The following is a 51,736-nucleotide window of genomic DNA, read 5'->3' on the forward strand; positions in this document are numbered from 1 at the left end:
ATGTGGCACCTGGCGGTCGAACTGCGCGGGCTGCGCGAGGCGTCTCTGACGGGTGCCGCGCTGTTCGCCGCGTTCAGCGCGTTCTGGCCGGTGCTGACACTGCTGCTCGCCGGCGCGCCGTTCCATCTCGGCCCGCAGGCTGCGGGGCTCTTCGGGATCGTCGGCGCCGCGGGTGCGCTGGCCGCGCCGCACGCGGGCCGTTTCGCGGACAAGCGCGGCCCGCGCGCGATCATCTCGCTCTCGATCGCACTGCTCGCCGCGTCGTTCGTGATTTTTGCGCTGTCGGGCGCGAGCCTCGTCGGGCTCGTGATCGGCGTGATCGTGCTGGATGTCGGCGTGCAGGCCGCGCAGATCTCGAACCAGTCGCGCATCTACGCGCTGAAGCCCGAGGCGCGCAGCCGCATCAACACCGTGTTCATGGTGTGCTACTTCATCGGCGGCGCGTTCGGCTCGTCGGTCGGCGTCGCCGCGTGGCGCGCGTTCGGCTGGATCGGCATGTGCTCGGCCGGACTGCTGTTTACCGCGCTCGCCGGCTGGTCCCACCATCGTGGAGCACGGCGCGGCTGAACCTGGCGGTGTCGCGCGCAGGCGTCACGCGTCGGCGCGCGACACGGCAGGTGCATCGGCAGGCGGCGGCGTGAATGCCGGCGCCGGATCCATGACCGCGGCCGGGTCCACGACGGCGGCCGGCGCCGGCACCGCAAGCGGGACCGCGGAAGGCGCGAGGATCGGCGCCGGATCCGGCATCGCGGCCGGGTCCGGTCCGGACGCCGCACCCGCCGCCGCGGCGGCCGGCGAAGCGTCTGCCGCCGCACGCGCCGCTGGCCGGCGCGCGGGATCGAACACGAACGACAACCCGACACTGCCGAGGATCGCGACGGTGGCGACCACGGTCGCCGTCGTCACCGGTTCACCGAGCATCAGCGCGCCAAGCGCGACCGCGACGATCGGGTTCACGTACATGCAACTGCTCGCGATGATCGGGCTCGTATGGCGAATCAGGTACCCGTACGCGACATACGCGGCCATCGTGCAGAACACCATCAGGTACACGAACGCGAACACCGGCCCCGCCGCGACCTGCTCGATGCGCTCGCCCATCAGCCACGCGGCGATCGTGGACATCAGGCCCCCCAGGCCGATCTGCAACGACGTCGACAGGAACAGGTCCGACGGCAGCTTGAGCCGCGTCGCGAGATGCGCGCCGCCCGCCCAGAACAGCGCGCCGGCCAGCACGCAGATCGTGCCGAGCGCCGAGTTCGCGGCGGCCGCGCCGCCCGAATTCAGCACGACGATGCCGACCATCCCGAGCGCGACGGCCGCCCACTCGCCCTTCGTCACCGGGCGCCCGGCGACCGCCGCGATCACGGTTGCGAACAGCGGCACCGTGGCGACCATCACCGCGGCCGAGCCGCTGCTGACCGTGCGCATCCCGAGCGCGATCGTGCCGGACGACAGCGCGACGAGCATCGTGCCGACGATCGCCGAATTGCGGATTTCCAGCAGCGTCGGCCATTCGGGCTTGCGCCGCAGCGCGAAGATGAACAGGCCGATCCCGCCGAGCAGGTTGCGCAGCCCCGACAGCAGCAGCGGCGGGAACGACTGCAGCGCGAAATGCAGGCCGCTGTAGGTCGAACCCCAGACGAAATAGATGAATACCAGCGCCAGTGCGACGCGGCCGCCGCGGCTTTGCGGCAGGCGGATCCGGATCGGCAGGCGGGCGAGGAAATCGAGAAGACGGTCGAGCGGGGTCATCGTTCAGCCCACCCGCACGATGTGTCGCGTGCTCCGCTGAAAGACGCCGGCGAGGCCGGCAAACGACCCTGACGGGGTCAGGAAGGCGGAGACGAACGTGCGGAACGACATGGCAGGACGAACGACGACGAATGAGAACCGGCAGGCGGCGGCAGAGGGTCGAAAAACGTGCGCAAACGGCTTCGTCCACACACGCTCGGCATTATGGCATCAAGGATTCAAAAGCATCGTCGGACCAGTCTGAAAGGATATCGACTGACGTTTCGGCGCGACATTATCGCGCCGCCGGCGGGCGAAATCCGGGGCCGGACATGCGCTGCGCCGGCGTCTCGGGTGCCCTGCTCCCCCTTCCCGCACGATCGCGATCGATACCTCGGCCTGATGGCCAGTCATGCGCTTCAGGTCTCGCTTCGCGCTTATCGTGACGGTCGGCCTGCCCGTCCGGCCGCCGACGTTTCGCTCATTCGACCTGCACACCTTTCATACAAGATTTTGTATAATTCCACCATCCTTCCGCCGAAGCCGGTTGTCTTCGTCGGCAGCGCGCTGGACGCGCTTCGCGGCTTTCCGCTGCCGGCGCGCCGCGAAGCCGGCCACCAGATCGACCAGGTGCAGCGCGGCCTGGCACCCGACGACTGGAAGCCGATGCGCACCGTCGGCCCCGGCGTGCGGGAAATACGCCTGCGCGATGCGAGCGGCGCATTCAGGATCATCTACGTCGCGACCTTCGCGGACGCGATCTACGTGCTGCACTGCTTCCGCAAGCAATCGGCACGCACCTGCCAGGCCGATATCGAACTGGCCGCCCGGCGCTATCGGGCACTGATAATGGAGAGGAAACAATGAGCAACGAACGCCATGCGAGCGTCTGGGACGCAATCGAGGGCCAGCCGGCCGAGGCCGAGAACATGAAGCTGCGCTCCGAACTGATGATCGCGCTCAAGCAGCGCATCGCGCAGCTCGAACTGAGCCAGGCCCAGGCCGCGCAACGGCTGGGCGTCACGCAGCCGCGCGTGTCCGATCTGCTGCGCGGCAAGATCAACCTGTTCGGGCTCGACGCGCTCGTGAACATGGCGGCGGCCGTCGGCCTGCGCGTCGACCTGCAGGTGCGCGCATCCGCGTAACGCACCGCGAAGCACGACAGCGGGCGCGTGCGGGCACGCCCCGTCGCTCACGATCCGCCGAACCAGTTGTACCCCTGATCGACCCAGTAGCCGCCCGGGTAGGTATCGGTCACGAAGATTTCCATGATGTGCTTCGGATTCTTGTAACCGAGCTTGGTCGGCATCCGCAGCTTCATCGGGAAACCGAATTCCGGCGGCAGGCGATGGCCGTCGTAGTCGAATGCGAGCAGCGTCTGCGGATGCAGCGCGGTCGGCATGTCGATGCTTTCGTAGTAGTCGTCCGCGCATTTGAAACCGACGTATTTCGCATGCGTATCGGCGCCGGTGCGCGCCAGGAACGCGCCGAACGGCGTGCCGCCCCAGCGGCCGATCGCGCTCCACCCTTCCACGCAGATGTGCCGCGTGATCTGCTCCGCGTGCGGCAGCGCATACAGCTCGTCGAGCGTCCACACGCGCTTGCCCGTCACGCGGCCCGACAGCACGAGACGGTAAGTCGCCGCATCGACGTGCGGCACATCGTCGATGCCGTAATACGCATTGAACGGGAACGGCCGCGTGATGTCGGCTTCGGTATAGGTCGGCGCGAGCCGCTCGCCGCTGAACAGCCAGGCCTGCACGCGATCGTTCATGCGCGACACCTTCTCGAGGAACGTATTGACCGACGCATCGTCGTGCAGCGTGCAGCCGGTCAGCATCGTCAGCCCGCCGAGCGTCAGGATGCGCCGGTTGAACAGCCGCCGCGACGGCATCTCCAGCTCGCGGCGCACGTCGAGCTCGAGCGACTTGCGGTCGAGCGTCCAGCGCGAACCGTCGCGCTTGTATTCGGATTCCGACATGATGATTTCCTTCACCCGGAGTTGACCGGTCAGCGCCCGCGCAGCATCGCGAGCAGCGAGCGCGGCACCAGCAGCGCCATCGCGACGTGCACGACGAAGAACGCGACGAGCAGCGACATCGCCCAGAAATGCACGACGCGCGCGTTGTCGTAACCGCCGAACAGTTCGCGCAGCAGCGGAAACTGCACCGACTTCCAGATCGTCAGCCCGGACAGCACCAGCACGATCAGATCGACGATCGCGACCAGGTACGCGGCACGCTGCACCGCGTTGTAGACGCTCAAATCGTCGTGCGCGAGCCGGCCGCGCAACGCGGCGCGCACGTCGCGCCACACGGACGCCGGCGTGACGGGCAGCATCTTGCGCGCGAGGCGTCCGGTCGCGATCGACATCGTCAGGTAGAACAGCCCGTTGCCGACGAGCAGCCACATCGCCGCGAAATGCCATTGCAGCGCGCCGCCGAGCCAGCCGCCGAGCGTGATGCCGTGCGGAAACACGAATGGCGGATAGATCGGCGACGCGTCGTAGATGCGCCAGCCGGACAACACCATCAGGATCGCCGCGAGCGCGTTGAGCCAGTGGCTCACGCGTACCCACAGCGGATGGATCGGGCGTGCGGGCGGCGTGGCGGCCGCACGGCCGGTGGCGGGAACGGTTTGCATGATGAAGACTCCCGGAACGAGTCGGCGAGACGAGACAGAACGAGACGCGGGCGGGCGGCCGTCGTGCAGCACACGCGCCGGCCGCGCGCGCTGCCCGGCCTCCGTCAGTTCGACGGCGCCATCTTGTCGCCCGACGACTTGCCCATCGCGTCGTGGCCCATCGCGTCCTTCTTCATCGCATGTTTCTTCATGGCGCCCTTCTTCATCGCGCCATCCTTCGCCATCGCGTCATGGCCCATCGCATCCTTCGCCATCGCGTCGTGACCCATCGCGTCCTTCGACATCGACGAGCTGTCCTTCGACATCGCATCGTTCTGCGCATACGCGCCCGAGGCGACCGTGGCGCAAGCGGCAACGCAGGCGGCGATCAGAATTTTTTTCATGACATCTCTCCAAAACATGGGTTCAAGGAGCCGAATAGACGGACGACGTCGCGGGAAATGACAGCCGCTGCGGAAATTTTTTTTAGGTCGCGTGAAAGCGCGCCATGTTGCACCGCTTCGCCGCTGCCGGTCGATCCTTCGGACCATGCCGCGGCAACGCACACTGCCATTTCGACGGGCCATCGCGCCGCCCGCCATGCTGCGGCCGCACCGGGACAGCCGATCCTCTCCCGGTTGAAACCGCCGCCAAGCCAGTGTATCGTGTGCGCTGCTAACGCGGGGGTCCTGCAATGCGTTCGGTCAAACAACCGGCATTGCGGGTGAGAAATACCCTTTGAACCTGATCTGGATAATGCCAGCGCAGGGAAGCGTACGGATTTCGCCGCCATCCCTCTGACGAAATCCGCCGCCTCACCAAGCCTCGTCTCCTGCTTAGCTCGAGCCCCACATTCGTCAAGGGCTCCGGGCAAGCGCCGACGCGCCTGTCCGGCGCTCATACAGGAGATTGCATGAACGCCAATCCGAAGTTTCTGTCCGCCGACGCCCATGTCGACGCCGCTGCCGTCGCGCCGCTGCCCAATTCGCGAAAGGTTTATGTAACCGGCTCGCAGCCCGACATCCGCGTGCCCATGCGCGAAATCACGCAGGCCGACACGCCGACCGGCTTCGGCGGCGAAAAGAATCCGCCGATCTACGTGTACGACACGTCGGGCCCCTACACCGATCCGGACGCGAAGATCGACATCCGCGCGGGCCTGCCCGCGCTGCGCCAGCGCTGGATCGAAGCGCGCGGCGACACCGAAGTGCTCGACGGCCTGTCGAGCCAGTACGGCCTCGAGCGCGCGGCCGACCCGGCCACCGCCGACCTGCGCTTCCCGGGCCTGCACCGCAACCCGCGCCGCGCACAGGCCGGCAAGAACGTCACGCAGATGCACTATGCGCGTCGGGGCATCATCACGCCGGAAATGGAATACATCGCGATCCGCGAGAACCAGCGCCGCGCTGAGTACATCGAGAGCCTGAAGTCGAGCGGCCCGAACGGCGCGAAGCTCGCCGCGATGATGGGCCGCCAGCATCCGGGCCAGGCGTTCGGCGCCGCGGCCTTCGGCGCGAACGCGCTCGCCGAGATCACGCCGGAATTCGTGCGCGACGAGATCGCGCGCGGCCGCGCGATCATCCCCGCGAACATCAACCACCCGGAATCCGAGCCGATGATCATCGGCCGCAACTTCCTCGTGAAGATCAACGCGAACATCGGCAACTCGGCCGTCACGTCGTCGATCGGCGAGGAAGTCGACAAGATGACGTGGGCGATCCGCTGGGGCGGCGACACGGTGATGGACCTGTCGACCGGCAAGCACATCCACGAAACGCGCGAGTGGATCATCCGCAACAGCCCGGTGCCGATCGGCACGGTGCCGATCTACCAGGCGCTCGAAAAGGTCAACGGCAAGGCCGAGGATCTCACCTGGGAAATCTTCCGCGACACGCTGATCGAGCAGGCCGAGCAAGGCGTCGACTATTTCACGATCCACGCGGGCGTGCGCCTGCAGTACGTGCCGCTCACCGCGAACCGGATGACGGGCATCGTGTCGCGCGGCGGCTCGATCATGGCGAAGTGGTGCCTCGCGCATCACAAGGAAAGCTTCCTGTACGAACACTTCGAAGAGATCTGCGAGATCATGAAGGCGTACGACGTGAGCTTCTCGCTCGGCGACGGCCTGCGCCCCGGCTCGATCTACGACGCGAACGACGAAGCGCAGCTCGGCGAACTGAAGACGCTCGGCGAGCTCACGCAGATCGCGTGGAAGCACGACGTGCAGGTGATGATCGAAGGCCCCGGCCACGTGCCGATGCAGCTGATCAAGGAGAACATGGATCTCCAGCTCGACTGGTGCAAGGAAGCGCCGTTCTACACGCTCGGGCCGCTGACCACCGACATCGCACCGGGCTACGACCACATCACGTCGGGCATCGGCGCCGCGATGATCGGCTGGTTCGGCACCGCGATGCTGTGCTACGTGACGCCGAAGGAACACCTCGGGCTGCCGAACAAGGACGACGTGAAGGAAGGGATCATCACGTACAAGCTCGCCGCGCACGCGGCCGACCTCGCCAAGGGTCACCCCGGCGCGCAGGTGCGCGACAACGCGCTGTCGAAGGCGCGTTTCGAGTTCCGCTGGGAAGACCAGTTCAACATCGGCCTCGATCCGGACAAGGCGCGCGAATTCCACGACGAGACGCTGCCGAAGGATTCGGCGAAGGTCGCGCACTTCTGCTCGATGTGCGGCCCGCACTTCTGCTCGATGAAGATCACGCAGGACGTCCGCGAGTTCGCGGCGCAGCAGGGCGTATCGGAAAGCGAGGCGCTGAAGAAGGGGATGGAAGTCAAGGCGGTCGAGTTCGTGAAGACCGGCGCCGAAATCTATCACCGTCAGTAAGCGAACGCGGCGGTCTGCACGGACCGCCTCGTGACGCACTGCACGAAGCCCGCTTTCGAGCGGGCTTTTTTGCATCCGCGTGCATGCCGCGTGCCCGCCGGCGCAAGGGAAACAATTGATTACGAAACCGTCCGAGCCTTAACAAGTCCTTACAGCAGCGCGTCGGGACGGCGGGTAGATTGGGGTCATGCGCGGCCGTCAGCCGGTCGTGCGCCCTCCCGTTCACCACCACAAGGACAACGATCATGAGTTACTCGATTCGGCGTTTTGGGGTATGCGCTCTGCTCGTCGCGACGGTGGCCAGCCTGTCGGCCTGCGATTCGATGACACGGCGCCAGCGCGACACGGCAATCGGTGCGGGTGTCGGCGGCGTAGCCGGCGCGGCGATCGGCGGCAACGCGCTGTCGACGCTGGGTGGCGCGGCAGCCGGCGGCATCATCGGCAACCAGATCGGCAAGTAAGCCGGCCGGGCGCCCGCGCGACGGGCGGCACGCTTCAGTTTCGGCCTGACGGCGTTTCCGCGGTGCGGAAGCGCCGTTTTCGCGTCTTTTCGCGTCTGGCGGCAGCAGTCGTCCGGGCGCGCAGGGCGATGCACGGAAATGATCCGTTACCGTTTTGCACACCGTGTCATCGCCGTGCGTCCTAAGCTTAAGCATCTGCCGATTGCCGGCGCCGCCGGAGAAACATCATGAACAGGACCCTCGTCGCCGCGGTGCTCGCGTGTGCGACACTCGCCGGCTGTTATTACCCTTACGGCTACTATCCGTCCGGCTATTACACGGCGGCGCCGGTACAGCCCGCGCCCGTGTATGTCGACCCCGGCCCCGTGTACTACTATCCGGCCCCTGCCTATGCCCCTGCATGGGGCGGCTACTGGGGCCCCGCGCTGTCGCTGAACTTCGGTTTCGGCGGACGCGGCGGACACGGCGGCTGGCGCCATCATTGAGCGGCCGCGCCGGCCGCCCGGGCGGTTCGCGTCGGCGGAAAAACGGATTTCCCGTTTCTTGTCGTTTCATCCGATCATGAAACGAAGGCGCGGTAACGCGGTGTAAGATTCACCGCATCCCGTCCCCCTCGCCTGCCACGCCCGATGTCGCCCAAGAACGCCTTTCTGCTGACCGTCCTCGCCGCCCTGTGGGGTGCGTCGTTCCTGTTCATCCGGATCGGCGTCGCCGAATTCGGCGTCGCGCCGCTGATGGCGCTGCGGGTGGGCATCGGCGCGCTGTTCCTGACGGGCCTCGCGCTGACGCGTTTCAAGCCCGCCGACCTCGGCGCGCGGCTGCGCCGGCACGCGTGGCCATTGTTCGTCGTCGGCGTACTGAACTCGGGCGCGCCGTTCTGCCTGTTCGCCTATGCCGAACTGACGCTATCGGCCGGCGTGACCTCGGTGATCAACGCGACGACACCGCTGTGGGGCGCGCTCGTCGCCTACCTGTGGCTGAAGGACAAGCTGTCGCTGCCGCGCGCGATCGGCCTCGTGATCGGCTTTGCCGGCGTGCTCACGCTCGTCTGGGATCAGATCGCGAACGCGCACGGCAGCACCGGCGCCGGCGCGACCGCGCTGGCCGCCGCCGCCGCGCTCGGCGCGACGCTGCTGTACGGCATCGCGGCCAACTATACGAAGCGCAAGCTCAGCGGCGTCGATCCGCTCGTCAACGCGACCGGCAGCATGATCGGCTCGACCGTGCTGCTGCTGCCGTTCGCGATCGCGACGTGGCCCGCAGCAGCCGTCAGCACGCATGCGTGGGGTGCCGTGCTCGCGCTCGGCATCGCCTGTACGGGCATCGCGTATTTCATCTTCTTTTACCTGATCGCGCATGTCGGCCCGGCCCGCGCGATTACCGTGACGTTCGTGATACCGGTGTTCGGCCTGCTGTGGGGCGCGCTGTTCCTCGGCGAACACGTATCGGTCGTGATGATCGAAGGCTGCGCGATCGTGCTCGTCGGCACCGCGCTTGCGACCGGCGTGATCAAGCGGATTCCCGGGCTCCGCCCGCGCGGCGGCGAAGCAACCTGAGCGGCATGCGGGGCCGGCGCCCCGCCGGTTGCCCGGTTTCCCGCGACGCGCCGGCTGCCGGTCCTCAAGCGCCGCCCGCCGACCGGTGCGCGCCGGAGCATCTCGTTTATCACCCGATGCAGATGACCGCGCACGGTTGCGCAGCCGGCCGGCTTCCCCGGTTCTCCGAATCCCCGCATTCTTCGCACGCAATGCACGCGGCACACGTGGCGCCGTCGCTGCGTGCACGATTGGCGGCCGTTGCGCGTTGAACGGGGCGGACAGCCCCGTCCACGCGTCGGTGTAGCGTTTGCGTCTGGAGTTACCCTGATACGCGCGCCGCGCCATTCCCGTTACACTCGGAACACTCATCCGCAGAAGGCGGTTACGATGCTCCACGTTCTTTCACGTCCACCTGCGCGTGCGACGGCTTCGGCGTGGCGTCACGACACCGCTCCCCCGATCGCCCCAGGGCATCGTTGACATGAAGCCCTCCCGCGACCTCTCGCTCGACTCCCTGCTCGAACGCCTCACGCCGACGCCCAGCGGCTGGATCGCCACGTTTCGCGACACGACGCTGCGCAGCGTGTTTCAGCCCGTGCTGTCGATCACGCACAAGCGCGTGGTCGGCTATGAAGCGCTGCTGCGCGTCGTGGACGAGAACGGCACGCTGGTTTCGCCGGTCGCGCTGTTCGACAGGACGCGCGCGGCTGCCGATGCACTGCTGCTCGACCGGCTCGCCCGCTGCCTGCACACGGCCAACTTCGTCGCGCAAGGTATCGGCGACGGCTGGCTGTTCCTGAACGTGACGCCGCGCGTGCTCGATTCGGGCCTCGTACAGCGCGAATTCGTCGAGGCACTGTGCCGGCATTTCGCACTGCCGCCGAACCGCATCGTGCTGGAAGTCATCGAGCAGCCGGCGCGCGACGAAGCCGCGCTCGCCCGCACGATCGACATGATCCAGCATCGCGACTTCCTGATCGCGATCGACGATTTCGGCACCGGATTCTCGAATTTCGACCGCGTATGGCGCGCACGGCCCGATATCGTCAAGCTCGACCGCTCGCTCGTCGAGCGCGCGACCTGGTCCGCCGAGGATCGCCGCATCATGCATCACCTGGTATCGATGCTCCACCAGGCCGGCGCGATGGTGCTCGCCGAGGGCGTCGAAAGCGACGACGCGCTGCAGGCGCTGATGGAGGCCGATATCGACTTCGTCCAGGGCTTCCAGTTCGGCCAGCCCGATGCATCGATCGCACATGCGAGCGCTGCGGCGCCCGCGATGCTCGATGCCGCGTGGCAACGCTTCATCGCGCATCGGCATGTGCCGGCGATCGCCGAGCAGCCGGGCTTCGACGCGATCGAGCGGCTCGTGCTCGCCGGCGCGGCCGCGTTTTCCGCGAGCGGGAACCTGAACGATGCCGCGCAGCGCGTATTCACGGTGCCGGCCGCGCGCCGCGTGTTCGTCACGGACGAGATCGGCGAACAGTTCCTGCCGTCGATCGGCGCGCCCCCGGAGGGCGGCCAGGCGAGCGGCACGCGGCTCGCGCCGCTGTTCCCGGAGACGCACAGCAACTGGTCGCGCCGCCCGTACTTCCAGCGCGCGATCGCGGCGCCGGGGCGTGTCGCGCTGATGGGCCCGCACTTCTCGCTGACCGAAGGCCGCGACTGCTATACCGCGGCCGTCGCGATTCGCGCGCAAAGCCGCCTCGTCGTGTTCTGCGTCGACTTCGTGCTAGACAGCGCGGGCACCGTGATGCGGTAGCAGGCGCGGGCGGTATGGATCCGCCCGCCGCGCCGCCCGGTTCGGCGTTTCGTCAGTCAATCACCTTCCCTCTTCCCGACTTCACCATGCCGCGCCGCGACTTGTGTTCGAGCCGCCGCTCCTTCGATGCGCGCGTCGGCCGCGTCGCGACGCGCGCACGCGGCGTGAACGCGACGCTGCCGATCAACGCATCGAGCCGCGCGAGCGCTGCCTCGCGGTTCTTCTCCTGGGTGCGGTATTCCTGCGACTTGATCACGACGATGCCGTCGCGCGTGATGCGCTGGTCGGACAGCGCGAGGAGCCGTTCCTTGATGACGGGCGGCAGCGACGACGCGCGGATGTCGAAACGCAGGTGAATCGCGCTCGACACCTTGTTGACGTTCTGTCCGCCGGCGCCCTGCGCGCGCACGGCGGTCCATTCGACTTCGGCCGGATCGAGCGTGTAGCGGATCATCATCGCGACGTCTCCTTGCGGCGCCGCGCGAGCGCCTCGTCGACACGGGCCGCCAGGCCCGAATCGCGTTGCGTGCGCGTCGCGACCGCCTGCGCGAGCACGCGCCGCGGACCGATCACCTGCACGCGCGTGCGTGCGCGCGTGACGGCCGTATAGACGAGCTCGCGCGTGAGCACCCGCCCGAACGACGCCGGCAGCACGAGCGCGGCCTCGTCGAATTCGGAGCCCTGCGACTTGTGGACGGTCAGCGCGAACGCCGTTTCGTGCGGCGGTAGCGCGGCGGGCGACACGGCGCGCGCGGTGCCGTCCGCGCGGCGGAACCACGCGCGCAGCACGCCGTGCGCGTCCGGCAATGCGATGCCGATGTCGCCGTTGAACAGCCCGAGCGCATAGTCGTTGCGCGTCACCATGATCGGCCGCCCGGTGAACCAGTGTGCGCCGACCGCGAGCGGCACGCGTGCGGCATGTCTCACGTGCGTGGCCACCAGCGCATTGACGTGCTCGGCGCCGCGCGAGCCGGTGCGTGTCGCGCACAGGATCCGGAAGCGGTTGAGCGCGTCGAACAAGGGCAACGGATCGGGCACCGGCTCGGACAACGCGGTACGCAATGCGTCGAGGTATGCGCCGAACCGGCGCGCAAGCCGCTCGACCGTCGATGCCGCGAGCGCATCACCCGCGTCGTCATGAAACGACGCGGCAGCGGTATCGTCCATCGGCAACGCATCGAGCGCGGCCTGCACGTCGCCGCGGCGGATCGCGAGCGACAGGCGGCCGATCGGCGAATCGAGACCGAAACGGTAATTGCGTTCGAGCCAGACGACGCAGTCTGCAAGCGGTGCGGGCGCGGGAGACGCGGCGGCGATATCGTCGGCTCGCGTTGCGACGGTCGACGCAAGCGCCGCATCGGCCGGTTCGAATGGCGCGAGCTCGACCGCGTCGAGCCACGCGAGTTCGTCGACCTCGATCCACGCAGGATCGGCGGCCGCCGAGACGCTGTCGGTAGCGGTCGGTGCAGGCGCCGCAGTCGGCAACGAAGCGGCCGGCGGCGCGATATCGGCAGCGGACAACGCTTCGTCCTGCAGGTCGTCATCGAACAGCGACGCCTGGCGCGTATCCACGTTCCGCCGCGCCGGCTGCTTGCGCATCGCGGTCGCCGACAACGGCGCGGATGCCGGAGCCGGAGCCGGAGCGGCAACGGCCGCCGGCGCCTCGCCGTCCAGCACCGGCAACGCCGCGACGAAGGCCGCTTCGTCGATCCCGAGCGCATCCGCGATGCGTATGCGTGCGGCGGCGGTAAACGTCGGCCGTGCGCTGAGTTCGGCGAACACCGCGCCGGCCTCGACCGCGGCCAGCTGATCCTTGTCGCCGAGCAGCACGAGCCGTGCGCCGGGCGCAAGCGCATCGAGCAGATGGGCGGCGAGCGCGACGTCGATCATCGACGCCTCGTCGACGACGATCAGGTCGTACGGCAGCGGATTGTCGCGATGATGGCGGAAGCCCGCCGCTCCGCCGCCGCCCAGCAGGCGATGCAGCGTGTACGACGTGTCGGGCAGGCGCGCGGCCAGTTCCGGCGGCAGGTCGCCCGCCCGCGCGTGCAGCGCTTCCTGCATCCGCTGCGCGGCCTTGCCGGTCGGTGCCGCCAGCGCGATGCGCAGCCCCGGATGCGCGTCGAGCAGACACGCCAGGACACCGACGACCGTGGTCGTCTTGCCGGTGCCGGGGCCGCCGCTGACGATCGTCACGCGCCCTGTCAGCGCAACGATCGCCGCGACGCGCTGCCAGTCCACTTCGCCCGTCGCGGGCCCGAAGTAACGCGCGAGACTGTCGCGCAACCGGTCGGGCGACAGCGCGTCGCCCGGTGCGGCGACGCCGGCCTGCGCGACGAGCGCATCGGCGAGCCGCCGTTCGTAGTCGAAATAGCGTGACAGATACAGATGGTCGTGCCGGTCGACGATCAGCGGCCGCTCGTCGCCGCGCGCGAGCGTGCCGAACGCCACCACGCCGCTGGCGGCGAGCGCCGCGCGCACGTCGTCGACCGGCTCCTCGTAGCGCTGCGCGAGCGCGCCGAGCGACACGCACACGTGACCGCCCGCGGTCGCCCGGCTCGTCGCGAACGCGGCACGCGCCGCCCAGCGCGCGGCCGCGGCTGGCGCACCCGCGCGACGCGACAGGTCGCCGATGCGCCGCGCGAATCCTTCCGCAAGCGCGATGCCGAAATCCGCGGGCTCGGGCAGGCGCGCGGCGAGGCCGCCGGTGAATTCGAGCGTATCGTCGGACACGTTCATGCGCGGCCCCCTTCCATCATCCGGTCGAGCGCGTCGACGAGTTCGCGCGCGGGCCGGCGCGCATGCACGCCGGCCGGTTCGCCGCCGCTGCGCCAGTCGGGCCGCACGCCACGCACGAACAGGTACAGGTAGCCCGCCATATGCGTGTCGTAGTCGTAGTCGGGCAGCCGCCCGCGCAGATAGCGATGCAGCGCGACCGTATAGAGCAGCGCCTGCAGGTGATACGCGTGATCAGCCATCGCGGCGTCGAGCGCGCGCGGGCCATAGGCATCCGGCGTATTGCCGAGATGGTTCGACTTCCAGTCGACGATCCAGAACCGGCCGTCGTGTTCGACGATCATGTCGATGAAACCCTTGATGAAACCGGCGAGCATGCCCGCGTCCAGTGCAACGTCCGGATAGCCGTGCGCGACCAGCAGCCGGCGCAGCGCGCCCAGCTCGAGCGACGGCACCGGGAACAGGAAACCCATTTCGTCGAGCCGCTTGGCGGGATCGAGATCCGCAAGCCGCATGCCCGGCACGAGCTCCGTACGCACGACATCGTCGACGAGCCGCGCCATCATCGCCGGCAGGCGCGTCGCGAGTTCGGGCTCGGCCTCGACCGGCCGGTCATGCAGCGCGCCGAGCGCGGCCCGATGCCACGAATCGGGCTCCGTGAACCGGCTGAGTTCGAACAGGCGGTGCAGACATTCGCCCGCTGCCGCACCGCGCGGAAACACGAGGATGTCGTCATCCGGCGGCTCGGCCGCGACCATGTCGGGCACGACGAACGCGCCGTCCGGCGCCACGGCGGCAAGCGCATCGTGATCGGGCCGCAGCTCGTCGTCCGGGACGACCGCGACGCCCGCCTCCTCGCGCGCCATCGACGCCGTCAGCGAACTGAAGCTCGCCATCCGCCACGCGTCGCGCAGCACGCGCGTCGCATGGCGTGCCGCGAGCGCCTGCGATGCATCGTGGCCGGCCGCGAGCCGTTCGCGACGCGCCGGCACCGGCACCGGCGCAACGCTCACGGGGCCACCCGCCAGCGCTTGCCACGCGGCGTCGAGCGCCGCTTCGTCGGGCGGCTCGTCGAGCCACGCGTCGAACGACTGGCCTGCGCCGGCCACGAGCCAGTTCAGCACGCTGCGCCGCGCCTCGCGGGTCGAGCGCGACGACAGATAAGGCCCGGCGACGAGGTAGCATCGATAGACCGCGCGCGTGAGCGCCACGTAGACGAGCCGCGCGCGTTCCGCCGCCTGTTCACGCAGCGCCTGGCGCGCGGCATGCGCCGCGGCTTCGTCGTCGCACCCGTAATGCAGCACGGCGTCGCCCGCGTCGTCGTGATACTCACGCGCGTCCGGCAACCCCGACGCGGGCGGCTCGCGCAGCCCGCCGTCGTTCAGGAACGGACAGAACACGACCGCGTATTCCAGGCCCTTCGACTTGTGCACGGTCACGATCTGCACGAGGTTGCGATCGGATTCGAGACGCAGCTGCGCTTCCTCGCCGCCGCCATCGAGCCGTTGCGCGGCAAGCCAGCGCAGCGTCGGCGCGATACCCGGCTGCGCGGACGCGCGTGCCTGCGTCAATTCGGCCAGATGGTTGATGTCGGTCACGCGGCGTTCGCCGTCCGCGCCGGCCATCAGCCGCTCGGCGATGCGCAGCTCGCGCGTGAACGTGCGCCACATCACCGCGAAGCCGCGTTCGCGCCACAGCAGCCGATAGCGCGAGAAGCGCTCGACCCAGCTCATCGCGTCCGTGCTGTCCGCCGCTTCGCGCGACGCGTCGCCGTCGCCCTGCTCCATCCGCCACAGCGCCCCCGCATCGAGGCCGAACCAGTCGGCTGCCAGCGCCGCGCGCAGGCGCCGCAGGTCGCCCGGCGCATCGATCGCCGCCAGCACGCGCTCGAGCTGCTCCGCATCGCCGGTCGAAAACACCGACGCCTGCGCGAGCTCGACGCTGCCGATGCCCCACGTGGCAAGGACGCGCTTCACGAGACTGCCCTGCCGGTGCGTCTGCACCAGCACCGCGATGTCGCCCGGCGACAGCGGCGTATCGCCGAGCCGCGCATGCCCTTCGCGCGCGCCGCGCATCAGCCGGGCAATCTCGGCCGCGCACGCCTGGGCAGCCTGCGCCTGTGCGTCGCGCTTGAGCAGCGTGCCGTCGCCGCCCGGCAGCGCCCAGATCCGGAAATCGCCGGCCGGGCCCGGATCGGTTGCGTCGACGAACGGTGCACGCATGCGCGTGCCGGCCCGCACTGCGTAATAGTCGAGCCCGTCGAGCACGAACGCGCGCGGGTTCGACATGAAGAAGCGGTTGCACGCGTCGACGATCGCCGGCGTCGAGCGCTGGTTGACCGCGAGCGTATAGCACGCGCTCGCGCTTGCCCGCGCGGCAAGATAGGTATGCAGATCCGCCGCGCGGAAGCTGTAGATCGCCTGCTTCGGATCGCCGACGAGAAAGAGCGGCCCGCCCGGCGCGAAGATCCGGTCGAAGATCGCGAACTGCAGCGGGTCGGTATCCTGGAATTCGTCGATCAGCGCGGCCGGATAGCGGGCGCGCAGCGTCTCGGCGAGCCACGGGTGCGCATGCAGCGCGTGATACAGGTTCGCGAGCAGGTCGTCAAACGACACGACGCGACGCGTACGCTTGCGTTCAGCCAGCTCGCCCGGCGCCGTGTCGAGCCAGTCGGCGATCAGCGCGAGCCAGCGCGCACGCTGCGCGGCCTCGGCCGCGGCCACCGCCGCTTCGAGCGCGTCGGCCACGTCGAAGAACGCGTGCTCGGGGGGCACGCCGCCCTTTTTCGTCGCCTTCGCGAGCGCGGTGCGCGTGAGCTTGAGCGCCGCCTTCGGCAGCGCGGCAGTCGCATCGCCCTGGGCAAAATGCGCGGACCACGCGCCGAGCGCATCGGCGACCGCGTCGGGCTTGTGCGAGCGCTGGTTGAGCGCGGGCTGCGCGGTGCGCAGCACCGCGTCGATCGCGTCGTGCTCGTCGGCCCACATCCGCGCGGCCTCCGCAAAACATTCGGCGGCAGCGGCCTCCGCCGATTCGTCCGGTTCGACGACGCCGTCCCAGCGCAGCGCGGCCAGCGGCTTCTTCAACCGGCGCGCGAGCTGGGCGTCGAGAGCGGCCGGGCCCGCGCCCGAATCGACGAGCCACGTCGCGAAGCCGGGCCAGCGCGCGGCCATCGGTTCGACGCGCGTGCGCCAGAAGTCCGCCGCGAGCTCGAAGCGCAGCGCCGCATCGTCGGCCTGCATGTCGAACGCGAACGGCATCGCGGCCGCGAACGGCGCTTCCTGCAGCGCACGCTGGCAGAACGCGTGGATCGTGTGGATCGCCGCCTGGTCGAACGCGCGCAGCGCGCGCCGGATCCGCTTCGCTGCGGTCTCGGGGTCGAGCGTGCCGGCTTCGCCGAGCGTCGTCTCGAGCAGGCGCGCGACGAACGGATCGCCGCCGTCGTCGCCGGTATCGAGCGCATGCGCGAGCTGCGCGAGCCGCCCGCGGATCCGCTCGTGCAGCTCGGCGGTCGCCGCCTTCGTGAAGGTCACGACGAGGATTTCATCCGCGCCGAGATCCTTCTCGAGCAGCAGGCGCACGTACAGCGCGCAGATGTTCCACGTCTTCCCGGTACCGGCCGACGCCTCGATCTGGTTGACGCCGTCGAGCGGGCACGCGAACACGTCGAGTTCGAGCGCCGCCTGCGGCGGGGATGCGGCGCTCATGCGACCTCCTTCAGATGTTCCAGCATCGGCTCGAACACGAGCCGCGCGAGTGTGCCGAACGGCTCGTCGAGCGACGGATGGGCGCCGCGCCACGCGATCGCGATGGCCGGATCGTCGGCTTCGCTCACCACGCGCTCGTTGATCCAGACGCTCGCGGCCTTCGCCTCGCCGTCGGAAATGCGCGCCCATGCGCTGCGCGGGAAAAACCGCAGCGGCATCCGCCGCCCCGCGCGAAACAGCGCCGCGAGCGGCGCGAGACGCTCGAGCGGTGCCGCGACCGGCGTGAGTTCGAAGGCGCCGCCGCTGCCAAACCACAGCGTGCGGCGCGGCCCCTCGGGCTCCACCGCGCAATAGACGAGATGCGCGAGCCAGGCAGACAGGTAGTCACGCGCGCTCGGCCGTGCATAGCGATAGATGACCTGACCCGCCGGCGTCAGCCGGTTCAGCGTGCCGTGCAGTTCGAGCGGCGCACTCACCGCGTCGCCTGACAGCATCGCGTCATCGGCGCCGAACAGCACCTGGTCGGTGTCGGGCCATGCGGGCGCGATCGCGAGCGTGAACGGCCGCCGTTCCATGCCGTCGGCCAGCGCACGGCGCACGTTCGACGCAAGCTGCGTCATCGAGCCGAGCGCCTGGTCACGCCAGACGGCACCCGTCGCGCCGCCCGGCAGTTCCGGGCTGGCGTCCGCGATGCGCAGCGCGTGATCGTGCACGCCGCCTTCATCCGATTCGATCAGCAGCGGCAGCACGCGCTCGGCGAGTGCGTCACTGCCGGCGAAGTCGAGTGCGAACGGCTCCGTGTCGAGCAGTTCCGCCTGCGCGTCGGACAACACGATGCCGAGCCGCGCACGCAGCAGCGCGCGGGCCGGATGCCGCCAGAAGCGTTCGAATTCGCTGAACGCGACGGGCTCCACCGGCTCGGCCGGCAGCGGCTGCGCGAAGAACGGCTGCTCGCGCGTCGCATCGCGCGCGGCTTCGGCCGCCAGCAGCGACGCGAGCGTCGCGCGCTCGGCGTCGTACGAAGCCAGTTCGCTGCCGGGCCGGAAATACTCGGCCGCGAACGGTTGCAGCGGATGCTCGACGATGAACGCGCGCCGCGCGGCATCGACCGCGTCCGGCGCGGCGTCCGCGCCGGCCGTGACGAGTGCGAGATGGTCGAGCAGTTCGTCGACGAGCGCCGCGGGCGGCAACGGTGCGTTGTCGCGAATGCTGCGCCCCGTATAGGCAATCAGCAGCCGGTCGCGCGCGGCGAGCAACAGGTCGAGGAACAGGTTGCGCTCGTCGTCGCGGCGCTGCCGGTCGCCGAGCTTCGGCAAGACGGCCATCAGGTCGAACTCGTCCGCGCGCGCGAGGCTCGGCAGCACGCCGTCGTCCATCCCGAGCAGGCACACGACGCGGTATGGCAGCCCGCGCAGGCTCGTCAGCGACGAGAACGTGACGCCGCCCCATGGCACCCCGCCGCGCGCCGGATCGTCGAGCGCGGCTGCCAGCCCCGCGCGCACGACGGCCGCGGGCAACGCCTCGTCGGGTGCGCCTTCGGTCATCGCGGCGAGCATCGCGTCGAGCGCGTCGCGCACACCCGCGAGCGCATCGGCGTACGCGGCGCCGGAGTCGAAAAACCGCGCGAGCGTGTCGGCAAACAGTTCGCTCCATGCGCGCGGCGTGTGGGCGTCGGCGAGCCGCCGCGCAAAGCCGTCGAGATCATCGGTGAAGCGCGCGAGCCGGCCGAGCAGTTCGGCCTCGCTGCCGGTGGCCGCCTCGATCGGCAGCCACGCGCCGACCGGTGCCGCGCCTTCGGGCATCGCGTAGCCGAGGAAGAGCCGCGCGAGCGCGTCGGAGAACGTATGGCGCGGCGCGGGCACCGCCGCATCGTCGCTCGCCGTCGGCGACAGCCCGCGCCGCGCGCCGGCGGCCGCGAGCCAGGTCTGCACCGTCTCGAGCGCGGCTGCGTCGATGCCGTAACGGGCCGCCACCGCGTCCACGCGCAACCATTCGACCAGTTCCGGCGCGCCGACCTGCCGCTCCGGCAACGCGAGCCATTCGAGCAGCACGCGCGCGACCGGGTTCGCCTGCGACGGCGGCAGGCCGGTGATCCGGTAAGGCACGCGCGCGCCCCCGGCACCCGCCGTGCCGAACACGGCATCGATCAGCGGCCCGGCCGCCGCGAGATCGGCGACCGCCACCAGCACATCGGACGGCTGCAGCGTCGCGTCGGCGTCGAACCACGCGAGCAGGCGGTCATGCAGCACCTCGAGTTGACGCGCGAGACTGTGGCACACGTGCACCTCGATCCCGCGCTCGACCGGCACTTCGCCGAGTTCGGCCTCCGGCTGCAGGTCGAGGATCGCGTTCTGCACGCGCGCGAGCCAGGTCGGCGCGGAATTCCCGACGAAACGCGATGCATCGCCTGACGCGGCGCTTTCCGTCAGTTCGTGCAGCATGTGCAGCTGCGCCTGCGTCTGCCGCCCCCACTCCGCGAGCAGCGGATGGCCGACTTCCTGGTAGTCGAGCCGGCCGGCCGCGTCGAGCGCCTCGGCATGCGCGGCGGTGACGATGTCGAACCAGAATTCGCGGCACGGGTTGAGCGCATAGACGCGCACGTCGATCCACCGCGACAGCTCGCGCAGCAGCGCGACGTGCAGCGGCGGCATCGTCGGCAGCGCGAACACGCTGACCGACTCCGGCCAGTCGGCGCGCGCGACCGTTTCGGGACCGAGGTTGCGCGCCTCCACGAGGAAGCGATGCGCGGGCGGCGTGCCGCTTTCGCTCAGCTCGGCAAGCAGCGCGCGCCACAGCGCGGCCTGCCAGTGCTCGTCGTCGCGTGCGGCATCGCTGATTCCGCGCGGCGCGGCGTCGCCCGCGAGCACCGACTCGCCGGCCTGCCACGCGGCCAGCCATTCGGGCCGATAGGTCAGGTAGTGATCGAGCACGGCCGCGACGCGCTGTGCGAGCTCGTGGCGCATCGCGTCGTCGGACGCGGACAGATACGCGGCCAGCCGCGGCGATGCGAGCCACGGCGCGCCGCCCGCGGCCTGCGCGAACAACCGGTAGCAGCGCCATACGAGGCGGTCGGGTGCGAACGGCGAGCGCGCGGGCACCGTCAGCACGCGGCCGATCTGCGCCCACAGCCATTGTGCGAGATACGTGAACTCGACGTTCGCGCACACGCCGTGGCGCGCGGCGATGTCAAGCTCGAGACGGCGGCGCAGCGCGGCGCTCGGCACGATGACCTGTTGCGGCGCCCACGGGCCGTTGCGGGCCGGGAACGCGGCCAGGTCGTCGAGCAGCGCGTCGGCCAGCGTTTCGTGACGGTTCGAATAGAAGAGATGGAGCATGAAGCGGGTGTCGAAGCCTCGCGCCGGCCGGACCGGGCGAACGGGAGCACCAAGGATAGCAAAAGGTCCGTCGCGACGAACCTCGTCCGAACGGCCAGCTTTTGCGGACCGCGAAATACGATAGACTCGTCGCCAGTCAATACGCCGCCCCGGGCGTCTTCGTCTGTCATTCAGCTCATCGATGCGCTATTCGGTCGAAATCAGAAAGTTTTTCTACAGCCAGTACTTTTTCGGCGGCCTGCGGATCGCGGTCGGCGTGTCGCTGCCGGCCGTGCTGTGCCTGATCGTGTTTCACAACCGGGAGCTCGGCTTCACGATCTCGACCGGCGCGCTCGGCGCGTGCGTCGTCGACATGCCGGGCCCGCTGAAGTACAAGCACAACGAAATGCTCGCGTGCAGCGTGATCGGCTTCCTGGCCGCGCTCGCGACCGGCCTCGCCACGCCGAACATCTTCGCGCTGTGGCTGACGATCGTGCCGCTCACGTTCGTGCTGTCGCTGATCGTCGTCTACGGCAACCGCTGGCCGCAGATCAGCTTCGCGACGCTGTTCATGATGGTGATGACGCTCGAGGAGAAGTTCACGCCGCTGCAGGCGCTCATCAACGCGGGCTGGATTCTCGCGGGCGGCCTCTGGTACACGTACTGGGCGACGCTCGTGTCGCAATGGCAGGCGCGCCGGATCGAGCAGCAGGCGCTCGCCGAAAGCCTGTTCGCATGCGCCGACTACCTGCTCGCGCGCGCGCAGTTCTATGATCTCGACGCCGATCTCGACGAGTGCTACCGCAATCTCGTCGCGAAGCAGATCACCGCGGTCGAAACGCAGGAAACCGCGCGCGACATCGTGCTGCGCAACCTGCCGAAGCTGCGCCGCGGCAAGCTCGATCCCGGCCGCACGACGATGTACAACCTGTTCATCAACAGCGTCGACCTGCACGAGCTGTTCGTCGGCGCGCATACCGACTACCCGCTCGTGCGCAACACGTTCGGCGGCTCGGACCTGATCATTTTCTATCGCGACCTGATCTGCAAGGCGGCCGCCGATCTCGAGGAGATCGGCCTCGCGGTTCTCGAGAACCGCGCGCCGCATTCGCGGATCAGCGTGAAGGCCGAACTGCGCGCGATCGAGTACGAGATCGAGCTGATGCGCAAGAAGAACTTCCCGGCCAGCAATGCGGAAGCGTACGCGGCCGTGCTCGCGACGTTCCGGCGCATCTGGAGCGCCACGCGCCTGATCGACCGGATGCGCCGCAACCTGTCGGGCCATGCCGACCCGCAGCAGACCGAACTGAAGATCGACAAGGCGCTCACGCGCTTCCTGCAGCGGCGCCGGATGTCGCCGCTCCTGATCTTCTCGAACCTGAACATGCGCTCGCCGAGCCTCCGCCACGCGCTGCGCGTGACGATCGCGGTCGCGGTCGGCTTCTGGCTCGGCCGGCTGCTGCCGCTCACGAACGCATACTGGATCGTGATGACGACCATCATCATCCTGAAGCCCGGCTACTCGCTGACCAAGCAGCGCAACGCGCAGCGTATCGTCGGCACGCTGATCGGCTGCGCGGCGAGCATCGCGCTGATCTACACGGTGAAGGAGCCGCACCTGCTCATCGCGATCATGTTCGGGTCAATGGTGATGAGCTACAGCCTGCTGCTGTTCAACTACGCGGCGAGTGTCGTGTTCACGTCGTCGTACGTGCTGCTGATGTTCCACCTGCTCGCGCCGGGCAGCATGCGGATCATCGGCGAGCGCGCGATCGACACCGTGGTCGGCTGCATGATCGCGATCGCCGCGAGCCGCCTGTTCCCGTACTGGGAATACCGGCTGATGGGCAAGCTCGTCACCGACACGCTGACGTCGACCCGCAAGTATTTCGAGGCCGTCTGGCGCGCCAGGCGCGGCGCATCGCCGCCGCCCGTGCCGGCCGCCGACGGCGCGGCGGTCGTGCCGGGCGTCGCCGCGGCGATCGAAGCGCCTGCCGCTGCCGCCGCCCTCGACGACGACTACCGCTACCGCCTCGCGCGCAAGGACGTGCACATCGCGTTCGCGAACCTCGGTCAGGCGTTCCAGCGGATGATGATCGAGCCGAAGGCGCACCAGCGCTTCGTGCCGGAGCTGAACGACCTGCTCGTGCAGACGCACGTGCTCGGCGCGCAGATCACCGCCGCCGCGCCGCTGATTCGCAGGGCCGACGAGAACCTCGTCCACGACGACGCGCTGCGCCGCGGCCTGTCCGCCGTGCTGGAAAACCTCGAGAAAGCGGAAGCCGGCGAGCCGCCGCCGGCCGACCAGCTCGATGCGACGAAGCAGATCACGCGCGACCTCGACGCGATGGTCGTGTCCGCGGAAAAATCCGATGCGGTGGGCGCCGAGCTCACGCACGACCTGAAGGTACTCGCGCACCAGTGCAAGCAGATGCTCGCGTCGTCGCTGCTGATCCGCAAGGACGCGAGCGTCATTCGCCTGCCCGCATGACGGCATGACGCTGTCCCGCCGCCGGCCGCGCACGCAAGCGGGCCGGCCGGCGGCGCTCCCCCCGCTCCCCCTTCCGAAGCATGACCCGCCCGCCCCGCACGGCCCGCGACGGCCCCACGCCCGATTCCGCCGGTTTCGCCAGTCAGGGAATACCCGATTCCGGTCCCATGGCCCGGCTTGTTATCATTCGTTCACATTTAAGTTGTATAGACAACTTGAGCCAACCGGGCCGGCCCCGCTCGCCCGGTCCGTCGCATAAAACGATATCGGAGACTCGATGAAGAACTTGCAGCGCCACCTGAGCGCGCGGCACATCCGCTTTCTCGCGCTGGGCTCGGCGATCGGCACCGGCCTGTTCTACGGCTCGGCGTCCGCGATCCAGCTCGCGGGCCCCGCCGTGATCCTGGCCTACATCCTGGGCGGCGCGGCTGTCTACATGGTGATGCGCGCGCTCGGCGAGATGGCCGTGCGCGAGCCCGTCGCCGGCTCGTTCGGCCACTACGCAACCGAAAACCTCGGCCCGTTCGCGGGCTTCGTCACCGGCTGGACCTATACGCTCGAAATGGTGATCGTCGCGATCGCCGACATCACCGCGTTCGGCATCTACATGGGTTTCTGGTTTCCGGACGTCCCGCAATGGATCTGGGTGCTCGGCGTCGTCGCGGTCATCTGCGGGCTGAACCTGTGCCACGTGAAGGTGTTCGGCGAGCTCGAGTTCTGGCTGTCGATCATCAAGGTCGGCGCGATCGTCGCGATGATCGGCGGCGGCGTCGCGATCCTGCTGACCGGCATGCATTTCGGCCATTCGGCCGACGTGCCGACGTTCGCGAACCTGTGGAACCATGGCGGCTTCTTCCCGAATGGGATCGGTGGGCTGATCGCGTCGCTGTCGGTCGTGATCTTCGCGTACGGCGGCATCGAGGTGATCGGGATGAGCGCCGGCGAGGCGAAGGACCCGGAGCGCGTGATTCCGCGCGCGATCAACGCGGTGCCCGCGCGCATCCTGCTGTTCTACGTGCTGACGATGGTCGTGCTGATGTCGATCAGCCCGTGGACCGGCGTCGGCAGCGACGGCAGCCCGTTCGTGCAGATCTTCTCGGCGCTCGGCGTGAAGTCGGCCGCGACGATCCTCAATCTCGTGGTGATCAGCGCGGCGATCTCGGCGATCAACAGCGACATCTTCGGCGCGGGCCGCATGATGTTCGGGATGGCGCGGCAGGGCCAGGCGCCGCGCGTGCTGACGACGACGTCGCGGCACGGCGTGCCGTGGGTCACGGTGCTCGTGATGGCCGGCGCGCTGCTGGTCGGCGTGCTGCTCAACTACCTGATGCCGAAGGACGTATTCCTGGTGGTCGCGGCGATCGCGACGTTCGCGACCGTGTGGGTGTGGCTCATGATCCTGCTGTCGCAGGTCGCGATGCGCCGCCGGCTGTCGAGCGCTGAAGTCGCGGCACTGAAGTTCAAGGTGCCGCTGTGGCCCGTCGCGCCCGCGCTGACGATCGCGTTCATGGGTTTCGTGATCGTGATGCTCGGCTGGTTCGAGGACACGCGCGTCGCGCTCTACGTCGGCGCAGCGTGGCTCGTGCTGCTCGCGGCCGTGTTCTACGCACGGATCCGCCCGAAGTTCGCGCCTGCGTCACGTTGACGCACGACTGACCTTTCCATGCGGCGCGCCGGGTCCGGCGCCCGCATCTGCGCGTCGCCCGCCGCTCCTTTGCGCATCCCGCCGTTCCCGCACGTCGCTTGCGCCCCGGCCGACCGGGCCGACCGGGCCGCAAGGATCATGCGCGGCGTGCCGGGGTCAGTGCGACGCGGCGCTCGCGGCCTCGGCCGGATGGGCCTCGTCGTACGCGTGCTTCTGCGAGATCGCGTTGTACAGGATCGTCCCGATCACGAGCAGCACGGCCACGACGATCAAGATGCTCACGTTGCGGACAGGGTTCTTCTTGCGCTGATCGTTCATGGCCGGTGCGGCTCCGTCGAATTCGTTGAAGCGGGCATTCTACGCGCTTGCGCCCGCGCCGCGACGCCCCCGTTGCACGCCCTCCTCCGCCTTCCCCGCAGCTTTCCCCCACCTTTCATTTGATAATCATTCCCATTCCGATCTAGAATCCGGAATCTTTCGCTTTGTAATGTTCCGGGTCGCTCGGGCGGCAGGCACGCCCCGGAACGCTTCCTCGTCTGCCTTCCTTACCGGAGTCTCCATGTCGAATCCGCGCACCCGCCTGCTGCCGCTCGCCGGCGCCCTCGCCCTTGCCGCCGCCGCGTTCGCGCCGCTGGCCCAGGCGGCCGAGGAAGTGAGCCTGTACACCACCCGCGAACCGAAGCTGATCCAGCCGCTGATCGACGCGTTCACGAAGCAGAGCGGCGTCAAGGTCAATACCGTGTTCGTGAAGGACGGCCTGCTCGAGCGCGTGAAGGCGGAAGGCGCGCAGTCGCCGGCCGACGTGCTGATGACGGTCGACATCGGCAACCTGCTCGATCTCGTCGACGGCGGGCTCGCGCAGCCGGTGCGCTCGAAGGTGCTCGACGACGCGATTCCCGCGAACCTGCGCGGCGCGCAGGGCGACTGGTACGCGCTGTCGCTGCGCGATCGCGTGCTGTATGTGGAGAAGGACCTGAAGGTCGACGCGTTCCGCTACGAGGATCTCGCCGATCCGAAATGGAAGGGCAAGGTCTGCATCCGCTCGGGACAGCATCCGTACAACACGGCACTCGTCGCGGCGATGATCGCGCACGACGGCGAAGCCGCGACCGAAAAGTGGCTGCGCGGCGTGAAGGCGAACCTCGCGCGCAAGGCGACGGGCGGCGACCGCGACGTCGCGCGCGACATTCTCGGCGGCATCTGCGACGTCGGCCTGGCGAACGCGTACTACGTCGGTCACATGAAGAACGCGGAAGCCGGCACCGATGCGCGCAAGTGGGGCGACGCGATCAAGGTCGTGCGGCCGACGTTCGCGAACGCGAAGAGCGGCGGCACGCACGTCAACATCAGCGGCGCGACGGTCGCGAAGCACGCGCCGCACAAGGCCAACGCGGTGAAGCTGCTCGAGTACCTCGTGTCGCCGGACGCGCAGGCGCTGTATGCGCAGGCGAACTACGAATACCCGGTGCGCGCGAACGTGAAGCTCGATCCGGTGATCGCGAGCTTCGGCACGCTGAAGGTCGACCCGCTGCCGCTGACCGACATCGCGAAGCACCGCAAGGCGGCCAGCCAGCTCGTCGACAAGGTCGGCTTTGACAACTGATGCACCGTTGGTCCGCGCGCGCCGCCAGCCGTTCCGTTCGCGCGCGGGCAGCCTCTGGCTCGCCGCGGCCGTCGCGATCGCCGCGGCGGCCGCGGCGCCGCTCGCGGTGCTGGTCGCCGCCGCGTTCGGCGCCGATCTCGCGCACTGGAAGCATCTCGTCGAATTCGTGCTGCCGCAGGCGCTCGTCAATACGCTGCTGCTGCTCGTGGGTGTCGGCGCGATCGTCACGGTGGTCGGCACCGGCTGCGCGTGGCTCGTCACCGCCTACGACTTTCCCGGCCGCCGGATGCTGACCTGGGCGCTGCTGCTGCCGCTCGCGGTGCCCACCTACATCGTCGCATTCGCGTATCTCGACCTGCTCCACCCGATCGGTCCCGTCCAGGGTGCGATCCGCTGGCTGCTCGGCTTCGACAGCCCGCGCCAGTTCCGCCTGCCCGACCTGCGCTCGCTGCCCGGTGCGATCTTCGTGCTCGGCTTCGTGCTGTATCCGTATGTGTACCTGAGCACGCGCGCGATGTTCGTCACGCAGTCCGCGAGTCTTCTCGAAGCCGCGCGCACGCTCGGCGCCGGACGCATCGCGACATTCTGGCGCGTCGTCGTGCCGCTCGCGCGCCCCGCGATCGCGGTCGGCGTGAGCCTCGCGCTGCTCGAAACGCTGAACGACATCGGCGCGTCGGAATTCCTCGGTGTGCAGACGCTGACCGTATCGGTCTACACGACGTGGATCACGCGCTCCGATCTCGCCGGCGCCGCGCAGATCGCGCTCGCGATGCTCGCGATCGTCGTCGGCATGATCATGCTCGAACGCTACGGGCGCCGCCGCCAGCGCTACGCGCACGGCCGGCGCATGCGTCCGGTCGCGCCGCGCAAGCTGACGGGCGCGGCCGCGTGGAGCGTCGCCGCGCTCGGCTGGCTGCCGGTGCTGCTCGGCTTCGGCGCACCGGCCGCCTACCTCGCGGTCGAGACCGGCAAGCGGCTGCATCTCGTCGGCGGCGTGTCCGCGCAATTGCTGACCGGGCTCGCGAACACGCTGGCGATCGCCGCCGCCGCGACCGTCGCAACGCTTGCCTGCGGGCTCGTCGTCGCATGGGCCGCACGCGCGCAGCGCGACAGCGCACGTGCGGGCCCGGCCCGCGCGTGCGCACGCATCGCGAGCCTCGGCTACGCGGTGCCGGGCACCGTGCTCGCGATCGGCCTGCTGATCCCGCTCGCGGCGGCCGACCGGCTGCTCGGCGCGGCGCTCGGCCGCGACGGGCTGCTGCTGATGGGTTCGGCGGCCGCGCTCGTGATCGCGTACACCGTGCGCTTTCTCGCGATCTCGGCCGGCAGCATCGAAGCCGGCCTCGCCCGCATTCCGCCATCGCTCGAACAGGTCGCACGTTCGCTCGGCGAGACGCCCGGCGGCACGCTGCGCCGCGTGCACTTGCCGCTGCTGCGGCCCGCGCTCACGACGAGCGCACTGCTCGTGTTCGTCGACGCGATGAAGGAACTGCCGGCGACGCTGCTGCTGCGCCCGCTGAATTTCGACACGCTCGCGACCTGGCTGTATGCGGAAGCCGCGCGCGGCACCTATGAGGAAGGCGCGGTCGCCGCGCTCGCGATCGTGCTGGCCGGGCTCGTGCCCGTGATCCTGCTCGCGCGCACCCGTCACAAGATCGGAGCCTGACACCGTGAACCTGCTCGAACTCCACGACCTCTGCGTCGCCTACGACACACCGCACGGCCGCCGCACGGTGGTCGACGGGCTGAGCCTCGCGCTGCCGCGCGGCGACATCGGCTGCCTGCTCGGCGCATCGGGCTGCGGCAAGACCACCGTGCTGCGCGCGATCGCGGGCTTCGAGCCCGTGCGCATGGGCCGCATCGTGCTGGACGGCACGCCCGTCGCGGCGCCGTCGCTCGACGTGCCGCCCGAGCGGCGGCGCATCGGGATGATGTTCCAGGACTATGCGCTGTTCCCGCACCTGAGCGCGGCCGACAACGTCGCGTTCGGCCTGCGGCGCATGCCGAAGGCCGAGCGGCGCGTCCGCGTCGCGGACATGCTCGAACTCGTCGGCCTCGCCGATTCGGGCAGCGCGTATCCGCACGAGCTGTCGGGCGGCCAGCAGCAACGCGTCGCCCTCGCCCGCGCGCTCGCGCCGTCGCCGGAACTGCTGCTGCTCGACGAGCCGTTCTCGAATCTCGACGTCGATACGCGCGAGCGGCTCGCGTTCGAACTGCGCGACATCCTGAAGCGCACGGGTCACACCGCGATCCTCGTCACGCACAACCAGGCTGAAGCGTTCGCGATCGCCGACCGGATCGGCGTGATGAAGGATGGCCAGCTCGCGCAATGGGACACGCCGTATGCGCTGCACCATCATCCGGCCAGCCCGTTCGTCGCCGAGTTCGTGCGCCGCGACGCGCTGGCGGACGAACGCGCGCTGGCGCTGGCGCGCGGCCGCTGAGCGGACAATGGCGATGACGACGCGGTGCGTCGGCGTACCGCGCTACGCCGGCTCGGACAGATCGCGCACCGGCAGCGCGGTCGAATACTTGATCTGCTCCATCGCGAACGATGAGCTCACGTCGAACAGCGGCACCGCGCGGATCAGCTGCTTGTACACGCGATCGTAGTCGTCGATGCCGGCCACCACGACCCGCAGCAGATAGTCGGTCTCGCCGCTCATCCGGTACACCTCGACGACTTCGGGCATGTCGCGCACGGCCTGCGTGAAGCGCTGCGCCCACTCCTCCGTGTGCTGGTTCGTGCGGATCGCGACGAACACGGTCGTGCCCACACCGAGCTTGCGCGGATCGCACAGCGCGACCTGCGCGCGAATCGCGCCGGTTTCCTTGAGCCGCTGCACGCGCTTCCAGCAGGGTGTCTGCGACAGGTTCACGCGCTGCGCGAGTTCCGCGATCGGCAATGTGGCATCTGCCTGCAACAGCTCCAGCAGCTTGCGATCGATGGCATCCATTTACCCGGTCCCTCGTAGATAGAAATTTTTTCTATGCATCGTGCATGACGGGGAACAATATGGAAACCGCTGCACGGCGTCGACCGGGATAAATACCAATCAGGGAAGGAGGGACGCGCGATGCGCACGACCCCGTGCGCCCCCGCCCATCGATAATCGGCGCCCCGGACGAAACAGGCGACGCCACGTGTCGAGGTGGAATCGCCTGAAGTCAATGCTGTTTGCGCTGCCGGGTGCGCGCCGCTCACGGCGAATGCGGCACGCACGCGCGCCTCGCCGCGATGTCGCTCAATACGCGACCGTCGCGATCTCGCGCACGAAGCCGTGTTGCTCGAGCGCATCGACGAACGCGACCGCGTAGTCTTCCGCCGAGATGTTGCTGTTGCCCTGCGCGTCCACGATCAGCTTGCCGACGCCCGTGCGGAACGTGCCCGTGCGCTCGCCCGGCGCGATCAGCGCGGCCGGCGCGAAGAACGTCCAGTCGAGATCGCCGGCCGTTTTCAGATAGTCGAGCGCATCGCGGTGCGCGAGCGCGACCGCCTTGTACGCGTCCGGGAAACCTTCGGTGTCGACCAGCTGCTTGCCCGGCGCGACTTCGAGCGAACCGGCGCCACCCACCACCACGAGCCGCTTCAGGCCCGCCTGGCGCGTGCCGGCAACCAGCGCCTTCGCCGCCGCGACCACCTTCGCGGCATCGTCCTGCTTCGGACCGTACGCGCTCGCGACGACGTCGTGACCCGGCAGCGCAGCTGCGATGCTGGCCGCATCGAACAGATCGGCCGCCTTTGCGGTGATGCCGTCGCCGGCCGCGCCGGGATGGCGCGACAGCGCGGTCACGCGATGGCCGCGGCGCGCGGCTTCGGCCGCGATGCGCGAGCCGATCATCCCGGTGGCGCCGAACAGGGCGATGTTCAAGGTATGTTGCGTCATGTCGATTCTCCAGAAATAAAAAGTAACTGCAGTGATTACATATAAGACCGAAAAAAAACGGAGCGAAACTCCGTCGTGCCGGTCGCCGCGTGTGCGCGCCGCCCGGCCTCCTGCCCTGCATCATGCATTGCCTGCGTTCACCCGCCGGCGCTTCCGGCGGGCCGGCTGTCGTGCTCCGATTCGAGCACGTCTGCCGTGACGCCCGCGAGCGTACGCGTGGCAAGCGACGCTTCCATCGCGCGCTGCGCGTCGCCGATATAGTCGATCAGCACGCCCTGGATGTGCCGCCCGACGAGGCACGCGGGATTCGGCGCCTCGCGGTGCAGCGCAAACAGCTGCGCATCGTCGACCGCGCGATACACGTCGAGCAGCGTGATCTCGCCGGGCTCGCGCGCCAGCAGCGCACCGCCGCCCGCGCCGAGCTGCGACGTGGTCAGCCCCGCGGCCGCCAGCATCGACAGCAGGCGGCGAATCAGCGCCGGATTCGTGTTCACGCTGCCCGCGATGATGTCGGACGACAGCGGCGCGCCTTCCTGCATCGACAGCAAGGCAAGCACGTGAACGGCAAACGCGAACCGGCTGCTGGTATTCATTCCTCACTCACTCGGCGACGCCGGCCCGACCCGCGGCCGGCGACAATGTGTAACCACTATAATTACATTTTGCGGATTGCGCAAGCGACGTGTTACTGGCCGCTGGCCGGTTTCGCGCCGGACGCATTCTGCTGGCTCCACTGCTGCAGTTTCTTGCCGGCCTCCGCCATCTTCGCGCCAGCTTCCGACGCCGCGTGCGCGACGACCGCGGAAGCAGCCGCATCGAACTGCGCCTGCGCGGCCGACGCGAGGCCGCTTGCCGACAGCGGCGGCACCGCCGATGCCGCCGACGCGATGCCGGCCTTCGCGGCATTGATCTGCTGGTTGACCGTGCTCGCCATCTGGTCGAGCGCCTTGGCCGCGTTGCTCGCGGCATCGGCGGCCGCGCTCGCGGCCGTATCGGGTTGAGTGGCCGGCGTGCCGGACTTCTCGCAGCCTGCGAGCAACAGCGCCGCACCGACGGCCGCGGCCGCCAGCACGCATCCGGGCAAGCGACGCGCCCGCGAAGTCTTCATCTTCATCAGCAATCTCCGGCCGTGCGCCGCACGGCCTGAATGGTTGGACCGACGTCGATAATACCGCCTGTGGCACAGGTCCAATGACGACTCCCGATTAAAAATGCCTTTCAATTTCGGATTCGTCTGATTCAATCGCAGGCGCGCGGACACTAAAGTGGGCAGGCTTCCACCCGCTCTGTCTGCTTCCTGTTTCCTCATGGCTTTCCTCATCGACTGGTTCATCGCGCTGGCCGCCGTGCTCGCCGCCACCCTGTTCCTGTGCCTTCGCCCACCGTCCGCGCCGCGCCTGCATGCAGCCGGGCGCCCGCGCCGCATGGCGTGCGCGCGCCTGCTCGCTCAAGCGGTAATCGGCTTCTGGACGGCCGCGCTGATCGTCGCGCAAGGCATCTTCGGCCCCGACGGCGACGGCCAGTCCCACGCGGGCTTCGCGGCGCTCGCGTTCGCCGCGCTCGGGCTCGCGACCGTCGCCGCCTACTGGTCCGCATGCGCGCTGCGGCTGCGGCGGCCGCGCACGCTGTTCGCGCGCCGCTGACGCGCCAGACCGGTGCATCGCGGTGCACCGGGACGCGCCTCGCGCGCACCAGTTACGCACGCTTCGCACCATGCACGTGCGCCCGCCGCAGCATCCGCCCGGCACCCGGTCTGCCCCGCTACCGTGCACGCGTCACCGGAATGCCGCATCGCATGGCCTTCCGCACCAATTACACGCAATCGTTCACCAAGTTGGCTCGATACTTGCATTCCTCGCCCGTTTTTTGCGCAAGGAAGCCACGGCATGGATGGTCTGAAATCCGGCGTCGACACACTGTTCCTGTTGATCGGCGCCGTCATGGTGCTCGCGATGCACGCGGGCTTTGCATTCCTCGAGCTCGGCACGGTCCGCAAGAAGAACCAGGTCAACGCGCTCGTGAAGATCCTGGTCGACTTCTCGGTGTCGACGCTCGCGTACTTCTTCATCGGCTACACGATCGCCTACGGCGTCGAGTTCTTCGATGACATCGACACGCTGTCGCAGCACAGCGGCTACGCGCTCGTGCGCTTCTTCTTCCTGCTGACGTTCGCGGCGGCCATCCCCGCGATCGTGTCCGGCGGCATCGCGGAACGCGCGAAATTCAATCCGCAGCTCGTCGCGACGCTGATCATCGTCGGCTTCATCTATCCGTTCTTCGAAGGGATTGCATGGAACGACCGCTTCGGCGTGCAGGACTGGCTCACGCATGCGTTCGGCGCGCCGTTCCACGATTTCGCGGGCTCGGTCGTCGTGCACGGGTTCGGCGGCTGGGTCGCGCTGCCGGCCGTGCTGCTGCTCGGCGCACGCCACGGCCGCTATGCGAAGGACGGCCGGATCGCCGCGCATCCGCCGTCGAACATTCCGTTCCTCGCGCTCGGCGCGTGGGTGCTTGCGGTCGGCTGGTTCGGCTTCAACGTGATGAGTGCGCAGACGCTCGACAAGATCAGCGGCCTCGTCGCCGTGAACTCGCTGATGGCGATGGTCGGCGGCACGCTCGCCGCCTGGATGGCCGGCCGCAACGACCCGGGCTTCACCTACAACGGCCCGCTCGCGGGCCTCGTCGCGGTCTGCGCGGGCTCCGACGTGATGCACCCGATCGGTGCGCTCGTCACGGGTGCCGCGGCCGGCGCAGTGTTCGTCGCGATGTTCACCTGCGTGCAGAACAGGTGGCGCATCGACGACGTGCTCGGCGTGTGGCCGCTGCACGGGATGTGCGGCGCGCTCGGCGGCCTCGCGGCCGGCGTGTTCGGCATGCCCGCGCTCGGCGGCCTCGGCGGCGTGTCGTTCATGTCACAGCTCGTCGGCACGCTCGGCGGCATCGCGATCGCCACCGCGGGCGGCACGCTCGTGTACGGCGCGCTGAAGGCGACCGTCGGCCTGCGCCTCGATCGCGAAGCCGAGTTCGACGGCGCCGACCTGTCGATCCACCGCATCTCGGCGACGCCCGAGCGCGACTGAGCACCCTCAAGCCCCCGGCCGGCGTCCGGCAGCACACCTGACGGACGCCCGACGCATCATTACGTTTTCAATTCAAAAAACTTTCATCGAGCATCCCTACACTTCGGTCCAGTTTTCAACTTGCCTTCGCATGGCTTGCCGATTGCCTGCCTCGCGAAGGCCATTCTTCCAACATCTGAAACTGGACTCCACATGCCCGCGTTGCCCAATGCTTCCCGTCGTCAGGCCCTGAAGATCCTCGCCGGCGCGCCCATGCTGCCCCTCTCCGGCCTCGCGCTGCCGGCCCTGCTGACGGGCTGCGGCGGCGACGACGATCCGGCGGCGACGCCGGCCGCCGCGTACGCGTCGGCGGCGTTCGCGGCGATGGCCGCGCCCACGCTCGACAACGCGGCCGCGATGGCAACGACGACGGTCGGCTCGACGCTGTCGGTGTCGTTCTCGGACGGCTCGTCGCGCAACTTCAAGCTCGCGTACCGGCCGTTCTTCGTGACGGGCGACATGGTGCCGGACGGCAAGGGCGGCACGACGCTCGCGGGCGGCTACTACGACATCAACAACCAGCCGATCATCGACCGCTCGGTGGCCGGCAAGGAGCGCCAGTTCTATTCGGACTGCCCGGACGGCAGCTCGCTGCTGACGCTGAAGAACGCGAGCGTCGCCGGCGTGAAGGGCAACACGGTCTTCGCGGTCGTGCAGTTCGAATACACGACGCGCGACCAGGCGAGCGCATCGCAATACGGCCAGCTGCCGTCGCCGATCGCGGTGATCACGCTCGACCAGGATCCGTCCAACGGCGCGCTGAAGGTCGTCAAGTACCACAACGTCGACACGTCGAACGCGCACGGCCTGTGGATCACGTGCGGCGCGAGCCTGTCGCCGTGGGGCACGCACCTGTCGAGCGAGGAATACGAGCCGGACGCGACGAAGGCCGCGACCGACGCGCAGTTCAAGGCATTCAGCAAGAACACGTTCGGCGACGAGACGAAGGCGAACCCCTACCACTATGGCCACCTGCCCGAGATCACGGTGAACCCGGACGGCACCGGCACGGTGAAGAAGCACTACTGCCTCGGCCGCATCTCGCACGAGCTGATCCAGGTGATGCCGGACCAGCGCACCGTGATGATGGGTGACGACGCCACCAACGGCGGCCTGTTCATGTTCGTCGCCGACAAGGCGGCCGACCTGTCGGCCGGCACGCTGTACGTCGCGAAGTGGACGCAGACGTCGTCCGCCGGCGCGGGCAGCGCGACGCTCACGTGGATCAAGATCGGCCACGCGACGAGCGGCGAGATCGAGACGCTCGCGAACACGCTGAAGGCGTCGGACATCATGGACCTGACGACGACCGACCCGAGCGACGCGAGCTACACGAAGATCCACTTCGGCGGCAAGTTCAACTGGATCCGCGTGAAGCCCGGGATGGAAAAGGCGGCCGCGTTCCTCGAGACGCACCGCTACGCGGCGCTGATCGGCGGCAGCATGGCGTTCACGAAGCTCGAAGGCACGACGGTCAACGCAAAGGACAAGATCGTCTACACGGCGATGTCGCGGATCGAGACGTCGATGGTCAAGGGCAATGCGGTATCGCGCGACGTCGCGGTGGACAAGAAGATCGCGGCAGGCGCCGTCTATGCGCTGAACCTCAAGGCCGGCCAGCGCGACACGTCGGGCGGCGCGATCGACAGCGAATGGGTGCCGGTCGACATGGGCGCGCCGGCCGCGCTCGTCGGCGAGGACCTCGCCGCGGCCGATGCGCTCGGCAACCTCGCGAACCCGGACAAGATCGCGAACCCGGACAACCTGAAGTTCTCCGAGAAGCTGCGCACGCTCTTCATCGGCGAAGACTCGGGCATGCACGTCAACAACTTCCTGTGGGCCTACAACGTCGACACGAAGTCGCTCGCGCGCGTGCTGTCGTGCCCGGCTGGCGCCGAATCGACGGGCCTGCACGCGGTCGACGAGATCAACGGCTGGACCTACGTCATGAGCAACTTCCAGCACGTGGGCGACTGGGAGTCGCCGCTGCACGACAAGGTCAAGGCGACGCTCGATCCGCTGGTGCGCGCGAACTACAAGGACCGCTTCGGCGCAAGCGTCGGCTACCTGACGGCCGAGCCGACCAGCATCAAGCTCGCGAAGGCCTGAGCCGCCTGGCCGGGCGTCCCTAACTGAACTGCACCCCAAAGGTTGGATTCGCATCCAACTTCCTGGGGTCAGTTCATAACCGGGCGTCCCTTTCTCCATCACGTTTCATTCGTCGGCGCTCCACGCCGTTTTACGCGCGATGCCCGTTGCGGGCGTCGCGCTTTTTTTGCGCGCGGTTTGCATCGCGTGGTGCCGAACCCGCGTCAACGCAAGCCGGCCGGCACCTGTCCGGGCAGCGAGCCGCCCGGAAAACCGGACAGGCTCGGCGCCCTGGCCGGCAGCGTCGGCGCCGCCGCCGACGCGTCGCCGGCCGGCGCGGCCAGACCCGGTGCGAGGTAAAGAAACTTCCATTGCCGATAAGTTTCGACGCCCTCGAAATCCTTGTATCGATCCGGAAATCCCGCGCGCTTGATCGTCGCGCCATCCGAACTGCTGTGGACGCCGTAGAAACGGTCGGCCCGCCACAGGAACGACCAGTCGTTCTTGCCGCTGACCGGATCCGGATACGCGCGGCGCAGGTGAGGCATGGGCTTCGGAAAGCGGGTATCGTCCAGCAGGTCGTCGACCGTTTGCGGGTACGCGCGCGCGAGACGGTAGTACCCGATGACGGCCCTCCGGTACTGGTCGCCGACGAACAGCAGTTGCCGCTCCTGTTCGCGGCGCCGCTGCAGCGACCAGACGTCCAGCGCGCCGGCCAGCGCGATCGACATCAGCATCAGCGCGATCAGCAGCGCAAGCAGCACCAGCCCGCGCTGCCGCCCGCCGCGCCGGCAGGCATGCATCGCGCGCGCGACGCCGCGCCCGGCCCGGTTCATTTCGCCGCTCCGGCCACGGCCGCGGCTGCCGCTCCTGCGACGCCCGGCGGCACGCCCTGCGCGCTGCTCGCCGGCCCCACATCGTAGACGCCCGGCTTGGTCTCGTCCGGCGATGCAAGCGTCGCCCATTTGTCGTCGCCATTCACCGGATCGACCGGAACCGCGCGCAAATAGTGCTTCGCGACCAGCTCGTCGAGCGTCTCGGGATACTGTCCGTTGTCGCCGTAATACTGGTCGATCGCATTGCGCATCACCGCGAGGTTCTGCCGCCGCACCTGCTCCTTGCCGCGCTCGATGCTGTGCATGTAGCGCGGCACGGCCAGCGTCAGAAGCAGCCCGATGATGGCCATCACGACCACGATTTCGATCAGCGTGAAGCCGCGGATCCTGCGGATGCGAGCGGGTGTCATGATGAACCGTCACCATTGTTTGTATGGAATGCCGTTGATGCCGACCCGGGCGGATTTCGACGTCACGTCGAACACGTCGTTGCCGGGCTCGATGCCCGCAGGGGGCGCGTCGGCCACCGGATCCGGCGGCGTGCCGTACGCGCGCACGTCCCAGGTGTCCTCGGCCCGCGTATCGGGATCGCCGATGAAGAACGGATCGCGCGGCACCCGGCGCAGGAACATCAGCAGGCCGCCCTTCGGGTCGCGGGCGTTTTTCACACCCGTCACGAGCACGGTCAGCGACGGCGGATAGCCGGACGCTTCGGCCTCCTTCTCGATCTGCCCCGCATCGCTCGCGTCCTTGTACGCATCGAGCGCAGTGCGGATCTCACGCAGCGCGGCGCTCAGTTCCTGCTCCTTCTGACGCTGCACGATCAGTTCGGAGAACGGCATGATCGCGAGCGCGAGGATCGCCACGAGCGCGAGCGTGATGACCATCTCGATCAACGTGAAGCCGCGCCGGCCGATACGGCCGCCGCGCGTTGCTGCGTTGCGGGCGGCCACGGCTCACTTCCCGACCGGGCGAAGCGGGTTTTCGCTCGGGATATCGCCCGCCGGCATCTGCAGCGTCGGGGGCGCGGCGGCCGGTGCGGCGGCCGGCGCGTTGACCGCCGCGGCAGCCTGCTCAGCCGGCGCCGGCGCCGGTGACACAACCGGCGTCACGGTCGTGCCCGGCGCGGGCGCCACTTCATTGCCCGCCGGCGCTGCCGCCTGCGCAGCACCGCCCGCCGGCTGCTCCGCCGCGGCGGATGGCGCGGGCGACGCCGGCTGAGGCCTCGAGAACCGCCCGCCATAAGGGTCGGGCGGCGGCGTCGTGCGCGGGGCAACCGGCAGTTGCCCGAACGCGCTGCTCCCCGGCGACGGCTGCGTACGGTTCGCCGCGGCCTCCAACGGCGACGGCGCCGCGCCACCCGACGTCCCGCCGCCCACGCTGCCCGGAACGACCTTCGCCTCTGCCTTCGCCACTGCAGGCGCCGCTCCCTTCGCTTCTGCCTTCGCCTCCGCGGGCGTCTCCGCGTTCAGCACCACCGGGTCGAGTCGCAACTGGTCGGCGTGCACGTTGACGTCGGTGCCCGACCACACTTCCTGCGTGTCCGCATCCGCCGCCACTTGCGGCCGGACGACATGCGGCGTGATCTGCAGCACGATCTCGGTCTTCTTGTGATCGCCGCCGTGATCCGAGAACAGGCGGCCGAGCACCGGCAACTGGCCAAGGCCCGGCACCTTGTTCGCGTTGCGGCGGTCCTCGTCCGAAATCAGGCCGCCCATGATCTGCGTTTCGCCGTCGCGAAGCCGCAGGCTGGTCGACGCGCTGCGCGTGCCGATCTGATAGGCGAGCGAGCTTAGCCCCTGCGAGTTGCCGCTCGAGATCGTGTTGGTGATGTTGCTGACTTCGAGATTCAGCTTGATGCCGACGTCGCCGTCGCGATAGACCTGCGGCTCGACCTCGAGCTTGATGCCCACGTCGAGGTACTGGATCATCTGCGTAAACGACGGGCCGCTGGTGCTCGGCGTGCTCGAGCTCGAAATCACCGGCACCTTGTCGCCGATCATGATGCGCGCCTTTTCCTTGTTGCGCGCGCGGATGCGCGGACTCGCGAGCAGATTCGCGTCGGTATCGGTCAGCTTGAAGTCCGCGGTGGCCGACAGGCCGCTGACGTTCAGCGCATTGACCGGCAGATGGTGCAGCGCCCCCCAGGTATTGACCGTGCTCGGCGTCGACACCGTAAACGAGTTGGGCCAGTTGATGCCCAACTGCGACATCCGGTCATGCGATACCTCCAGCACCTCGACCTCGAGCATCACCTCCGGCTCCGGCAAGTCCTGGGCCGCAATCATCTCCTCGGCGACCTTGATCGTGTCCGGCGTGCCGCGGATCGTCACCGTGTTCGAGCGCTCGTCGATCACGGCCTCCTTCACCTTCAACAGACTCTTCAGCAGCGACTGGATCTGCTTCGCGTCGACGTTCGACAACTGGAACGTGCGCACCTTGAGCTCCTGGTATTCGAGCTCCTTGGCCGGCGTCGCCGGGTAGATGAACAGCGTGTTCGCGTTCATCTGCTTCTTGTCGAGCTGGTTCTGCAACAGGATCATGTCGACCGTGTCCTGCAGCGACGCGTTCTGCACGAAGATCGTCGTCTTCAGGTCGGCGCGCACGTCGCGATCGAAAATGACGTTCAGCCCGGACGTCCGCGACAATGCCTCGAACACCATCCTCACGTTCGCGTCGCGGAACTGCAGCGACACCGGCGTGCGCATGATCGACGACGCCGCGAACTTGTCGTCGCGTTCCGCGTGTTGCTGGCGGCGCTTTTCGTCGAGGTCCGCCTGCATCCGCGCCGCCATCGCATTGGCCGGATCCTCGACCAGCACGCGATGCACGCGTTCGGCCGCCTGCGCGTACGAACCGCGCTTCATCATGCGGTCCGCCTCCTGCAGGATCGCGAGATGCTTGCGGTCCTGGTCGATCATCGTGGCGATCCGGCGCGCGCGTTCACTGGTCGGATCGAGCTGCTTCGCCATGTAGACGGAGCGCGCCGCGTCGTCGAACGCGTTCTGCTGGCGAAACGTGTCCGCGTTGTCAAGCAGCTGGTCGACCGCGTCGTTGCGCTCGTGCAATGCGTCAATCTTCACCTGCGCGTTGGTCGGATCATCCTGAAGGTTCGGCACATGCGCGCAGCCGCCGCATGCGAGCAGCGCCGCCGCGATCGCCAGCGCGCGCTTCGTCGCAAGCCGGTTCGGCGATGCCGGCCGCGCGTCGTCCGTCACGACGGAACGAGGGCGCGTCGGCCGGCCGCCGTCCCCATCGCGGCACGCATCCCGTGTACGTATGGTTTCCATTTACTTTCCTTCCATTGGAATGGGCACCATCTGAATCTGGTTCAGCGGCAGATAGGTGAGCACCACGTTCGATTCGGACACCGACTCGACCCGATACTGGCTGTCGATCACGTCACCCGGCGAAACGATCAGCAACTGATCTCCGTTGCCGAGAAACACGTGCGGCTTCGCCGACTTGGCGTCCTGTTGGCCGAGATAGACGAACGGTACGGGCGGCGCGGTCGGCGGCGCCGGACGCGTTTCGGGCGGCGGCGGCACGACGGGAGGCGGCGGCAGCCATGACGACGCCGTGAAGGGATCGTGCGCCGCGTCGACGGACACGGGCGCACGCAATGCGGCGAGCTTTTCCCGCGGGGTCGCCACCGCTTCATGCGACGCGGGCGCAGGCGCCGCGGCATGAGAGGCCGCCGCGATGCGCGCGCGGGCCGGCGCGGGCGCCACGCGCCCGCTGTCGCGATGGACGATGCCGCTTGCACCCGGCGCCGGCTGCTGCATCGCCGCCACCAGCACGCGATATCCGGTACCGGCGACGACGAGGCAGCCCAGCACGAGCACGACCACGAGTCGATTGCGCGAAGCGGGTTTCATGACGGTGAAGATCATGGCTGGGCGCTCCGATAGACGAGTTCGAAACGCACCCGCGCGTCGAGAATGCTGCTGCCCACCGCCGGACGCTCGACGTGGATTTCCTGCAACGCCGCGTTCGGCACGTTGTTCAGCACCGATGCGAGAAAATGCCGGATCGCGCCGTACTGATCCTTCACCGGGAGCAGCACCTGGTAGCGCGCGAAGCGCGCGCCCGACTCGGTCGTCATCTGGTACTCGGCGGACCCGAGCGCCAGATGGCTGTCGCGCGCCTGCTCGAAGATCGATGCAATGTCGTCCGCGCTTTGCGAAAAGCGCGGAAAGAGCTCCGGCAACGTGTCGAGCGTCGCCGCATCCACCGCCGTGCCGCGCACGTCGGCCGGACGATGGCCGTGTGCGGCGCGCACCACACCGGCCGGCGCCTGTATTGCGCGCGTGTCGGACTCCACGCCGGCGATCGCCGCATACGTGATGCCCGCGGCACCGAGCATCAGCATGCCGGCGAGCCCGGGCAGGCCGAATGCGCGCCGCCACGCGAAACGAAGCGTGAGCAGGGGGTCCGCGACACGATCGGCTTTCATGATTTCCTCCAGACGGCCGTGATCTGGAAACGCACCGGCTTTCCCGCCACGTTTTCCTCGACGAGATGACCGTTGAGCGTCGCCTCGCGCAGCATGACGCTCGTCTGCAAGTACTTCAGGTACGCGATCATCGCGTCCGGGTCCTTCGCTTCGGCCGTGATGCGAATCTGGCCCTGTGCCGGGTTCTGGTCGATGCCGATCAGCGCGACGTCATGGCCCGGATAGTCCTCGACGAGCGAGAAGAGCGTCTGCCACGGCACGGTCAGTTCGCGCAGCACGGCCTGGCTCTGCTTTTCCGCGAGCCGCGCGGCCGCGGTCGGCGGCGGCTTCACGACGTGTTGCTGCGCGAACGTGCGATGCTGGACGACCGCCAGACGCTCCCTGACGCGATCGTTTTCCGCATACGCATGCCAGAGCCGGACGGCGCACGCGCCCCACAGCAACGCGGCGACGCCGAGCAGGATCACGCCGCTCGTGCCGATGCGAGCGCGGCGCCGGCAAAAATCGATGTCGAGCGTGCGGATCATGATGCGTACTCCAGCAACCGGCGCGCAGGTGAACCGTCGAGCGCCGCGCGGCGCGGCAGTATGACCGCGGCAAAACGCGCCTCGAATGGCGCGGCATCCGTGTCGACGCCGGACAGATAGACCTTGCAGTCGTCGCGCTTCAGGCCCGTCCGCGTCGCCGAGCGCTCGAACAGTTGCTCGGCGAGTTCGGCAAGCCTCGACGCATCGCCGGACTCACCCGGAAAGAGGCGCTGCGCATCGTACGCGGTCCACTCGCCGCGTTCGATCATGACCGCCTGCAGCAACGCTTCGCCGACGACGAGCAGCATCGCGTCGCCGTCCGACTTCACCGCGACCCGATTGAGCGTTTCCGGAAGCCCCGCACGAAGGCAGCGGATGCGAACGTCGCCGGATGTGCCCGTCGCGAGAATGCCGTCGTACAGCGTGCGCGGCAGCGCGCTCGCAAAGAGCGCACGGCCGCCATGCCGCACGTCGAAGCGCGTGACCAGCGACTCGGCGGCGACCCCGTACGTGTCAGAGAAATGCGCGAGCGCGATTTCCTCGAGCTCGCGTGCGTGCAGCGCGCGGAAATCGCCGCGCAGGATCGCATGGCAACACCAGAAATCGTCGAGCACGATGTGCGCGCCGCGCGCGGCCGGCCGCTTCGCGCCGCCGTCGCGGCCGGCCGTCGCGGCCAGCGCGGCACCCAGCGCGTCGAGCACCCCCGTCTCGCTCCCGAAGTGTGCGTCGGGAATGACGACGCAGAGCGGATCGGCGACGAACCCGCGCCGGCCCGGCCGCCACCATGCGGGCGGGCGGATGCCGACGACGATCTCGCGCGTGCCGATGCCGACAGCAAGCCGATCATTCGACCATGGTGACACGATTGATCTCCTCGAGCGTCGTTTCGCCGCGCTTCACCAGGTCGATCGCCGACGCCCGCAACGTCGTCATGCCGTAGCGCAGCGCCGCCGCCTTGATGTGTCCGAGCGGCGCGCGCTCCGACAGCAGTTGTCGCAGCTCGTCGTTCATGCGCAGCGCCTCCGCGATCGCTCGCCGGCCGCGATAGCCGCTGCCGCGGCACATCGCACACCCGGTACCGCGGCGAAACAGGTAGCTGCCGGCCGTGTCCGGGTCGATACCCGAGCGAGCGAGCGCATCCGCGTCGACCGTGTCCTCGTCCAGGCAGTCCGGGCAGCACTGGCGCAGCAGTCGCTGCGCGATCACGCCGTTCAACGCCGATACGAAGCTGTACGGATCGACCTCCATGTTGGTGAAACGGCCGATCACGTCGAACACGTTGTTCGCATGCACGGTGGTGAACACCTGGTGACCGGTCAGCGCGGCCTGCACGGCGATCTGCGCGGTTTCGGGGTCGCGGATTTCGCCGACCATGATCTTGTCCGGATCGTGCCGCAGGATCGACCGCAATCCGCGCGCGAACGTCAGGCCCTTCGCCTCGTTGACCGGAATCTGCAGGATCTCGCCCAGCTGGTATTCGACGGGATCCTCGATCGTCACGATCTTCTCGAGCCCGTTGTTGATTTCAGTGAGGATCGCGTAAAGCGTCGTGGTCTTGCCACTGCCGGTGGGGCCCGTGACGAGCAGCATGCCGTACGGCATCGACGCGACCGACCGCATGAAGCTCGTGTCGGCGGACTGGAACCCCAGCGCCTCGAGCGTCAGGCCGCCCGACGCCTGGGAAAGCTGGTAGCGGTCGAGAATCCGCAACACCGCGTCCTCGCCGAACTGGTTCGGCATGATCGACACGCGAAAATCGATCTCGCGTCCGGCGTACATCGCCTTGAAGCGCCCGTCCTGCGGAATGCGGCGCTCCGCGATATCGAGCTCGGAGATCACCTTCACGCGCGACAGCACCTGGTCCGCGACGTCGCGGCCCTCCACGCGCCCCACCACCGTCAGCACGCCATCGACCCGGCACTTGATCATCAATCCGTTTGCCCGGCATTCGAGGTGGATGTCGCTCGCCAGCATCTTGAGCGCGTCGTAGATCGTCGAATTGAGCAGACGCACCACCGGGCTGTCGTCGCTGCTGATGCCCTGCAGCGTCAATGCCAGCGACGCCGGATCGGGCGCGCTCTCGATCGGATCGTCGAACGCGAGCGAATCCATCGCGCGGATGTCCTTCTCGCGCACGGCAAGATAGGCGCCCAGGTCGCCCGCGCTCGCGAGCGCCCATCCGTACGGCAGTGCCGGGTGCGCACGCATCCGGTGCTCGACCCAGCCGCGCGTGCGGGCATCGAGCGGATCGGCGATCGCGAACAGCAGCGCGCCGCAGTCGGGATCGCGCAGGCACACGCAGAGGCGCGCCGTCGCCTCGACGAACGGCACCAGCTCGAAATCCGGCTCCAGGCGGTTCAGTTCGCGGATGCCGATCGGCTTCATCCGGAATTGCGATGCGAGCCGCTCGCGCATCTCGTCCGCGCCCAGCGCCGTCTGCGCCGTCAACGCCTCGAGCGCGCGGATGCCCGAACCGTGCCGTTCGCCGAGCGTGCGCAGCAGGTCGCGCAGTTCGGCGTCCGCGTCGGGACGGTTGTCGGGGGAGGATGTGACGGGGTCCACGCGCGCCTCCAGGACGGCCTACTGAATGCTCGACGCGATCTCGAAGATCGGCATGTACATCAACACGACGATGCCGCCGATCACCACGCCGATCACGATCATCATCGCGGGCTCGATCAGGCGCGAAATCAGGTCGATCGTGCGCGACACCTGGGCTTCCTGAAACGCGGCAATCCGGTCGAGGACAGGCCCGAGCCCGCCGGTTTTTTCGGCCACCGTCAGCAGGCGGTAGCCGATCGCGTTCGCCAGACCGGCCTGCTGGAACGCATCGGACATCTTCACGCCATTGCGGACCTGCTGCAGCGCGCGCGCAAGCGCGGCCTGGTCCGCGCGGCCGACCAGGCCGCGCGCGAGCTCGAACGCACGAATGGCGGGAATGCCGCCGTCGACCAGCATCGCCGTCGTGCGATAGAACTGCGACTGGCGAAACACGCGGAAGTGTTGCCCGATGCCGGGCAGCGCCAGCAGACGGTCCGCGAGCCAGATTCGCAGTGCCGGACGCCGCAGCGCGATACCGGTGGCCACCGCCAGTACCGCCAGGCACCCGGCCAGCTCGGCGCCGTGCGCATGCACCATGCTGCCCCACGCCATCAGCAGCCGCGACATCAGCGGCAGTTCGCGCCCGCTGTGTTCGAGCAGCGTCGCGAAGCGCGGCACTACGAAGCCGAGCAGGAACAGCACGACGGCCGCACCGACGAACAGCAGCACCGTCGGGTAGATCGCCGCCGCCACCACCCGCGCGCGCAACTCGCGCAGCGTCGCGCTATTGAGCGAATAGCGCGTCAGGCTGTCGGCGAGGCCGCCGGTCTGCTCGCTCGCCCTCACGCACGCCACCAGCACCGGCGGAAAGATCGGGCTCGCGTGCTCGAGCGCCGCCGACAGCGACTGCCCTTCCTCGAGATGCCGCAGCAGGTCGCGGCACACCTGTGCGGACGCTTCGCGCCGCGCGTTGCCACCGAGCGTGCGCAATGCGTCGACGAGGCCGACACCCGCATCGAGCAGCGCCGCCAGCTCGCGCGCAAACATGTCGACGTCGAACCGCGCCCCCGGCATCCCGAGCCGGGTCGCGCGGCGCCGCTGCCGCCCGGCGTCCGTACTGACCGAGACGACGCGAAGGCCGCGCGCTCGCGCGAGCGATGCGGCGTTCGCCGGCGAATCGCTGTCGATGCGAAGCGTCTGTACCGAGCCACTCGTATCGAATACCCGCAGCACGAATTTCACGTCGACTCTCCTTGCGGACTGCTCGCGACGCGCGCGGCAGCCGCCCCCTACCACGACGAGATCGTCACGTTCTCGCCGGTACCGCTGCCGCGTCCATCCTTGCCGAGCGAAAACAGGTCGTAGTCGCCGTGCTCGCCCGGTGAACGATACTGATAGGGCCGATCCCACGGATCCACCGGTACGGCCTTCTGCAGATAGGGGCCGCTCCACCGCGACTCGCTTTGCGGCTTGTTCACGAGCGCATCCAGCCCCTCCTCCGTCGTCGGATAGGCACCGACGTCGAGCCGGTATTGATCCAGCGCCTGGCCGAGCGACACGATCTGCGCACGCGCGATCTTCACGTTCGACTTGCCGACCTGTTCGAAATAGCGTGGCGCGACGAGCCCTGCCAGCAAGCCGATGATGACCATCACGACGAGCAGCTCGAGCAACGTGAAGCCGCGGCTCGCGCACGCGCGGCACACGCGTCGTTCGTCACGCTGCCGCTGACCCGGCCCGCCGGTCGGGATCGACGATTCATGGCTCACGGCTCCCCCCCCTGTATCGACCCGCGGCATCAGCGCTGCCGATGCCGTTGACTGCATTCTTGTTCACGCCGGTACGCGTCAGAAGTAGGGAGTGCCGTCCATCCCCATGGGTAAATCCCCCCCAGTTGGGCCATGCCGCGATGGAGGGTGTTCACATATGGTCGTCGTCGTTCAGCGCGAGTACGCCGATGTCGATCGCGAAGTGGACCAGGCCGGTCAGGTTCGCGATGCCGAGCTTGCGCATGAGATTGGCACGGTGCTTGTCCACCGTTTTCGGACTGACCTTCAGGCACTCGCCGACCTGCCGGCTCGTGTGCCCCTCGACGACGAGGCGCAACACCGTGCGCTCGCGATTCGTCAGCGCATTCCACAATCGCGCCTTGTGCACGTTCGCGTCGCGCAGCCCGTGCAGGCCGGCGCGGGCCCGATACGCGTCGAGGCTGACCACGCACTTGCCCTGCATCACGAAGCGCATCTCGCGAACCAGGTCGGCGAACGGTGAATCCTTGACCACGTACCCGTCCGCGCCGGCGGCAAACGCTTCCCTGACGTTGTCTTCGCTGTGATGAACCGTGAGGACGATGATCCGCGCATGCGGCACGTCGCGCTTGATCGTCGCGATCGCTTCGAAGCCGCTGCCGCCCGGCATGGACAGATCCATCAGGATCAGGTCGGGCCGCGTCTTCTCGGCGAGACGGCAGGCCTCGACCCCGCCGCTCGCCGCGCCGACGATGCAGTAGTCGGCCAGCTCGGCAACCAGATGACTCAGGCCGACTCGCAACAGATGCTGGTCCTCGACGATCAGCACACGATGCTTGTTCTCCAATTTCGACGCTCCTTGCAGAGACGCGCTAGTTGGACGCAACGACGTCTCGATAGGCGGCGAGCAGCTCGGTCGGCGTCGCGAAGCCGTCGATACGCAGCCACGGCTGGCCCGGCGCGGCCCGCACGAACGTCACCGGCGTGTGGTTCATCTTGTCGCCGCGATACACGTTGAACGCGCGTTGCGCCGCGACGCTCGCATCGACGGTACCGGTGTAGTGCTGCCATTCGGGGCCTGCACCGAAGCGTGCCGCGTAGGTCCTGAGCCGCTCGGGCGTGTCCGCCTCCGGATCGATCGAGATCGACATGATGTGCACCTTGTCGCGGTCGGCGCCGAGTTCGCCCTGCAGCTGCTCGAGCGTCTGGCTGATCATCGGGCAGATGGTCGTGCAACTGGTGTAGATGAACGTCAGGATCACCGGCCGGCCGTCGTCCAGTTCCTTGACCAGCGAGACGGCCTGACCGTCGTCGCGCACGAGCTGGACCGACGGCGCGGCATACTCGACCATCGTGTGCACGGTGCCCGGCATCACGGCGTGATGCATGTGCATGCCGGCGGCTTCGGTCGCCCCCTCGGTCATGGGCGAGTCGGCTTTGCTCACCGCGCTCTCGGTGGGTGCGGCCGGTACGTGCTCCGTGGGGGTTCCGGTGGCAGGCTCCGTGGCGGGCGGCGTCGCCGGCTCGGCAGCCGGCTCCGTCGCATGCTCCGCGGCGGGCTGCATCGCGGGCTCGGTAGCCGGCTCCGTCGGGTGCTCCGCGGTGTGCGTCGCCGCGCTGTCGGCGGCACTCCCGTCGGCGCTGTCGGCGGCGTTCGTGACGGGATTGTCGACACCGTTCTGCATGTCCTTTCCCATCATGCTCGCGCTGGCATCCGGCGCGGCATTCTCCGTGACGCTCGCGTTCGCGGCGGCGTTCTCGACGGCATTCTCGGCGACCGCACCGCCGGCATTCTCGATCGCGCCGCCATCGGTCACACACCACGCGGGCGTCGCGGCAAGCGCGACGCCCGCGACCACGAACGCGCCCATCGTCGATCTTGCGATCCTGTTCATACCAGCCTCCCTGACACGCGCCCAGACAGCGGACAATTCCGCGCCCCGCCAATGCAGTGTCATGAATCTGATCGCGAGCGTCATGGGATGACGCCCCCCAAAGGCCGGTAGGACATGCCCGCTTGCCAGGATTCCCCACTGCACGCGGCAGGTATTTCCCTATGGCGGACGCGCGAAATCCCCATGTTGCGGCCCGAGTCGGTCACGTCCTAGAATGATCGAAACTTTACGGTTTCCTGAAAACTGCGCCTCGGGAGCCACCATGACTGAACGCCAGCCCGAAGGGCCACGGATCAGGCTGCTCGATCTGATCGACGCGATGCGCAAGCTGCGCAGTGCGCTTCGTCCCGACGATCGCCGCACCGCTATCGTCACCGATGCACGTGGCGCGGCGCTCGCCATACTTGCCGACGACGGCACCTTCGTATCGGTGAATCGCAGTGCCGCGGCGCTGTTCGGGTACAGGACCGCCGAACTCGTCGGCCTGCATCTATTCGACCTGGCGCCCGACGACGCCCACGCCGAGCTGGCAAACGAACTGTCCACGAGCGCCGCCCTTCAGCATCATTCGTTCACGGCGATGCTCAGCGGGCGAAGCGGCCATCCCGCGCGATTCGTCGTACATCAGCAGGCGCTTCCCGACACACACCTGTCGCTGACGCTGTTCGAGGAACCGTCGACGCCCGAGCCCGAACGGCGCGGCGCCGCGGCGAACGATGCGGGCGTGCATGCCCGCCACACGTATCTGCTGATGGGCCAGCAGAAGGAACGACATCGGCTTGCCGCGGAATTGCACGACGGGCTCGGCCAGGCACTGACACTCATCAAGCTGATGAATGAGGACGCGCTCATGCGCATTCGCCGCGGCGAGATTGTCGACGCGACGAATCTGCTCGACGTCGCCGTGTTGCGGATCCGCGAGACGATCGGCGAAGTGCGCCAGATCTGCGGCGAACTGAAGCCGCCCATGCTCGACAGGCTCGGGCTGCCGGCCGCGCTCGCCTCGCTGTGCCGCCACATCGAGCGCGACGCGAACCAGCTGTCGGTCGAGTTCAATTGCGACGTCGACGACGACGACATTCCGGATCATCTGAAGGCGGACATGTTCCGGGTCGCGCAGGAGGCGCTGCATAATGTCGTCAAGCATGCGCAGGCCACCGAAATCCTGATCGGCCTGCAACACGACGCGGGCGGCCTGCTGCTGACGATCGACGACAACGGTGTCGGCTACGAGCGTCACCCGCTTTCGACGGACGACGCGCGCGCGGCGGGGCTCGGGCTGATCGGCATGCAGCACCGCATCGAGTCGCACGGCGGCACGTTTGCGATCCGGTCGTCCGCCACGACGGGTACGCGGGTCTCGGCAACCTGGCCGCTCTGACCTGCAGCCGCGCTCAGCGCTTCGCGCTGCCTGCCGGATAGTCGTCCAGCCGCGCGACTGCGTCTGCCCCTCCGTCGACGACCGGGTGCGCCGGCACGTCGTCCACGTTCGGTTCCGCGCATTTCGCCGCCAGCGTGGTCAACAGCCCCATGTTCATCGCGACGAGCACCAGCTCCGTCAGATTCGCGAGATGGAGCTTGTGCATCATGCTCGCCCGATACTTCTCGATCGTCTTCGGGCTCAGGTTCAGGTACTGGCCGACCTGCCGGTTGGTACGCCCTTCCGCGATCAGTTTCAGTACGCTGCGTTCGCGCGCGGTCAGGATGTCCCAGGCCTTTTTCGGCGCGGGCATTTCGCGACCGGTCACGAACGAGTCGACCATGTAGCCGTACACATCCGCACTCAGGTGCTTCTTCCCCTGCATGACCATGCGCATCGCGAGCAGCAATTCGTCAAACGAAACGTCCTTGAGCACGTAGCCGTCGACGCCCGCGCGCAGTGCCTCGCGCACGTATTCCTCGTTCTGATGCACCGTGAGCACGACGATCCGGATGGCCGGCGTTCGACGCTTGATCGTCGCGCTCGCATCGATGCCGTTCATCCCGCGCATCGACAGATCCATCAGGATCAGATCCGGCGCGAGCGTCATGGCTTGATGGCATGCTTCCTTGCCGTCCCGCGCTTCGCCGACGACTTCGTATTCGCCTTGTGCGCAAAGCATCGACCGGAGCCCGTTTCTCAGCAGATCGTGATCCTCTGCAATGATCACGCGATATTTGGTGTTCACGACTCCCCCCCAAGTTTTCCCGCGCTTGCACCACATCGGACCTCGATGCCCCGATTGCACGGTGCCGGACGCTTTTTCTGATGCTTTCCTCGGTCCGGCCTGGTGGCCCGCCTCGCGAGCGACTGGCCACGCCCGTCGTCCGAGCAAGGTTCGCGCCACCGCGCCGCGTGCCAGCGCCCGCGCCGGGCACATGCCTGCGGAAACGTCGCGCAATGGCGGGAATGTTGCAGGGTTGAATCGATTGGGCGTGCGCGTCGCATCCGTAGGACTACGGATGGCGGGACTATCCGATCGCTTCCGCATGACAGGAAACGATTTCTTCTGCAACAACGGTTGCATTGAGCAGAAAACAACCGGTCCGCGTAAGGATTGTCAACTTCATCGGATTACCGCCCGCTACCGGCGATTACTTGTGTAACAGTTTTGCAGCGCCGCCGCGGGGCGTCTCGTCCGGCATCGAAGTGTAGGAGGGTGCCCCATTGTCGATGCGATGACCCGGCCACGACAATGCAGATGCAGGAGGCCATCAATATGCACCGCCGCCGTTCATCCGGATTGTGCGAGACCGTCATTGCCGCATGCGTGGGATTCGGCTCGGCATGGTCATGCGCCGCACACGCGCAGATCTTCGGCACGGTGGCGAGCAACGGGGTCATCGTCCTGACCAACGTGCCCGGCACGGCCAATCTGAAAGTGATCGTCGCGGCCGCCCGGCCGGCCGAATCCGCGACGAAGCGGGCCATGCCGAAACGGGCTGTCGCGTCGTCGTTCGCGGACGTGATTGCCGAGGCGAGTCGGGCGTTCAATGTTCCGCCCGAACTCCTGCGCGCCGTGATCGACGTCGAATCGGGATACAACCCGAAGGCGGTATCGGACAAAGGCGCGCTCGGGCTCATGCAGTTGATGCCGGAAACGGCGCGGCGCTTCTCGGGCGGCGACATGTTCGATCCACGTGACAACGTGCTGGCCGGCGCACGGTATCTGCGCTTCCTGCTCACCCTGTTCAACGAGAACGTCGAGCTCACGCTCGCTGCCTACAATGCCGGAGAGAACGCCGTGATTCGGGCCGGGTATCGCATCCCGTCGCTGCCGCAGACGCGCGAGTACGTGCCGCGCGTGCTCGCGCGCTACAAACGGCTGCTCGCCGCGAGTTGAAACACGCGAGACTCGCGGCGGCCTGCACGCGGCAATGCCGCCTGCGTCGCGTGCACGACGCGTTGCCCGGCGCCATGAAACGATGGCGTCCGGCAACGCGTAGCGCGCCGGCGTTCGGCCGGCCGACGGTTCATGGAAAGGCCGGGACGGTCGGGTCTTCTCCCTGCAGATGCGCATCCGTATGGTGAAGCTTGATCGTGTCCTCGATCTCGTGAACGCGGTCGGTCGGAACGTCGATCATCAGCAGCAGTTCACCGTGCTCGATGCCGTCCTCGAAGCGCTTCAGGCGCGTGCTGGGCATGTCGACGCCGATCATCGTCGCCACCCATGCACCGAAGGCCGCACCGAACAGCGTGATCGCCACGACGACGCCGCCGCCGATCGGCAAACCCGCGGGCGGGAACACCAGAAGGATCAGCCCCAGCAGCATGCCGGTCGCAAAACCGACGACGGTGCCGCGCGCGAGCGACGGCAAAAGGTCGCTGCGTTGCACCAGCGTCGCTTCCGGCAAGCCGTCGCGCAAGACATCGTGATTCGCGATGCAATGGATATGCCGCCACTCGATTCGAAGCGACAGCAGTTCGCCGACGACCGACTGCGCGCAGTGCGCCGTCGGCACCAGGAAATAGACACGTCTCATGGCAGTTCCTCCTACGTCACACCCGCAATGCGGCGATGCTCGTCAGGACATTCTTGCCCGGCATGCCTCCGGCTTGTAGGGGTAATGCCCGCCGAAGTGCATGGGTAGAACACGGTAGGCACGCCGCACGCGCTTCAGAGTTGTCCGTAGCTGTGCAGCCCGGACAGGAACATGTTGACGCCGAGGAACGCGAACGTCGTCACGAGCAGGCCCGTGAGCGC

At 68.3% G+C, this 51,736-nt stretch carries 46 protein-coding genes and 1 riboswitch (1 of these 47 cut by a window edge); of the genes, 18 read left to right on the forward strand and 28 right to left on the reverse strand.

Features of this window, described 5'->3' with window-relative positions; genetic code table 11:
- A protein-coding gene (locus tag DIE22_RS15260; RefSeq protein ID WP_124605433.1) for an MFS transporter crosses the window boundary here: on the forward strand, positions 1-567 show its 3' end. It extends 633 nt beyond the left edge of the window; 567 of the gene's 1,200 nt are visible here — the last part of the coding sequence; its start codon lies beyond the left edge, outside the window; its stop codon occupies positions 565-567.
- 24 nt (positions 568-591) lie between these two features.
- On the opposite strand, the gene DIE22_RS15265 is transcribed toward DIE22_RS15260, so the two are convergent.
- A complete protein-coding gene (locus tag DIE22_RS15265) occupies positions 592-1,755 on the reverse strand; it encodes an EamA family transporter (RefSeq protein WP_124605434.1) in 1,164 nt (387 codons plus the stop codon).
- A 492-nt stretch (positions 1,756-2,247) separates the two neighbouring features.
- On the opposite strand from DIE22_RS15265, the gene DIE22_RS15275 reads away from it, so the two are divergent.
- Both DIE22_RS15275 and DIE22_RS15280 read left to right on the forward strand, forming a co-directional pair.
- Positions 2,248-2,601 carry a type II toxin-antitoxin system RelE/ParE family toxin gene (locus DIE22_RS15275; protein ID WP_124499609.1) on the forward strand — a complete coding sequence of 118 codons (354 nt, stop codon included), beginning with the start codon at positions 2,248-2,250 and terminating at the stop codon, positions 2,599-2,601.
- Positions 2,598-2,879, forward strand: coding sequence for a helix-turn-helix domain-containing protein (locus DIE22_RS15280; RefSeq protein WP_124499535.1), 282 nt, complete (start codon positions 2,598-2,600; stop codon positions 2,877-2,879). Before DIE22_RS15275 ends, DIE22_RS15280 begins: the two co-directional genes overlap by 4 nt.
- 47 nt (positions 2,880-2,926) lie before the next feature.
- Here DIE22_RS15280 and DIE22_RS15285 read toward each other — a convergent pair whose 3' ends face one another.
- From DIE22_RS15285 to DIE22_RS15295, 3 genes are all read right to left on the reverse strand, one after another.
- Positions 2,927-3,715 carry a molybdopterin-dependent oxidoreductase gene (locus DIE22_RS15285; RefSeq protein ID WP_124499534.1) on the reverse strand — a complete coding sequence of 263 codons (789 nt, stop codon included), beginning with the start codon at positions 3,713-3,715 and terminating at the stop codon, positions 2,927-2,929.
- A gap of 29 nt (positions 3,716-3,744) precedes the next feature.
- Entirely contained in the window at positions 3,745-4,377 is a 633-nt protein-coding gene (locus DIE22_RS15290) for a cytochrome b/b6 domain-containing protein (protein ID WP_124499533.1), read from the reverse strand.
- A 104-nt stretch (positions 4,378-4,481) separates the two neighbouring features.
- On the reverse strand, positions 4,482-4,760 hold the full coding sequence (locus DIE22_RS15295) for a pentapeptide MXKDX repeat protein (RefSeq protein ID WP_124499532.1): 279 nt from the start codon (positions 4,758-4,760) through the stop codon (positions 4,482-4,484).
- A 268-nt stretch (positions 4,761-5,028) separates the two neighbouring features.
- Positions 5,029-5,145: riboswitch (TPP riboswitch) on the forward strand.
- A 124-nt stretch (positions 5,146-5,269) separates the two neighbouring features.
- Between DIE22_RS15295 and thiC the strand changes: the two genes are divergently transcribed.
- From thiC to DIE22_RS15325, 5 genes are all read left to right on the forward strand, one after another.
- A complete protein-coding gene (gene thiC / locus DIE22_RS15300; protein WP_124605435.1) occupies positions 5,270-7,201 on the forward strand; it encodes a phosphomethylpyrimidine synthase ThiC in 1,932 nt (643 codons plus the stop codon).
- Between the two features lie 245 nt (positions 7,202-7,446).
- Positions 7,447-7,662 (forward strand): glycine zipper 2TM domain-containing protein, encoded by a 216-nt coding sequence (locus DIE22_RS15305; protein ID WP_124499530.1) that lies wholly within the window; start codon positions 7,447-7,449, stop codon positions 7,660-7,662.
- A gap of 227 nt (positions 7,663-7,889) precedes the next feature.
- A complete protein-coding gene (locus DIE22_RS15310; RefSeq protein ID WP_124499529.1) occupies positions 7,890-8,147 on the forward strand; it encodes a hypothetical protein in 258 nt (85 codons plus the stop codon).
- 144 nt (positions 8,148-8,291) lie between these two features.
- The gene (locus DIE22_RS15315) at positions 8,292-9,218 is read left to right on the forward strand and encodes a DMT family transporter (RefSeq protein ID WP_124499528.1); all 927 of its coding nucleotides are present in this window, start codon (positions 8,292-8,294) and stop codon (positions 9,216-9,218) included.
- Between the two features lie 463 nt (positions 9,219-9,681).
- Positions 9,682-10,962 carry an EAL domain-containing protein gene (locus DIE22_RS15325; RefSeq protein ID WP_124499527.1) on the forward strand — a complete coding sequence of 427 codons (1,281 nt, stop codon included), beginning with the start codon at positions 9,682-9,684 and terminating at the stop codon, positions 10,960-10,962.
- 52 nt (positions 10,963-11,014) lie between these two features.
- Here DIE22_RS15325 and arfB read toward each other — a convergent pair whose 3' ends face one another.
- Genes arfB through recC form a run of 4 tightly spaced genes read right to left on the reverse strand, consistent with a single transcriptional unit; the run spans position 11,015 to position 20,737 of the window.
- Positions 11,015-11,419 (reverse strand): alternative ribosome rescue aminoacyl-tRNA hydrolase ArfB, encoded by a 405-nt coding sequence (gene arfB, locus DIE22_RS15330; RefSeq protein ID WP_124499526.1) that lies wholly within the window; start codon positions 11,417-11,419, stop codon positions 11,015-11,017.
- The gene (locus DIE22_RS15335; protein ID WP_124499525.1) at positions 11,416-13,701 is read right to left on the reverse strand and encodes an AAA family ATPase; all 2,286 of its coding nucleotides are present in this window, start codon (positions 13,699-13,701) and stop codon (positions 11,416-11,418) included. The genes arfB and DIE22_RS15335 overlap by 4 nt, the downstream gene beginning before the upstream one ends.
- Positions 13,698-17,402, reverse strand: coding sequence for an exodeoxyribonuclease V subunit beta (gene recB / locus DIE22_RS15340; protein ID WP_124605436.1), 3,705 nt, complete (start codon positions 17,400-17,402; stop codon positions 13,698-13,700). Before recB ends, DIE22_RS15335 begins: the two co-directional genes overlap by 4 nt.
- Positions 17,399-20,737, reverse strand: coding sequence for an exodeoxyribonuclease V subunit gamma (gene recC / locus DIE22_RS15345; RefSeq protein WP_124605437.1), 3,339 nt, complete (start codon positions 20,735-20,737; stop codon positions 17,399-17,401). Before recC ends, recB begins: the two co-directional genes overlap by 4 nt.
- A gap of 181 nt (positions 20,738-20,918) precedes the next feature.
- Here recC and DIE22_RS15350 point away from each other — a divergent pair, with 181 nt between their 5' ends.
- The gene (locus tag DIE22_RS15350; RefSeq protein WP_124605438.1) at positions 20,919-23,207 is read left to right on the forward strand and encodes an FUSC family membrane protein; all 2,289 of its coding nucleotides are present in this window, start codon (positions 20,919-20,921) and stop codon (positions 23,205-23,207) included.
- Between the two features lie 277 nt (positions 23,208-23,484).
- Complete coding sequence (locus tag DIE22_RS15355; protein WP_124499521.1) at positions 23,485-24,852, forward strand: amino acid permease; 1,368 nt, start codon at positions 23,485-23,487, stop codon at positions 24,850-24,852.
- 156 nt (positions 24,853-25,008) lie between these two features.
- On the opposite strand, the gene DIE22_RS15360 is transcribed toward DIE22_RS15355, so the two are convergent.
- Positions 25,009-25,170 carry a hypothetical protein gene (locus DIE22_RS15360; protein WP_006476417.1) on the reverse strand — a complete coding sequence of 54 codons (162 nt, stop codon included), beginning with the start codon at positions 25,168-25,170 and terminating at the stop codon, positions 25,009-25,011.
- A gap of 241 nt (positions 25,171-25,411) precedes the next feature.
- Here DIE22_RS15360 and DIE22_RS15365 point away from each other — a divergent pair, with 241 nt between their 5' ends.
- The 3 genes from DIE22_RS15365 to DIE22_RS15375 are packed head-to-tail and all read left to right on the forward strand — an operon-like array spanning position 25,412 to position 28,899.
- Positions 25,412-26,455 (forward strand): Fe(3+) ABC transporter substrate-binding protein, encoded by a 1,044-nt coding sequence (locus tag DIE22_RS15365; protein WP_124499520.1) that lies wholly within the window; start codon positions 25,412-25,414, stop codon positions 26,453-26,455.
- A complete protein-coding gene (locus DIE22_RS15370) occupies positions 26,445-28,121 on the forward strand; it encodes an iron ABC transporter permease (protein WP_124605439.1) in 1,677 nt (558 codons plus the stop codon). Before DIE22_RS15365 ends, DIE22_RS15370 begins: the two co-directional genes overlap by 11 nt.
- A 4-nt stretch (positions 28,122-28,125) precedes the next feature.
- Positions 28,126-28,899 (forward strand): ABC transporter ATP-binding protein, encoded by a 774-nt coding sequence (locus DIE22_RS15375; protein WP_124605440.1) that lies wholly within the window; start codon positions 28,126-28,128, stop codon positions 28,897-28,899.
- Positions 28,900-28,941: 42 nt separating this feature from the next.
- Here DIE22_RS15375 and DIE22_RS15380 read toward each other — a convergent pair whose 3' ends face one another.
- From DIE22_RS15380 to DIE22_RS15395, 4 genes are all read right to left on the reverse strand, one after another.
- Positions 28,942-29,412: an Lrp/AsnC family transcriptional regulator gene (locus DIE22_RS15380; protein ID WP_006754321.1), complete on the reverse strand. Its 471-nt coding sequence runs from the start codon at positions 29,410-29,412 to the stop codon at positions 28,942-28,944.
- Between the two features lie 288 nt (positions 29,413-29,700).
- Positions 29,701-30,342, reverse strand: a complete 642-nt coding sequence (locus DIE22_RS15385; protein WP_124499517.1) for an NAD(P)-dependent oxidoreductase — start codon at positions 30,340-30,342, stop codon at positions 29,701-29,703.
- Positions 30,343-30,479: 137 nt separating this feature from the next.
- Positions 30,480-30,935 carry an Rrf2 family transcriptional regulator gene (locus DIE22_RS15390; protein ID WP_124605441.1) on the reverse strand — a complete coding sequence of 152 codons (456 nt, stop codon included), beginning with the start codon at positions 30,933-30,935 and terminating at the stop codon, positions 30,480-30,482.
- Between the two features lie 92 nt (positions 30,936-31,027).
- Positions 31,028-31,456: a hypothetical protein gene (locus DIE22_RS15395; protein WP_124499515.1), complete on the reverse strand. Its 429-nt coding sequence runs from the start codon at positions 31,454-31,456 to the stop codon at positions 31,028-31,030.
- A 193-nt stretch (positions 31,457-31,649) separates the two neighbouring features.
- Between DIE22_RS15395 and DIE22_RS15400 the strand changes: the two genes are divergently transcribed.
- From DIE22_RS15400 to DIE22_RS15410, 3 genes are all read left to right on the forward strand, one after another.
- Positions 31,650-31,985 (forward strand): hypothetical protein, encoded by a 336-nt coding sequence (locus tag DIE22_RS15400; protein ID WP_124605442.1) that lies wholly within the window; start codon positions 31,650-31,652, stop codon positions 31,983-31,985.
- Positions 31,986-32,228: 243 nt separating this feature from the next.
- A complete protein-coding gene (locus DIE22_RS15405) occupies positions 32,229-33,422 on the forward strand; it encodes an ammonium transporter (RefSeq protein ID WP_124605443.1) in 1,194 nt (397 codons plus the stop codon).
- Between the two features lie 192 nt (positions 33,423-33,614).
- Positions 33,615-35,570, forward strand: a complete 1,956-nt coding sequence (locus DIE22_RS15410; protein ID WP_124499512.1) for a PhoX family phosphatase — start codon at positions 33,615-33,617, stop codon at positions 35,568-35,570.
- A 203-nt stretch (positions 35,571-35,773) separates the two neighbouring features.
- Here the strand turns inward: DIE22_RS15410 and DIE22_RS15415 are convergent, their stop codons facing one another.
- From DIE22_RS15415 to DIE22_RS15475, 13 genes are all read right to left on the reverse strand, one after another.
- Complete coding sequence (locus DIE22_RS15415; protein WP_124499511.1) at positions 35,774-36,385, reverse strand: type II secretion system protein; 612 nt, start codon at positions 36,383-36,385, stop codon at positions 35,774-35,776.
- Positions 36,382-36,795, reverse strand: a complete 414-nt coding sequence (locus tag DIE22_RS15420) for a type II secretion system protein (RefSeq protein ID WP_124605444.1) — start codon at positions 36,793-36,795, stop codon at positions 36,382-36,384. The genes DIE22_RS15415 and DIE22_RS15420 overlap by 4 nt, the downstream gene beginning before the upstream one ends.
- Before the next feature lie 9 nt (positions 36,796-36,804).
- On the reverse strand, positions 36,805-37,338 hold the full coding sequence (locus DIE22_RS15425; protein ID WP_124605445.1) for a type II secretion system protein: 534 nt from the start codon (positions 37,336-37,338) through the stop codon (positions 36,805-36,807).
- Positions 37,339-37,341: 3 nt separating this feature from the next.
- Entirely contained in the window at positions 37,342-39,675 is a 2,334-nt protein-coding gene (locus DIE22_RS15430) for a type IV pilus secretin PilQ (RefSeq protein ID WP_124605446.1), read from the reverse strand.
- Complete coding sequence (locus DIE22_RS15435) at positions 39,676-40,278, reverse strand: hypothetical protein (protein ID WP_124605447.1); 603 nt, start codon at positions 40,276-40,278, stop codon at positions 39,676-39,678. It lies immediately after the preceding gene.
- Complete coding sequence (locus DIE22_RS15440; RefSeq protein WP_124499506.1) at positions 40,275-40,841, reverse strand: hypothetical protein; 567 nt, start codon at positions 40,839-40,841, stop codon at positions 40,275-40,277. Before DIE22_RS15440 ends, DIE22_RS15435 begins: the two co-directional genes overlap by 4 nt.
- Positions 40,838-41,368 (reverse strand): hypothetical protein, encoded by a 531-nt coding sequence (locus tag DIE22_RS15445; protein ID WP_124499505.1) that lies wholly within the window; start codon positions 41,366-41,368, stop codon positions 40,838-40,840. The genes DIE22_RS15440 and DIE22_RS15445 overlap by 4 nt, the downstream gene beginning before the upstream one ends.
- Positions 41,365-42,231 carry a hypothetical protein gene (locus tag DIE22_RS15450; RefSeq protein WP_124605448.1) on the reverse strand — a complete coding sequence of 289 codons (867 nt, stop codon included), beginning with the start codon at positions 42,229-42,231 and terminating at the stop codon, positions 41,365-41,367. The genes DIE22_RS15445 and DIE22_RS15450 overlap by 4 nt, the downstream gene beginning before the upstream one ends.
- Positions 42,212-43,930 carry a GspE/PulE family protein gene (locus DIE22_RS15455; RefSeq protein ID WP_124605449.1) on the reverse strand — a complete coding sequence of 573 codons (1,719 nt, stop codon included), beginning with the start codon at positions 43,928-43,930 and terminating at the stop codon, positions 42,212-42,214. Before DIE22_RS15455 ends, DIE22_RS15450 begins: the two co-directional genes overlap by 20 nt.
- Before the next feature lie 18 nt (positions 43,931-43,948).
- The gene (locus tag DIE22_RS15460) at positions 43,949-45,151 is read right to left on the reverse strand and encodes a type II secretion system F family protein (RefSeq protein ID WP_124499502.1); all 1,203 of its coding nucleotides are present in this window, start codon (positions 45,149-45,151) and stop codon (positions 43,949-43,951) included.
- Positions 45,152-45,198: 47 nt separating this feature from the next.
- The gene (gspG, locus tag DIE22_RS15465) at positions 45,199-45,615 is read right to left on the reverse strand and encodes a type II secretion system major pseudopilin GspG (protein ID WP_185640619.1); all 417 of its coding nucleotides are present in this window, start codon (positions 45,613-45,615) and stop codon (positions 45,199-45,201) included.
- Between the two features lie 214 nt (positions 45,616-45,829).
- Complete coding sequence (locus DIE22_RS15470; protein ID WP_124499501.1) at positions 45,830-46,504, reverse strand: response regulator transcription factor; 675 nt, start codon at positions 46,502-46,504, stop codon at positions 45,830-45,832.
- 25 nt (positions 46,505-46,529) lie between these two features.
- A complete protein-coding gene (locus DIE22_RS15475; protein ID WP_409410194.1) occupies positions 46,530-47,102 on the reverse strand; it encodes an SCO family protein in 573 nt (190 codons plus the stop codon).
- Between the two features lie 712 nt (positions 47,103-47,814).
- Here DIE22_RS15475 and DIE22_RS15480 point away from each other — a divergent pair.
- On the forward strand, positions 47,815-48,933 hold the full coding sequence (locus DIE22_RS15480; protein ID WP_124499500.1) for an ATP-binding protein: 1,119 nt from the start codon (positions 47,815-47,817) through the stop codon (positions 48,931-48,933).
- A 13-nt stretch (positions 48,934-48,946) separates the two neighbouring features.
- Here DIE22_RS15480 and DIE22_RS15485 read toward each other — a convergent pair whose 3' ends face one another.
- The gene (locus tag DIE22_RS15485) at positions 48,947-49,720 is read right to left on the reverse strand and encodes a response regulator transcription factor (protein ID WP_124499499.1); all 774 of its coding nucleotides are present in this window, start codon (positions 49,718-49,720) and stop codon (positions 48,947-48,949) included.
- A 531-nt stretch (positions 49,721-50,251) separates the two neighbouring features.
- Between DIE22_RS15485 and DIE22_RS15490 the strand changes: the two genes are divergently transcribed.
- Complete coding sequence (locus DIE22_RS15490; RefSeq protein ID WP_124499606.1) at positions 50,252-50,875, forward strand: lytic transglycosylase domain-containing protein; 624 nt, start codon at positions 50,252-50,254, stop codon at positions 50,873-50,875.
- A 130-nt stretch (positions 50,876-51,005) separates the two neighbouring features.
- Here DIE22_RS15490 and DIE22_RS15495 read toward each other — a convergent pair whose 3' ends face one another.
- Positions 51,006-51,515: a DUF1269 domain-containing protein gene (locus DIE22_RS15495; RefSeq protein WP_124499498.1), complete on the reverse strand. Its 510-nt coding sequence runs from the start codon at positions 51,513-51,515 to the stop codon at positions 51,006-51,008.
- Positions 51,516-51,736: the final 221 nt, after the last annotated feature.

It is taken from the genome of Burkholderia sp. Bp9142 (genome assembly GCF_003853415.1).
Lineage (GTDB): Bacteria > Pseudomonadota > Gammaproteobacteria > Burkholderiales > Burkholderiaceae > Burkholderia.

Bases quoted from the DNA above. Each gene is read 5' to 3' on its own strand.
- thiC (WP_124605435.1), top strand. From the start codon at position 5,270: ATGAACGCCAATCCGAAGTTTCTGTCCGCCGACGCCCATGTCGACGCC.
- DIE22_RS15440 (WP_124499506.1), bottom strand. From the start codon at position 40,841: ATGAAAGCCGATCGTGTCGCGGACCCCCTGCTCACGCTTCGTTTCGCG.
- DIE22_RS15495 (WP_124499498.1), bottom strand. From the start codon at position 51,515: ATGAGACGTGTCTATTTCCTGGTGCCGACGGCGCACTGCGCGCAGTCG.
- DIE22_RS15295 (WP_124499532.1), bottom strand. From the start codon at position 4,760: ATGAAAAAAATTCTGATCGCCGCCTGCGTTGCCGCTTGCGCCACGGTC.
- DIE22_RS15405 (WP_124605443.1), top strand. From the start codon at position 32,229: ATGGATGGTCTGAAATCCGGCGTCGACACACTGTTCCTGTTGATCGGC.
- DIE22_RS15350 (WP_124605438.1), top strand. From the start codon at position 20,919: ATGCGCTATTCGGTCGAAATCAGAAAGTTTTTCTACAGCCAGTACTTT.
- DIE22_RS15490 (WP_124499606.1), top strand. From the start codon at position 50,252: ATGCACCGCCGCCGTTCATCCGGATTGTGCGAGACCGTCATTGCCGCA.
- DIE22_RS15290 (WP_124499533.1), bottom strand. From the start codon at position 4,377: ATGCAAACCGTTCCCGCCACCGGCCGTGCGGCCGCCACGCCGCCCGCA.
- DIE22_RS15385 (WP_124499517.1), bottom strand. From the start codon at position 30,342: ATGACGCAACATACCTTGAACATCGCCCTGTTCGGCGCCACCGGGATG.
- DIE22_RS15435 (WP_124605447.1), bottom strand. From the start codon at position 40,278: ATGATCTTCACCGTCATGAAACCCGCTTCGCGCAATCGACTCGTGGTC.
- DIE22_RS15415 (WP_124499511.1), bottom strand. From the start codon at position 36,385: ATGAACCGGGCCGGGCGCGGCGTCGCGCGCGCGATGCATGCCTGCCGG.
- DIE22_RS15480 (WP_124499500.1), top strand. From the start codon at position 47,815: ATGACTGAACGCCAGCCCGAAGGGCCACGGATCAGGCTGCTCGATCTG.
- DIE22_RS15285 (WP_124499534.1), bottom strand. From the start codon at position 3,715: ATGTCGGAATCCGAATACAAGCGCGACGGTTCGCGCTGGACGCTCGAC.
- recB (WP_124605436.1), bottom strand. From the start codon at position 17,402: ATGAGCGCCGCATCCCCGCCGCAGGCGGCGCTCGAACTCGACGTGTTC.
- DIE22_RS15390 (WP_124605441.1), bottom strand. From the start codon at position 30,935: ATGAATACCAGCAGCCGGTTCGCGTTTGCCGTTCACGTGCTTGCCTTG.
- DIE22_RS15430 (WP_124605446.1), bottom strand. From the start codon at position 39,675: ATGGAAACCATACGTACACGGGATGCGTGCCGCGATGGGGACGGCGGC.
- DIE22_RS15360 (WP_006476417.1), bottom strand. From the start codon at position 25,170: ATGAACGATCAGCGCAAGAAGAACCCTGTCCGCAACGTGAGCATCTTG.
- DIE22_RS15335 (WP_124499525.1), bottom strand. From the start codon at position 13,701: ATGAACGTGTCCGACGATACGCTCGAATTCACCGGCGGCCTCGCCGCG.
- DIE22_RS15420 (WP_124605444.1), bottom strand. From the start codon at position 36,795: ATGACACCCGCTCGCATCCGCAGGATCCGCGGCTTCACGCTGATCGAA.
- DIE22_RS15400 (WP_124605442.1), top strand. From the start codon at position 31,650: ATGGCTTTCCTCATCGACTGGTTCATCGCGCTGGCCGCCGTGCTCGCC.
- arfB (WP_124499526.1), bottom strand. From the start codon at position 11,419: ATGATGATCCGCTACACGCTCGATCCGGCCGAAGTCGAATGGACCGCC.
- DIE22_RS15380 (WP_006754321.1), bottom strand. From the start codon at position 29,412: ATGGATGCCATCGATCGCAAGCTGCTGGAGCTGTTGCAGGCAGATGCC.
- DIE22_RS15280 (WP_124499535.1), top strand. From the start codon at position 2,598: ATGAGCAACGAACGCCATGCGAGCGTCTGGGACGCAATCGAGGGCCAG.
- DIE22_RS15265 (WP_124605434.1), bottom strand. From the start codon at position 1,755: ATGACCCCGCTCGACCGTCTTCTCGATTTCCTCGCCCGCCTGCCGATC.
- DIE22_RS15315 (WP_124499528.1), top strand. From the start codon at position 8,292: ATGTCGCCCAAGAACGCCTTTCTGCTGACCGTCCTCGCCGCCCTGTGG.
- DIE22_RS15325 (WP_124499527.1), top strand. From the start codon at position 9,682: ATGAAGCCCTCCCGCGACCTCTCGCTCGACTCCCTGCTCGAACGCCTC.
- DIE22_RS15305 (WP_124499530.1), top strand. From the start codon at position 7,447: ATGAGTTACTCGATTCGGCGTTTTGGGGTATGCGCTCTGCTCGTCGCG.
- DIE22_RS15445 (WP_124499505.1), bottom strand. From the start codon at position 41,368: ATGATCCGCACGCTCGACATCGATTTTTGCCGGCGCCGCGCTCGCATC.
- DIE22_RS15355 (WP_124499521.1), top strand. From the start codon at position 23,485: ATGAAGAACTTGCAGCGCCACCTGAGCGCGCGGCACATCCGCTTTCTC.
- DIE22_RS15310 (WP_124499529.1), top strand. From the start codon at position 7,890: ATGAACAGGACCCTCGTCGCCGCGGTGCTCGCGTGTGCGACACTCGCC.
- DIE22_RS15410 (WP_124499512.1), top strand. From the start codon at position 33,615: ATGCCCGCGTTGCCCAATGCTTCCCGTCGTCAGGCCCTGAAGATCCTC.
- recC (WP_124605437.1), bottom strand. From the start codon at position 20,737: ATGCTCCATCTCTTCTATTCGAACCGTCACGAAACGCTGGCCGACGCG.
- DIE22_RS15365 (WP_124499520.1), top strand. From the start codon at position 25,412: ATGTCGAATCCGCGCACCCGCCTGCTGCCGCTCGCCGGCGCCCTCGCC.
- DIE22_RS15395 (WP_124499515.1), bottom strand. From the start codon at position 31,456: ATGAAGATGAAGACTTCGCGGGCGCGTCGCTTGCCCGGATGCGTGCTG.